A 56,822-nucleotide genomic window follows, 5' to 3' on the forward strand; every position below is an offset into this window, starting at 1 on the left:
CCCTCAAGCTGCCCACCCTGGCTCGCCGGCTCGATGCCCTGCCCCTGGCGCTGCTGCCCCAGGCGCAGGCCCGGCAAGACTGGCTGGACGACATCGGCTGCCACACGCTGGCGCACCTGCGCGCCCTGCCGCGCGCCGGACTGCAGCGGCGCAGCACGCCCGAACTGCTGCAGGCCCTGGACGCCGCCTACGGCCAGGCGCCCGAACTCCATCGCTGGATCGAACCGCCCAACCAGTTTTCGCGGCGCATCGAACTGACGGACTACGTGGAACACACCGACGCGGTGCTGGCGGTGGCGCGCCGCCTGGCCGAACAGCTGGGCGGCTGGCTCACCGCCCGGCAACTGGCCGTGCGGCGCGTGGTGCTCAGCATGGACCACGAACGCGGCCGCCACGCCCGCCCGCCCACCGAACTGGAACTGGCCCTGGCCCAGCCTGTCTGGCAGGCGCCGCAGCTCCTGCACCTGCTGCGCGAAAAACTGAACCACTTCACGCTGGAGGCCCCCGTCATCGCCGTCGCGCTGCTGGCGCCCGACACGGTCGAACAGCCCGCCGCCAGCACCACCCTCTTTCCCGAACCCGGCGGCACCGCCACCGACCACGCCCGGCTGCTCGATCTGCTGGTCGCGCGGCTGGGGCGCGACCAGGTGCGCCATGCCCATCCCACCGCCGACCACCGTCCCGAAACCGCCAACTCCTGGGGCGACGCGCTGGCCGCGCCGCAGCGTCCCGAGCCCCTGCCCGCCCTGCTCGACCGTCCCTTCTGGCTGCTGGAAACCCCGCAGCCCCTGAGGCTGTCCGGCCATCGGCCCCAATACGGCGGCCAGGCGCTGCGGCTCATGCGCGGCCCCGAGCGCATCGAAAGCGGCTGGTGGGATCCCGTCCTGACCGTGCGCGACTACTTCGTCGCCGAAGACGCGGCCGGCGCGCGCTACTGGATCTACCGCGAACGCGACGCCGAAGCGGCGCGCTGGTTCCTGCACGGACTGTACGCCTGACATGCGCATGGACGACGACGCCCCCGATCCCCTGGACCCGGCCGACGCGCCGGCCCTGCTGCCCGGCTACGCCGAGCTGCAATGCCAGTCCAATTTCTCGTTCCTGCAAGGGGCCTCGCACCCCGAGGAGCTGGCCGCGCGCGCCGCCGAACTGGGCTACGCCGCCCTGGCCCTGACCGACGAATGCTCGCTGGCGGGCGTGGTGCGCGCCCATACCGAAGCCAAGGCCCTGAAGCTGCCGCTGATCATCGGCGCCACCTTCCAGCTGCGCGCCGCGCCCGACGCCGCGCCACTGGGCCTGACCCTGCTGGCCCAGACCCGCGAAGGCTACGGCAACCTGTCCGAACTGATCACCCTGGCGCGCACCCGGGCGCCCAAGGGCGAATACCGGCTGGCGCCGCAAGACCTCGCCGATCCGCCCGACGGCTACGCGCATCTGCGCCACCTGCCCGAATGCCTGGCCATCCTGACGCCCGCCTACGGCACCGACGCCGACCGCATGGCCGACCAGGCGCGCTGGCTGGCGCGCGTCTTTCCCCGGCGCGCCTGGGTGGGACTGACCCTGCTGCACCAGTCGCGCGACGATCTGCACCGCGCCGCCGTCGAGCACGCGGCCCGCGAATCGCAACTGCCCATCGTGGCGGTGGGCCAGGTCCAGATGCATGTGCGCTCGCGCAAGCCGCTGCACGATACGCTGACCGGCATCCGCACCCGCCGCCAGGTGTCGCAGTGCGGCTACGAACTGTCCGGCAACGCCGAACAGCACCTGCGCAGCCGCATGCGCCTGGCCAGCCTGTACCCGCCCGACGCGCTGGCGCAGACGCTGGCGGTGGCGCGCCGCTGCGGGTTTTCGCTGGACGAGCTGCGCTACGAATATCCCGACGAAATCGTGCCGCCCGGCCACACGCCGGCCAGCTACCTGCGCCAGGAGGCGCAGGCCGGCGCCCTGCGGCGCTTTCCGGCCGGCGTGCCGGACAACGTGGCCGCGCAGATTGAAAAGGAACTGGAGCTCATCGCCGACCTGGGCTACGAAGCCTACTTCCTGACCGTCTACGACATCGTCCAGCATGCCCGCAGCATCGGCATCCTGTGCCAGGGCCGGGGCTCGGCCGCCAATTCCGCGGTGTGCTACTGCCTGGGCATCACCGCCGTGGATCCGGCGCGCGGCAACAACCTCTTCGAACGCTTCATCAGCAAGGAACGCAACGAGCCCCCCGACATCGACGTCGACTTCGAACACCAGCGCCGCGAAGAGGTCATCCAGTACATCTACCGCAAATACGGCCGGCAGCGCGCCGCCCTGACCGCCGTGGTCATCTCGTACCGCCCGCGCAGCGTGCTGCGCGATACCGGCCGCGCGCTGGGCGTGGACCCGGGCGTCATCGACGCCGTGGCCCGCGCCCACCAGTGGTGGGACGGCAAGAAGGAAATGCTGCGCACGCTGGGCGCCTGCGGCCTGGACCCGGAATCCCGGGTGGCGCGCCAGTGGGCGGCGCTGGCGCAGACCCTGATGGGCTTTCCGCGCCACCTGTCGCAGCACCCGGGCGGCTTCGTGATCTCGCGCGGCAAGCTCTCGCGCCTGGTGCCCATCGAAAACGCCGCCATGCAAGACCGCAGCGTCGTGCAATGGGACAAGGACGACCTGGACGCCCTGAAGCTGCTGAAGGTGGACGTGCTGGCGCTGGGCATGCTGTCGGCCCTGCGCCGCACGCTCGAACTGGCCGGCCAGCGCCGCGGGCAGCCCCTGACGCTGCAGGACATCCCCGAAGGCGACACGCCCACCTACGACATGATCTGCGATGCCGACACCATCGGCGTGTTCCAGATCGAATCGCGCGCGCAGATGACCATGCTGCCGCGCCTGCGGCCGCGCGAATACTACGACCTGGTGGTGCAGGTGGCCATCGTGCGCCCCGGCCCGATCCAGGGGGGCATGGTCCATCCCTACCTGCGGCGGCGCCAGAAGAAAGAGCCCGAGACCTACCCCAGCGAAAGAGTCCGCGGCGTGCTCAGCCGGACCATGGGCGTGCCCATCTTCCAGGAACAGGTGATGCAGATCGCCGTGGTGGCCGCCGGCTTCTCGCCCGGCGAAGCCGACCAGCTGCGCCGGTCCATGGCCGCCTGGCGGCGCAAGGGCGGCGTGGACAAGTTCCGCATCAAGCTGGTCGGCGGGCTGCTGGCGCACGGCTACACCCTGGAGTTCGCCGAGGCCCTGTTCCGCCAGGTGGAAGGGTTCGGCGAATACGGTTTCCCCGAAAGCCATGCGGCCAGCTTCGCGCTGCTGGCGTATTCCAGTTCCTGGCTCAAGCGCCACGAACCGGAAGCCTTCCTGGCGGCGTTGCTCAATTCCCAGCCCATGGGCTTCTACGCGCCCGCCCAGCTGGTTCAGGACGCCCGCCGCCACGGCGTCTGCGTGCTGCCCGCCGACGTGACCCTCAGCGGCTGGGATTCCGCGCTGGAAACCCTGCCTGCCGGCCATCCCGGCGCCCGCCGCCGCGCGCACGACCACGCGCCCTCGCCGGACGCGCCGCGTCCCGCCGTGCGGCTGGGGCTGAGCCTGATCCAGGGCATGCGCGAGGACGCCGCCCGCCGTATCGAAGCCGCGCGCGCCGACGCCCCGTTTGCGAATACCGCCGACCTGGCCCGGCGCGCCGGCCTGAACCGCCATGACCTGAACGCCCTGGCCGCGGGCGACGCCCTGCGCACCCTGGCCGGGCACCGCCGCCAGGCCAGCTGGGAGGCCGCCGCCAGCGTGCAAAGCCGCGACCTGCTGCGCGACGCCGAGATCGTGGACGCCCAGGCCCCGCAACTGGCCGCCCCCTCCGAAAGCCAGACCGTCGCGGCGGACTACCGCAGCGTGGGCCTGACGCTGCACAGCCATCCCGTGGCGCTGCTGCGTCCGCAACTGGCCGCGCGCAATTTCCAGCCGGCCTCGGTGCTGAACGGCTACCCCAACAAACGCGTGGCGCGGGCCTGCGGCATCGTCACCGTGCGCCAGCGTCCGCAAACGTCCAAGGGCGTGATCTTCGTGACGCTCGAGGACGAGACCGGCCCCGTCAACGTGGTGGTGCGCCCGGAACTGATCGAACGCCAACGCCGCGAACTGCTGGGCGCAACCCTCCTGGGCGTGTTCGGGGCCTGGCAGAGCGTGGACGGCGTGCGCCACCTGATCGCGCAGCGGCTGGTGGACATGTCCGACCTGCTGGGCGGCCTGGCGGCCCACAGCCGCAACTTCCACTGAATTCCGGCGCCCCGCCTTACTGCCCGAACAGCGTGGCCCCATCCAGCGCCTGCGCCATCGCCTGATAGCCCGCGTCCCCCGGATGCAGGTGGTCGCCCGAATCGTAGGCCGGCAGCAGGCGGCCCGGGTGGGCGGGGTCGCGCAGCACGGCATCGAAATCCGCCACCGCGTCGAACACGCCGCTTTCGCGGATCCAGCGGTTCACCTCGCGCCGCACCGCGTCCTTGGCCGCACTGTAGTGGCCCGACAGCGGCGTGCCATGCAAGGCGCCCTCGAACGGCGGCAGGGTTCCGCCCACGACGCGCACGCCGCGGGCGCGGGCCGCCAGCGCCAGTTGCCGGTAGCCTTCAGTCAGCCGGGCCGCCGTCATGGGCGCGTCGTCCGGCGCAAAAGCGCTGTCCGGCCAGCCGATGTCGTTGATCCCCATCATCATCACCACCGTGCGCACCCCGGGCTGGGACAGCACATCCGCGTCGAACCGCGCCATGGCGTTCTGCCCCATCTTGTCGCCCCAGACGCGGGCGCCCGAAATCCCCGCGTTCACCACGCCGATTCCCTGCGGCGCCAGCCGCGCGGCCAGGAAGTCCGGCCAGCGGCGGTTCGCGCCCGGCGTCGAGCCGTTGCCGTCGGTCAGCGAATCGCCGAACGCCGCCACCACCGGCGCATCCGCCGCGCCTTGCACCCAGATTCCGGCCAGGAAGGCGCGCCCGTCCAGGGGCCGGGCGCCCGGCAGGTCCGGCTGGCCGCTGGCGTCGCCGTCCTTCAGCCAGCCGGTCTGCTGCGCGCCCCAATGGAAAGTCGTCACGGGCGTGGGCTCGGGAAAGTAGGCGCTGACCGCCAGTTCGCTCAAGGCGGGCACGGGCAGGTCCACGGGATCGCTGATCACCTGGGCGCCCGGCGCCACGGTGACGCCCGGCTGGCCGCCGAAGCTAAGCGTGCGGTCGGTAGCCGGGCGGATCGCCGCCCCCTCCCCGGCCAGCGCCACGCGAGCCGCGCCGATCACCAGGGGCTGCGCGCCGTAGCGGTTGGACAGCACCACCCGCAGCCGCTGCCCGCCCAGGCTGATCCTGGCCTTTTCCCGCAGGGTCTGGCGGCGCAATTCGGCGGGCATTCCCGTCGGCAGGATGAAGGACGCGTCCCACAGCGGTTGCGGGCTGGCGAACCAGGACGCGGTCCAGGCGGCTTGCGGCGCGGGTGCCCCGCTGTCAGGGACGGGCTGCGCGGCGCCGGCGGCGGACGCGGCCAGCACCGCCAGGCTGCCCGCCAGCACGGCGAGCGGTTTCGGAAAACGACGGGAGGCACGGGTATTCATGGCGTTCCTTTCAGATGATCCCGCGAAGGCGCGGATCTTGTGACGCCAAGATAGGTTCTTCCCGATTACGCCGGTAGCCACGTAAACTGCATACCACTTCTTCCAAAAAGGAATGACCAACATGGACACCCTGCGCGCCATGCGGGCCTTTGTCCGCGCCGTGGACCTGGGCACGCTGTCCGCCGCCGCGCGCGAACAGGGCCTGAGCCAGCCGGCGCTCAGCAAGATTGTGGCGGCCCTGGAAAAAGACCTGAGCGTGCGCCTGCTGGAACGCAGCACCACCCGCGTCGTCCCGACCGAACAGGGCAAGCGCTTCTACGACCGCGCCACCCGGGTGCTCGAGGAATACACGGAGGCCGTGGCCGACGCCCGCGGCCAGACCGAAACGCCCACGGGCCTGCTGCGCGTGAACGCGCCGGTGGCGCTGGGCCAGTTCCGGCTCAATGCGCTGATCCTGCAATTCCTGCAGGCCCATCCCGCGATCCAGGTCGAACTGATCCTGAACGACCGGTTTGTCGACCTGGTGGAAGAAGGCGTGGACGTGGCCCTGCGGCTGGGCGGCGAACTCCCGCCCAACGCCGTCGCGCGCAAGGCCGCGGAATCGCCCCGCTGGCTGGTGGCCGCCCCCGCCTACCTGGCCGCCCGGGGCAAACCCCGGACGCCGGACGACCTGGCGGCCCATGAATATGTCCGCTACGCCTGGCTGGCCGCGGGCGGCGCGCTGGAACTGCACCGGGGCGCCACGCGCGCCGTCGTCCAGACCCAGGGCCGCTACCGGGTCAACAATGCCCTGGCCATCCGCGAGACGCTGGCCATGGGCGCGGGCATCGGCCTGTGCCCCGCCTGGCTGGTGCAGGACCTGCTGGCCAGCGGCGATCTGCAGCGCGTCCTGCCGGCCTGGAGCGCGGCGCCGCAGGAGGCCTTCCTGATCTACCCGTCGCGCCGCTACCAGTCCCTGCGCGCGCGCCTGCTCATCCAGTTCCTGGCCGAGCGGCTGGGCAGGCTGCCCGGCATGCAGGCGCCTTCCAACGCCTGATTCATGCGCACATGACGCGCACCAGATTCCGGTAGATATCGCGGGCGCCTTCCAGCTGGTCGAGCGCGATGGATTCGTCGATGGTGTGCGCGTCCTCTTCGTTGCCCGGCCCCAGGCCAATAGTGGGGATGCCGCGACGGCCGGCAGATTCCGACCCATTGGTGCAGAAGGCCCAGCTGCCGACGATCGGCGCCCTGCCGCTATCGGCCACTGCCACCCGCGCGGCCCGCAGCAGCGCGGCGCCGGCGTCGCAGCGCCATCCCGGCAGCCAGCGCCGCGGCGTGGCGTGCTGGCCAGTATAGGTAGCCACCCGGTCCTCGCTGACTTCCAGCGTGAAATCGGATAGCCCATGTCCGGCCAGGTGGGTGCGAATCTGCGCCAGCACGTCCGCCAGGCTTTCGCCCGACACCGTACGACGGTCGAATCGTATGGTCGTCGTGATCGGAATCATGGAAATCGACGGATACGGATGCGACACGATATCCGTCGGCACCAGCAAAGCCGCGCCCAGCACGTCATCGTACGGCAGCGCCAGGCTTTCCAGCGCCGTCAGCGCCCGCGCCGCCGCGTGCAGCGGGTTGATGCCGATATGCGGCGTCGCCGCGTGGGCCGGCTTGCCATGAAAGGTCAGCAGCAACTCCACCCGGCCCTTCTGCCCGGCCTTGATCTGCAGTTTCGAGGGTTCGCAGATGACCACCGCCTGCGGCGCGCACGCATCAAGCACTGGCGCCAGCGCATGGCCTTCGATGACTTCTTCCAGTACGCTGGCCGACACGGCCACGCGGCGCTTCAAGCCTTCCCGGGCGGCTGCCGCGACACCGCAGATCGCCGCCGCGATGCCGCCCTTCATGTCGGTGCTGCCGCGCCCGTAGAGGCGCCCCTCGCGGATTTCGCCGCCGAACGGATCGACACGCCAGTCACCCGTCACCGGCACGACGTCCATGTGCCCGTCGAACAGCAGGGCCACGTCCTCGTCGGCCGGGCCTATCACGCCCAGCACCGACCCATTGCGATCGGTCGTGACCGAGCTGAAGCCGGCCTCGCGCATGGTTGCGGCCATCAGTGCCGCCATCTCGCCTTCATTGCCGGACAGGCTGGGGATACGCACCATCGCCTGCGTCAACGCCACTACGTCCAAAGTCATCATCGTTCCTTTCAGAAAGCGGCGGGCAACGGGAGCCCGCCGCGGGGGGGCGCCACGCCTAGCGATTCACCAGCGCCTTCGGCACGCGGTAGACGAGCACCGCGCCGATCAGGGCGAAGCTGGCCAGGAAGTACATGCCCCAGTTGGTCGAGCCGGTAAGGTCCTTGATCCAGCCGATCGCATACGGACTGACGAAGGCCGCCAGGCCCGCGAACGAGTTGATCCCGGCGATGCCCGCCGCAGCGCTCTTGCCATCCAGGAAGGCCGTCGGCAGGCTCCAGAACAACGGTGAACACACCATGCAGCCCGCCGCCGCCACCGACAGCATGGCCACGGCCAGCACCGGGCTATGACTGAACAGCGCGCTCAGCGCCAGGCCCGTTCCGCCCACCAGGAACGGCACGATCATGTGCCAGCGGCGTTCGCGAGTCGCATCCGAATGGCGGCACACCAGCACCATCGAAATGACCGCGCACACGTTCGGCACCGCCGTCAGCAGGCCGATATGCAGCAGTGACTCGACACCCGTCGAACGGATCACCGACGGCAGCCAGAACGCCAGTCCGGACAGGCTGGACACGGTGCAATAGCAGATCAGCGCCATGTGCACGACGCGCCGGTCCTTCAACAGCGTCAGCATGGACACGTGTTCGACCTTGGCCGTCTTCTCGCGCAGCAGGTTCTGGTCCAGGCGCGCCTTCTCCGCCGACGACAGCCAGCGCGCGTCGGCGATGCGGTCGTCCAGGTACCAGAACACCGCCAGGCCCAGCAGCACCGAGGGAATTGCCTCGATGATGAACATCCATTGCCAGCCGGCCAGGCCGTGGTGATCGTGGAACGCCTCCATCACCCAGCCCGACAGCGGTCCACCCAGGATGCCCGCGAACGGCACCGCCGTCATGAACACGGCCACGATCTGACCGCGCCGGTTCGACGGGAACCAGTAAGTCAGGTAAAGGATGATGCCGGGATAGAAGCCGGCCTCGGCCGCGCCCAGCAGGAAGCGCAAGATGTAGAACTGTGTCGGCGTCTGCGTCAGCGCCATCGCGGCCGAGATCAGGCCCCACAGGATCATGATGCGCGCCAGCGTCTTCTTCGCGCCGATGCGATGCATAAGCACATTGCTTGGCACTTCGAACAGGAAGTAGCCGATGAAGAAGATCCCCGCGCCCAGGCCGTAGATGGTTTCGCTGAACTTCAGGTCATCCAGCATTTGCAGCTTGGCGAAGCCGACATTCACGCGGTCCAGGAACGCCGCGATGTAGCACACCATCAGGAATGGCAACAGGCGCCACGCCACCTTCCGATACAGCGCATCATCCCGCGCCAGGGGGTCCTTGTCCGCGGCAACCGGGGAAACCGCAATGCTCTCGACTGACTGATCCATATTTTCACCTTGGGGTCTGTTTTTCTAGGCCGAACGCTCCCCTGCAAACGCCTTGGGCGCTCGCATGCTGTTTTTATGGGAAGGGAACTTCCGGACCGGGGGTACGGACGGCTTCACGGCCGTCCGCGCTGGCCGCGCCGCAGGCTAGGCGGTGATCGCCACCTCCAACGGGGGTTCTGTCGCACCTCGGCGTTGCGTGATCAGCCCATAGGCTTCGGGACGCCGGTGCCGTTCGAAATTGAACGTGGTGTTCTTGTAGGACAGGCAAAGATCCAGGTCACAGCGCGCAATCGCCAATTCATCGCCCTTGGTCGAGCAGGCGGCCACGATCTCGCCGGACGGCGCAATGATGCAACTGCCGCCAATCATCTCGCAGCCTTCTTCCTTGCCGGCCTTGGCCACGCCCACCACCCAGGTGCCGTTCTGATACGCGCCCGCCTGCATCACCAGATGATTGTGGAACATCGACAGGTCATCGTGCTCGGGCGCGGGCGGATTGTGCACCGGCGTGTTGTAGCCGAGCAGGATCATTTCCGCCCCCTGCAGGCCCATCACCCGATAAGTCTCCGACCAGCGGCGGTCATTGCACAGGGCCATGCCCATCACGCCGCCAAAGCCGCGCCACACATCAAACGACTCGCCAGGCTCAAAATAGTGCTTTTCGAGATGCTGAAAGGCGCGCCAAGGCTCATGCCCGGCATGGCCGGGAAGATGCACCTTGCGGTACTTGCCGATGATTGCCCCGTCCTGGCCCACCAGGATCGACGTATTGAAGCGGCGCTTGACGCCCTGTTCAATCGCCAGCTCCGCATAGCCCAGGTAAAAGCCGATGCCAAGCTTGCGGGCGGTATCGAACAGCACCCTGGTTTGCGGCCCCGGCATCTCGCTTTCGTAGAAGGCGTCGATCTCTGCGGGATCCTCCATGTACCAGCGCGGAAAGAAGGTCGTCAGCGCCAGTTCCGGAAACACCACCAGTTGGCAACCCATGGCATGGGCCTGGCGCAGGTGTGCGAGCAAGCGCTCGACGACGTCCCGGCGCGTATCGCCGCGCTGGATCGGACCGAGCTGCGCGGCCGCGACGTTGATGATGCGTGACATGTTCAGTCTCCTAGGTATTCATTGTTCTGCGAGTTCGAGCATCAGTTCCAGCAACACGCCGGCGCCCGCCTCGATATCGTGGTCATGCGTGAATTCCGCGACGTTGTGCGACAGCCCGCCCACGCTGGGTACGAAGACCATGCCGGTCGGGCACATGCGCGCCAGCATCTGGGCGTCGTGGCCGGCGCCGCTGGGCATGCGCCGCACGCGATGCCCGCGTTTCCGGGCAATCGCCTCGACCCGCCCGACGATGGCCTCGTCGAATGCCACCGGCGCGAAGTCGGCCAGCACCCGGTGCGCCAGCTCTACCCCTTCCTGCGACGCGGCCTGCGCGGCATACGCCATGCATCGCGAGATCGCCTGTTGCAGCGCGGCGCCATCGGTGTTGCGCAGGTCCAGCGTGAAAGTCGCCCGGTTGGGGATGACGTTGATCAGGTTTGGAAACAGGTTGACCTGCCCGACGGTCGCGAGCTGCCCGCCCCCCAGCTCCCGCGCCAGGTCGCGGGCAAAGCACGCGATGCGGGCCGCGACGATGCCGGCGTCGTGGCGCAGCGCCATGGGGGTGGTGCCGGCGTGGTTGGACACGCCGCGCACGGTGAACTCGATCCAGTGGATGCCCTGCACCCCCGTCACCGCGCCGATGGTGTAGTCCTCGTGCTCGAGCACCGGCCCCTGCTCCACATGCAATTCGACGAAGGCGTGCACCTGGTTGTTGCCGGTCGTGGCCGGCCCGGCGTAGCCGATCCGGGCAAGCTCTTCCCCCACCGTGGCGCCGTCTATGCCGACCGTGGCCAGCGCATCCGCCAGCGCCAAGTCGCCCTGGAACACCAGGCTGCCCATCATGTCGGGGGCAAAGCGCGCCCCTTCTTCGTTGGTGAAGAAGGCCACCGCGACCGGCCGCTCTGTGACCACGCCGGCATCGTTCAATGCCGCTATCACTTCCAGCCCTGCCAGCACGCCCAGATTGCCGTCATAGCGGCCGCCGGTGCGCACCGTGTCGATATGCGATCCCGTCATCACCGGCGGGCCCGCCATGCGGCCGGGACGCAAGCCGACCACATTGCCGATGCCGTCGATCGTGACGGCCAGCCCCAGCTCGCGCATCCATCGGACGACCAGGTCGCGGCCTTGGCGGTCGGCATCGGTGAGCGCCAGGCGGCACACCCCGCCGCCGTCAATGGCGCCGACCTGGGCCAGGTCCGCGATGCGCTTGAGCAAGCGGGCGCCGTCGATGCGCACCTTCGCCGGGCCTGTCTGCAGCGCGGCGCCTGTCATGCCGCGGCCTCGGCTTCGACTTCGGCGGCGCTCTTGCCTACGATGCGCTGGTAGAGTTCCGGGTCGGTCGCGCCTTCGCTGCCGAACACCAGCACGCGGCTGGACGCGTCCAGTCCCAACGCGTCGCGCACCGACGGATCGGCCATGGCCGCCAGGCAGCCGGTCAGCCCCGCCACCGCCGATTCGCCGGCGACAATCGGGGTGTCGCCATACCTGCCGCTGGCCAACAGACGCACTGTCTCCAGCGCGGCCTCGTCATCGACCGTGAGGAAGGCCTGCGCCCCCGGGTGCAGCACCTCCCAAGCCAGCAGCGACACTTCGCCGCAAGCCAGCCCGGCCATCACCGTATCCAGGTCGCCCTGCACCGCCACCGGCTTGCCGGCCCGGGCGCTCTCGTACAGGCAGGCGGCCTTGTCGGGCTCGACCACGATAAAGCGCGGACGGCGCGGGCCAAGCTTCTCCCAGAAATGGGCGCAGACCGCAGCGGCCAGGCCGCCCACGCCGCCCTGCAGGAACACGTGCGTGGGCAATTCGGCATCGCCGGCTTCGCGCAATTGCCGCAACGCCTCGTCGGCCATCACCGCATAGCCCTGCATCACGTCCTTCGGCACCTCCATGTAGCCGGGATAGGACGTGTCAGACACCACGTAGCGTCCATGCCGCGCCGCATCTTCGGCCGCCTGGCGCACGGAATCGTCATAGTTCCCCGCCGTGCGCACCACCTGGGCGCCGTATTGCTCGATCGCCCGCTTGCGGCCCTCGCTCACCGTCGCATGGATATAGATCACGCATTGGCAGCCAAACCGTTGCGCCCCCCAGGCCACCGATCGGCCATGATTGCCGTCGGTCGCGCAAGTCACCGTCATGGCCTGCGTCAGTTCCCGATAGCGGCCGGACAACAGGTCATCGACCGAGAGGTCATCGCGCCCCAGCCGGGCCGCGAGTTCGCGCAGCAACTGGCGACTGACGGCATACGCGCCGCCCAGCGCCTTGAAGCTGCCCAGTCCGAAGCGGCCGCCTTCGTCCTTGTAGCGGATGGCCACCACGCCGGCCTCGCGCGCCAGGCCGGGCAGGTCGCGCAGCGGCGTGGGCTGATAACCGGGCCAGCGGCCGATCTGCGCCTCGGCCAGCGCATAGGCCTGGCCGCCAAGCACGTCGAGCTGCCGCGCGCCATAAGCGGCGGCCGGTTCGAAAGCGGGATTCGGCGCGTATTGCAGCCGGACGTTCGGAATCGGGTGGTTCAAGCCAGTCTCCTGTGGAAATTCAGCGATGCAAGTCGCCGTAGTGTTCATGCAGCCGTTCGATGTTCTGCAGGCGTTCGCGTGCGCTCGCCCCGAGCTTGCGCGCGAGCGCCGAGCCCAGGTGGTTGATCACGCTGATGGCGGCGACGTAGGAATCAAATACCACCGCCCCGCTGTTGACACAGCGCAGCACCAGGTCCGACCGCGCGGGCAGTTCGGTGGCGGTCGGATCGGTCAGCACCACCACCTTGGCGCCCACTCGGTTGGCGTGTTCGACGATGGGCTTGAGCAAGGTGACGCGGCGGCGGAAGTCCATCACGACCAGCACGTCGTCCGGCCCCAGGTCGGCAAGATCTTCGGCCAGATTCAGCCCCGCGCCCGGCACCAGCGAGATGCCATCGCGCAATTGCGTCAACAGCGCCCAGGTGTACTGCGCCAGCACCCGTCCATTGCGAAACCCCGCGATGCAGATGCGGCGGGCGTCGGCAAGCAGGGCCACCGCGCGCTCGATATCGCGGCTGTCCAGGCGTTCGAAGGTCTGCACAAGGTTCTGCAGGTCCGCGGCCAGATGTTCGGCAAGCGCATCGCCCGTCGCATCGGGTGGACGCACGCCCGCCATTTCGTATAGCGGAGAGCCACGATCGGATTCGTCTCGCGCCTGGGCGCGCACCTCATTGAAATTCTCGTATCCCAGGCGCCGGAAGAACCGCCCTGCCGTGGCTTTGGAAACGCCCGCCTTCTGCGCCAGTTCGGCGCCCGAATAGGCCGCGATATTGCCCAGGCACTCCAGCGTCACGTGGGCAAGCCGCTGTTCGCTTTCCGTGAAACTGTCCTGCAGCGCAAGAATCCGTTCCTGCAATATCGAAGTCATGGTGGCCGCCCTTTTATGGAACTATAGTTTCATCAATATATATTTGTGAAACTATAGTGTCAACGCAAATTTCGGGTTGACCTCGGCGCGCCATGCGAGCGCCGGAACGCGCGGGACAGCCGCCGTCACAGCGCGTCGCGGCTGGTCTATCATGGGTTTTTTGTCGCGTTGTTGTAAGGAGCCCTACATGATCCGCAAGCTGATCCCCTTCCTGCTGGTTGCAACCCTGGCCGCATGCGCCAACACGGGCGGTTCGCGTTCGTCCAGCGCGCCGGCGTCGTCCAGCTCGTCGAGCGCGTCATCCTCCTCCAGCGACAGTGGCGGTTCGTCGTACGGATCGTCGTCGGCCATGCCCGGCAGCACCAGCGGCAAGACCTGCGACGCCGGCCCCCTGCAATCGCAGCTCGGCCAGAAGGCCACGCCGTCCGTCATGGAAGACCTGCGCACGCGCAGCGGCAGCGCCACCGCCCGCATGCTGCGGCCGGGCCAGGTGGTCACCATGGAATACAACAACACCCGCCTGAACCTCATCGTGGACGACAAGGACGTCATGACGGCGATCCGCTGCGGCTGACGGCCGCGCCGCCCGCCGGGGCCGGCCGGCCCCGGCCCGCCGTTCGACGGCTATGGCCCGGGCGGCCTGGCCGCCGGCGGCACGTGGGGCAGGAACGCTCCCGCCACCTCGAACGCGCATTCCTCGCGCGCAATGTCGATCACCCGAGACACGACCGGGTTGACGATGTTCTTCTTATGCACCGCGTAGTAATTGATGGTCGGCAGGTCCGGCTGCACATTCAGCTGGCATAGGGCGCCGCGCGCCACCAGCGGCGCGAAGTAGGCGCCCGGCAGGTAGCTGATGCCCAGGCCCAGCATGGTCAGCTGCGCCATCATTCCCAGGCTGTTGCAGGTCAGCACGCGCTTGACCGGCAGCCCCTGCTCCGCGAACCACGCGTCGTACAGGTGCGACAGCGCCGAATTGGTGGGCTGCGAGATCACCGGATACGGCGCCAGGTCCTGCGGCGTCAGAGGCGCCGAAAAATCGATGTCCAGCGCCGGGCTGGCCATCCAGACGTTGGTGACCGCGCCCAGGTGCGTGCAGTCGTACTGGTAGCCCCAGAACGGCCCCGGCATGATGGCCAGGTCCAATTCGTCCTTTTCCAGCCGTTCGTACAGAGTGATGCCGCCGTCGATCTCGGGCATCAGCTGCACGCGCGGATAGCGCTGGCTGATCTGCTTGATCAGCCCCGCCAGCCAGGTCATGCCCACCAGCTCCGTCACGCCCAGCCGCACCACGCCTTCGAAACTGGCCGGGTCGGCCATGTTCTGCACGATGCGGCTGTTCAATTCCAGCATCTGGGCGGCCAGCTCGAACAGCTTGCGGCCCTGCGGCGTCATCAGGAGCTTCTTGGCCCGCCGCTCGAACAGGGGCGAGCCGGCAAAGGCCTCGAGTTCCCCCACCCGCTTGGCGACGGCCGACTGGGTGGTGTGCAGCTTGCGCGACGACGCGCTGAAGCTGCCCAGTTCGGAACTCCAGTAGAAGGCCTCTAGCTGTTTGAGGGTGTACATCGCAGCGGTCGACGAGAAACGCATGGAAACCCTCACCTTAACATCGCGGCCGAACAGCCCCTGAACCGCGCCGGATCACCCGCGCGGATGCAGGATGTCCGCCAGGAAGCGCTGCGCGCGCGGATGGGCCGGGGCGCTGAAGAAGCGCTCGGGCGTGTCCATTTCCAGGATCTCGCCCGCGTCCATGAAGACGACGCGGTCGCACACGTCGCGCGCGAAGCCCATTTCGTGGGTCACGCACACCATCGTCATGCCGTCCTTGGCCAGGCCCTTCATCACCTGCAACACCTCGCCCACCATTTCCGGATCCAGCGCGCTGGTCGGCTCGTCGAACAGCATCACCGGCGGCTGCAGGGCCAGGGCCCGCGCAATCGCCACGCGCTGCTGCTGGCCGCCCGACAGCGACCCCGGATAGGCGTCGATCTTGTGCGCCAGCCCCACGCGGTCGAGCAGGCTGCGCGCCAGCTCCACCGACTGCTTGCGCGGCTGCTTGCGGATGTTCACGGGCGCGAAGATCACGTTTTCCAGCACGCTCATGTGCGGGAACAGGTTGAACTGCTGGAACACGAAGCCGATCTTCTGGCGCAGCGCGTTCAGGTTGGCGCCCTTTTGGTAGATGTCGGCGCCGTCGATCAGGATGCGGCCCTTCTCGATGGGTTCCAACCGGTTGATCGTGCGGATCATGGTCGACTTGCCCGAGCCCGACGGCCCGCACACCACCAGCACTTCGCCGCGCGCGACCGACAGGTCCACGTCCTTGAGCACATGATGCTCGCCGTACCACTTGTTCACTTTCTCGAGTTTGATCATGTCTTGTTCCTTTACGCCATGGCGCGCGAGCGGCGGATGCGCAGGTCCAGCCAGGAGAGGCCGCGGCTCAGGCTGAAGCACACGACGAAATAGATGATGGCCAGGATGCCGAACACCTGCAGCGGCTGGGTCAGCACCAGGTTGTTGACCTGGTTGGCCGCGAAGGTCAGTTCATTGACGCTGATGACATAGCCCAGCGAGGTTTCCTTGATGGTGGAGACGAACTGGCTGGTCATGCTGGGCAGCACGTTGAACAGCGCCTGCGGCAGCACCACGCGGCGCATCGTCGTCCAGTAGCCCACGCCCAGCGAGCGCGACGCCTCGATCTGGCCGCGCGGCACCGCCTCGATGCCCGAGCGGATCACCTCCGACAGGTAGGCGCTTTCATAGACCACCAGCGCGAAGATCAGCGTCCAAAAGCCGCTGACCACTTGGCCCGTCAGCTTGGGCACCACGAAATAGGCCCAGAAGATCAGCATCAGGAGCGGCATGCCGCGCACCACGTTGACCAGCGCCTTGCTGGCCGTGCGCAGCCAGCCATAAGGGCTGACCCGGGCCAGCGCGACCAGCAGCGCCAGCGGCAGGGACATGGCCAGGCCCAGCGCGGCCAGGATCAGCGTCAGCGCCAATCCGCCCAGCGGACCGTTCGGGTATTGGCCCACCAGCAGCGTGGGCCAGTATTGCATCAGCAGATCAAGCACCGTGGCCTCCGCGGTTCAGTCGATAACGGGCGTAGATGCGCGATCCCAACGCCATGATCAGGAACGATCCCAGCAGGTACATGATCGTCGCGGCGCCGAAGGTGGCGAAGGTGCGGTAGGTCTCGTTTTCGATCTCGCGCGCCTGGTAGGTCAGTTCCATGACGCCGATCGCCATGGCCACGCTGGTGTTCTTAAACAGCAGCAGCGCGCGGCCGACCAGCGGCGGAATCGAAATGCGCAATGCCTGCGGCACGATCACGTAGCGCATGCATTGCAGGTAGCTGGCGCCCAGCGCGCGCGCCGCCTCGAACTGCGTGCCGGGAATGGCGCGCAGGCCGCTGCGGATGTCTTCGGCGATGTAGGCGGCCGACCCCAGCGCCAGCGCGATCGCGGCCAGCGACATCTCGGCGTTGTGCGCGTACAGCCACATGCGGAAACCTTCGGGCAGCAGCTCGGGCATGCCGAAGTACCAGAACAGCACCTGCACCAGCAGGGGCACGTTGCGGTGGTATTCCACATAGGCGTCGACCAGCCAGCGGCACGGCGCCAGATTGGTGGCTCGCACGACCACCAGCGTCACCGCGATGGCAAAGGCCATGACCCATGCGACCAGGAACAGCTGCACGGTGACGGCCATGCCACTGAGCAGCAACTGGTATTGGGAAGCGTCAAGTAAGCTCATAAAACACTCAATCTCCTGCAAACACGCGGTCCACGCCAAGCGTCACGGCTTCCCGCGCATCACACTGCTGACGCGGGAAGCCGTGACGGGAACTGGCGAAGGACGGCGCTGTGGTCCGCGCCCTTACCCGGCGATCGGGCCGATCTTGAAGCCGCGTTCCAGCTTGTACGGCGTTTCCGGGCCGAACCACTTGTCGAACAGCTTGGCGGCCGCGCCCGAGGCTTCGGCTTCATCCAGCGCCTGGTTCACGGTTTCCAGGAAGCGCGGCTCCGACTTGCGCACGCCCAGGCCCCAGGGCTCGTCGAACACCGCCTTGGAAATGACGCTGACCGGCGCGGTCGGGGGGCTTTGCAGCACCAGGCGCACCAGCACCAGCTCGGACGCGAACTGCGCATCCACCTTCTTCTGCTGCAGGGCCAGGTACGTGGCCGAGCTGTCGCCATAGCCAATGACCTGCGACTTGTCCAGGATGCGCTTGATCTCGCGTTCCGAGCTGGAACCCTTGGTCGCGCCCACCCGGCGGCCGTTCAGGGCCTCGATGGAATCCAGGCCCGAATCCTTGCGCACCATCAGCTTTTGCGGGCTGACGTAGTAGGCGTGGCTGAAGGCGATCTGCTGGGCGCGGTCGGGCGAATAGCCCAGGTTGGCCGCCAGGATGTCCACGCGCCCTTCGTTCAGTTCCGGCACGCGCGCCGCCACCGACAGGAGCTTGTAGTTGACCTTGACGCCCAGCTTGTCGGCGACCAGCTTGCAGACGTCCACGTCGTAGCCCACCAGCTGGCGCGTCGCGCCGTCCTGGAAGCTGAACGGCTGCGAGGTGCCCAGCGTGCCGCAGACCAGCTCGCCGCGCGCCTTGATGTCGTCCAGCTGATCGGCCTGGGCGGCTGCGCCCAGGGCCAGCGATGCCAGGCCCAGGCAGGCGGCAAAGAGAGTGTGGCGCTTCATGGTTGATTCCCCTTTAGTGGTTGTGTGGTGAACAGGCTTGAAAGAGCGCTGGGACGATGCCGATCCGCCGCGCCGTCAGGCCAGCTTGGCGCAGGCTTCGCGGATGGCGGAGCATCCCTGGCGGATATCGTCCAGCGATGCGGCGAAAGACAGGCGGAACGTGCCCGGCGCGCCGTACGCGTGGCCGTCGATGACGGCCACGCCGGCCTCGCGCAGCAGGTAGTGCGTCAGGTCGGTGTCGGTGGCGATCACGTCGCCGGCCGGCGTTTTCTTGCCCAGCAGGCCCGAGCAGTCCGGGAAGACATAGAACGCGCCCTGCGGCACGACGATGTCCAGGCCCGGCGCGCCGGACAGTTCGGCGATCGCCAGGTCGCGGCGCTCGCGGAATACCTTGGCGAATTCGGCCACGCAGTCCTGCGGACCGGACAAGGCTTCCAGCGCGGCCGCCTGGCTCACCGACGAGGCGCCCGACGTGCTCTGCGACTGCAGGATCGCCATCGCCTTGATCAGTTCGTCCGGACCCGCGCCGTAGCCGATGCGCCAGCCCGTCATCGCGTAGGCCTTGGACACGCCGTTGACCACCAGCGTGCGCGCGGCCAGTTCCGGCGCGACCTGCAGCGGGTGCACGGTCGGCTCGCCGGTGAAGTTCAGGCGCGCATAGATGTCGTCGGTCATCAGCCAGACGTGCGGATGGCGCTTGAGGACCTCGGCCAGGCCGCGCAGTTCGTCGGCGGTGTAGACCGAGCCCGTCGGATTGCTGGGCGCGTTCATCATCAGCCACTTAGTGCGCGGCGTGATCGCGCGTTCCAGCGCGTCGGGCGTGACCTTGTAGCCGGTTGCCGGCGACGTTTCCACCGCCACCGGCACGCCGCCGTTGACCAGCACCATGTCGGGGTACGAGACCCAGAACGGCGCCGGAATCAGGACTTCGTCGCCGTCGTTCAGCGTCGCGGCCAGCCCGTTGAAGATCACCTGCTTGGCGCCGGTGCTGACGATGATGCGCGAAGCCGGGTAGTCCACGCCGGTCGCTTCCAGCAGGTGGGCGCCGGCGGCCTTGCGCAGGGCCACCGTGCCCTGGGCCGGCGGATACTTGGTTTCGCCGCGGTTCATGGCGGCGGTGGCGGCCTGGCGGATGTGTTCGGGCGTGGAGAAATCCGGCTCCCCGATCGTCAGGTCGATGATGCGGCGGCCCTGCTCGCGCAGTTCGGCGATGATGGCGCGCGCGGCCACGCTGGGCGACAGCTTGATGCGCTTGATGCGGTCGGCGACGATGCTCATTTGGCCGCCCCCGTCTTCTCGGCCAGGGTCTTTTCCAGCCACGGCTTGGTGTACGTGCCGGCGCGCAGCTTTTCCTTGGCCACGGCTTCGTCGGCTTCCTTCTTCTGCGCCAGGGCCAGGACGGCGGCGGCGTGTTCGGCGGGAATCACCACCACGCCGTCGGCGTCGCCCACGACCACGTCGCCGGCATTGACCACCTGGCCGCCCACCGACACGGGCACGTTGATTTCGCCGGGACCGTCCTTGTAGGGGCCCTTGTGCGACACGGCCCGCGCGAAGCAGCCGAACTCGCCCTGCGCGAACACGTCCACATCGCGCACCGCGCCGTCGATCACGAACGCTTCGATGCCGCGCGACTGCGCATCCATCATCATCAGTTCGCCGACCAGCGCGTTGCTGGCGTCGCCGGCGCCGTCGACGACGATCACGTCGCCCGCGCCGCCCAGCGAAATCGCCTTGTGGATCATCAGGTTATCGCCCGGACGGGTCTTGACGGTGAGCGCCAGGCCCACCGTGCGGCGCGTGCCGCCGTGCAGCGGACGCAGGCCCGACACGCCGTAGAGGCGGTTCATGCAGTCGCTGATCTGGGCCGAGCCGATGCTGGCGAATCCGGCCAGCACGTCGGCGGCGACGGCCGGCGCGGGCCGGGAAAGAATGCGATATCCGATGGGATTCATAAGGGAAGTCAGGTGTGAATGCGTGTAGCGGTTAAGCGAACATGCATTACAAAGCCCCACGCGCCTTTCCTCAAAACGATATAAATTCCCATCGATCCACGAATTTTTTTCGTGGATTTCAACGATTAAGGGTTATCCCTTATTCGTGCATCGGCCATCAATCGTCGCCGCCCGACGCGCTGCGCGCCTCGGACAGCGCCACCGTCAGGTGCATGACCTTCTTCTTGAGCTGGTCGCGCTCGTCGGTCAGCCGGGCAAGCAGTTGCCGCAGGCGGGCGATCTCGCCCGGCAGGTCCTCGAGGTGCTCGATCGGCACGTCGGGTTCGGCTTCGCGCGGCGGCGGCGCCTTGGCCTGGCGCACTTCGCGCGCGGCCTGCTGCAGTTCCTTCCTGCCCCCGGCCACGGCCGCCGCCTGCCGTTCGGCGGGCAGCGAGGCCACCGCGGCCGCGGCGTTGATGGAAATGGCGCCTTCTTTGACCGCGCGCACCAGTTCGGGCGCCGCGGTCTTCTGGATCTTTTCGATCTGGCCCAGCGTATTGCTGCTGATCCGCGCGGCGCGCGCCAGCGCCTGGCGGCTGGGCACGGCCGGCGACCAGGACGGTTTGGCGGGCTCGGCCGCCGGCGCGCCGTCGCCCGAGGGCGCCGCGGCGGGCGCGGCCCCGGGTTCGTCTTCGTCCCAGGGCGGCGAACCGTCCTCGGGGACCGCGCGCGACAGCAGGATTTCCTTCTTGCGCAGCGCCAGCACGCCGCGCTGGAAGTCCGACACGCTGCGCCGCCCCAGGTGGTTTTCGATCATCCACAGATGCACGTCTTCCATGGACTTGAAGCGCGGGTTCTGGATGGTCTGGAAAGGAATGTTGTGCTTCGTGCACAGCGCATACCGGTTGTGGCCGTCCACCAGCAGGTCGCCCCACAGCACCAGCGCATCGCGGCAGCCTTCGGCCAGCAGGCTGCGCTCCAGCGCGGCGTGCTCGTCTTCGGTCAAGGGGTCTATATAGGCGCGCAGGCCTTCGTCTATCCGGATATCCATGTTGTCCAAGTCAATTCGCGCCGCGCCCTACGCCAGCCCCTGCCCCCGCAGCACGTCCTGGATGGCGGCCAGACGGGCCACCGGGTCGGTCAGGGCCAGCAGTTCAGCCTTGTCGTCCGGCGGCAGCGGCAGGAGTTCGCACCAGCGGTTCGCGACCCAGCCGCAGTCGTCCAGGCGGAACGGCGGGGCCAGCGGCATTCTTTCGGCGGGCACGCCATCTTGCTGCCATTGGACCACCAGGCGCCCCAGCGCGTCGGCGCTGGCCTGCATGGCCGCCGGCACGGGCGTGGGCGGGTCGTCGGCAATGGGCTCGGCCTCGCCCATCCAAAGACCGTATTTTGCCACTTCGCTGGAAAGCAGCCGGAACCGCCCCGTGCCCGTGCAGCGGATTTCCAGCAGGGCCGGCATGGGCGCCTCCCAGGCGTCCACCCGGGCCATGGTGCCCACGGGCGACAGCGTCTCCATGCCTTCGGGCGAACGCACCTCGCTGCCCGCCAGCAGGCCCACGATGCCGAATTCGGTGCCCTGCGCGATGCTGCGGCGGATCATGTCCAGGTAGCGCACCTCGAAGATCCGAAGATGCACCACACCGGCGGGAAACAGCGCATTGGATAACGGAAACAAGGGAATCAGCGACATGGCCGCCTCCTGTTCATTTCACGTGGAAGGCATCGTCCACCGGCACCTGCAGCGCCGTCGCCAGCGCGTTGGTCTGCGACGCCATGCCTATCACCGCCAGCAGCTCCGCGTGCTGGCCGTCGGTCATGCCCTTGGCCCGGGCCGAGGCCGTGTGCGAGTGGACGCAATACGAGCAGCCGTTGGCGGTGGACACGGCGATGTAGATCATCTCGCGCACCAGCGGCGGCAGTTCGCCTTCGGCCATCATGACCTGCTTGAGCTGCTCCCAGACGCTGCGCATCCGCGGCGGATCGTTGGCCAGCGCGCGCCAGAAGTTGTTGACGAAGTCCGACTTGCGCGTGGCGCGGATGTCCTCGAACACCGCCCACGCCTCGGGATTCCTGCGGATCTCGTCGTCCGACAGCAGCTTTACCGTACTCATTGCCTCGCTCCATGGGTGATAAAAGACGTTACCCCGCCGCCGTTCCCCGATCGCAGCCGTTGACCTATCATGGGGCGCATCCCGTGCGTCAGGCGTTGCGCCCGTCATACGGGATGCGGGTCAGCGCGTTCAGGTCCAGGTGCTCGATGCAGCGCACGTTCACGGCCGCCGTTTCCTCGCCCTTGGCGCCCACCCCGAAGCCGAACGGCGCGCAGCCGCAGTTGGCGCAGAAGTGATGCGCTATGACGTGCCGGTTGAACTTGTAGGTGGCCATGGACTGCGTGGATGACGTGATGCGCAGGCTGGCGCGCGGCACGAACCACAGCAGATAGCCCTTGCGGCTGCAGTGCGAGCAGTTGCATTCCAATACCTGGGACACATCGCCGTCGACTTCGAAGGCGATCTGTCCGCAGTGGCAGCTTCCTTGTTGCATGGTCTGGCTCCTGGCCGTTGGCGGATCAGACTCCCATCATAGAGCCGGGCCGCCCGCCTTGCCATGCGTATGGGCCGGGCGGCCCAAGCACGGAGACATCATGCCCCAGTTATCCGCTTACCTGAGCTTCGACGGCGATTGCGCCGACGCCATGCGCTTCTACGAACGCGTGCTGGGCGGGCGGCTCGAGGCCCTGGTCCGCTACGCCGACGCGCCCGCGGACGCCCCCCTGCCCGCGCTCTCGCCCGAGGACGCCGGACGCATCCTGTATGCGCGGCTGACGCTGGACGAGCAGACGCTGATGGGCGGCGACGCCACGGCCGGCCATCCCTACGCCGGCAAGCAGGGCGTGGCCCTGTCGCTGGCCTACCCCACCGTGTCCGACGCGCACCGCGTGTTCGAGCATCTGGCCGAGGGCGGCAGCGTGACCCTGTCGCTGCAAAAGACATTCTGGGCCGAGGCCTACGGCACGCTGATCGACCGCTACGGCACCCGCTGGATGGTCAGCGGCGGACGCCTCGGCCACTAGGGGCCTCTGCGCTCCGCCGCCCGTTCATCCGCGCCTCAGGACGCGCGCGCCGTCAGCCATTCGGCCGGCTGCAGGGGCCGGCCCACGACGCGGATCTCGCCCAGCGCGCCCAGGAAGCCGCCGCTGGGGCCGCCGCCGTCCCAGTAGCCCGCGCCCACGGTCCACGGCAGGTTCAGCGTGGCCAGGCCCGCGCCGTCCACCGCATTGCGCAGCACCGGCGCGCCTTCCACGTACATCGTGGTTTCGCGCGTCACCGGATCGTTGACCACCGCCACGTGCAGCCACGTGTCCACCAGGATCTCGCCCGACCAGTTGGTGCGGGCGCCGATGGGCGTGACCGCCGAGGGCACCACTTCCCACTGCACTTCGCGCAGGTTGGAAATGGCAAACTGCAGCGGCGGCGATTGCGGCAGGCTGGCCGCCCAACCCGGCAGGTCGCCACGGCGCCCGGCGCGCGTCATGATGTTCATCCAGGCATTGGCCGCGGCGGTCCAGTCGCCGGCGATCTTGATGAAGGCCTCGACCGTGTAGCCGCCCGCGAAGGTCTCGGTGTTCAGGGACGCCGCCACGTCGGTCAGGAAGTAGCTCAGGCGCGGCCCGGCCGTATTGCGGAACGAAATGCTGCCCGGCGCGGCCGACAGGCGGTGGCGGTCGCTGCTCCAGACCAGGTCGCCCTCCTGCGCGGTGTTGCCCGCCGGTTCGTTCAGCGGCGCGCGCGTCAGCGTGTTGTTGTTGCCCGATTTGTCGGCGATGACGGCGCCCTGCGCCACCGCGGTGCCTGCCGCCCCGCCCGTGAAGCGCCAGTGCGCCAGCGTGCCCGTGGCGTGCGCGTAGTCTTCGTCGTTGGCCGGCGCGGCCTTCTCGGTCGGCGCGGCGTCGGTATAGCCGTTCAGCGCCAGGGCCAGCGCCGCGTCCGTGATGCTGCCTTCGCGCGTGCCCGCCGCCGCCTTGAAGTTCGGATTGAACGCCGCAAAGCGCTTGGCAAAATCCATCTCGATCACGAACTGGTTGTTCGCGTCGGTCAGCACCGCCTGGTCGAACTCGTTGACCGTGTCCTTGGGCTTTTGCGGCACCCACGGCGAGAACGACGACGCCACGATGCGGTTGTTCGTAAGGTCGAATTCGTAGAAGCGCAGGAGGCCATTGCCCCCCTGGTACGCCATCTGGTAATCCACCACCATCTCTTCGACCGCGTTGCCGAAGTCGTTGATCTTGGTCAGGCGCGCGGCGCCGTGATGATGGCCGTTGACCGTCATGAAGATCTGATCGTTGCCGCGGATCAGCTTTTCCCAGAGCATCAGGCCGTAGTCCACTTCCAGCGGGCTCGTGCCGTCGTTGGCGATGGCCAGCAACTGGTGATTGACCAGGATGGCGGGCAGCGAGGAATGCGACTGCAGGACCTGCCGGGCCCACGCCAGGCCCGCGTCCGACACGCGCCACGACAGCGACAGCACCAGGAACTTCTGCCCTTCCGCCTCGAAGACGTGGTATTCGTGAAAGCCGCTGGCGTCGCGGCCGCCGAAGGTGGCCTGCTTGCCCGCGCGGTCCTTGCCGAACCACTTCAGGTAAGGCTCGGCCGCCGGGTCGCGCGTGGCGTCCGTGCCGTTGACCGGGTCGGACTCGTAGCCGATGTCCTGCAGCACGTCGTGGTTGCCCGCCAGAACCGAATACGGCACGCCCGCCTCTTCCAGCTTCTTCATGGCGGCGTCCGCCACTTCCCATTGCTGGGGCCGGGAGACCTGGTCCACGATGTCGCCGACGTGGATGACGAACGGCACGTTCAGCGCCTTGGCCGATTGCGCGATCCAGGCGGTCTGCGCCATGAAGGGCTCGCTGCCGAACAGCTTGTCGAACTGGTTGCCGGTTTCAGCCGTGGCGTAGCGCGCGTAGAACTGGGTATCGGGCAGCACCACCAGCCCGAAGCTGGACTGCAGTTTGGCCGCGGGCGGCGGCTCCACCGCGCCCTCGTCGCCCCCGCCCGGCGCGGGAGCCGCCTCGTCGCTGTCATCGTCGTCGCCGCCGCAAGCCGTCAGCAGCGTGGCCAGGCCGGCGGGCAGCACCCAGGTGCCCACGCCCGCCTTGATGATCGAACGCCGCCGCGTGTTGACGCCGTCCTGCTGCAAGCCATCCCCGGCTTCCTGGCCGATTCCGTTCTCGTTCTGGTCTGAAGACACTCTGCACTCCATGATTCAAGTGAAGCTCCGGGCGCGCGCCGGTCCCCCCTGGACCGGACGATCCGATGCCCTCGGGCATCCGCGCTGGAAGCCGCCACTCTAGGCAGGCATTGCAACAACGGCATGAACCGCAGGTGACGAGTACGTGAAAGGTCTGTGAATCGGCCGCGCCTGCCGCGCCGCTTCAGCCCCCGGGCCGGTGCGCGGCCAGCACCTCCTGCAGCGATTGCGCCGCGCCCTGCAGCACGGGCACCGCGCGCAGCAGGTCGTCCAGCATCACCCGGGCGGTCGGCGCATGGCAGGCCACCGCCGCCACCACGCGGTTCTCGCCATCGCGCACGGGCACCGCCACCGCGCTCATGCCGCGCACGAATTCCTCATTGTCGATACCGATGCCGCGCGCGGCCAGGCGGTCGAGTTCCGCCTCGAGCCTGGCGGGGTCGGTCAGCGTGCGCGGCGTATTGCGCGTGAGCGGCAGGCGCGCCAGCACGCGGCCACGTTCCAGCCGGCTCATCGACGCCAGGAACAGCTTGCCGCTGGCCGTGCAGTGCATGGGCACGTGGCTGCCCACCGCGAAGAACAGGCGCAGCGGTTCGGTCGTTTCCACGCGTTCCATGTAGACCACCTGATCGCCGTCCGGCGCGGTCAGGTTGCAGGTTTCGCCCAGCGCGCCCACCAGCTTGGTCAGCACCGCGCGGCAGGCGCGGGTGAAGGCGCTGGCCCGCAGCGTGGCCAGCGCCAGCGAGGTCGCCTGCGGGCCGGGCACGAAACCGTTTTCGGTCGGGGTGGCCGCCACGAATCCGGCGCGCTGCATCGCCGCCAGCAGCCGCATCAGCGTGGTCTTGGGCATGTCCAGCCGCTGCGCCAGTTGCGCCAGCGTGGGCGGATGCTGGGCGCGCGCCAGGTGGTCCAGCACCAGCAGCGCGCGCAGCGAACGCGCGGCCTCCTGCTGCGCGCCGGCGCCGTCGTCGGGGGCCTGGCCCGATGCTGCACTGCGATTGTGAAACCGAAGCTGCATGTTCTGTTCCATTTGTCCGCCCCTGCGCGTGTTGTGCTTTGTTCTGCGCGCCTGCTTCCTAGAATCGCCTCAGATGCCGGCCTGGTCCGCATTGCCCCGGGACCCCGGCCCTGCCCGACAAATATAAGGGAGACCGCGCGGAAATGTCCGATACCGTCGATTACATCGTGGTGGGCGCCGGCTCGGCCGGATGCGTGATGGCCAACCGGCTGAGCGCGGACGGCGCGCATTCCGTCTGCCTGCTGGAGGCGGGCCCGAAGGACACCTATCCCTGGATACACATCCCCATCGGCTACGGCAAGACGATGTTCCACAAGGTGGTGAACTGGGGCTACTACACGGACCCCGACCCCAACATGCTGGACCGCCGCATCTACTGGCCGCGCGGGCGCACGCTGGGCGGGTCCAGCTCCATCAACGGCCTGATCTACATCCGCGGCCAGCGCGGCGACTACGACGCCTGGGCGGCCGCCGGCAACCCCGGCTGGGGCTGGGACGACTGCCTGCCCTACTTCCGCAAGCTGGAAAACAATGATCTGGGCCCCGGCCCCACCCGCGGCACGCAAGGTCCGCTCAACGCGACGTCCATCAAGGCGCCGCACCCGCTGGTGGAAGCGCTGATCGCCGCCGCCGGCAAGCTGGGCGTGCCGCCTGTGCGCGACTTCAACACGGGCGACCAGGAAGGCGTGGGCTACTACCAACTCACCACCCGCAACGGCCGCCGCTGCTCGACCGCCGTGGCCTATCTGCGCCCCGCGCAGGACCGCCCCAACCTGCGCGTGGAGACCGACGCGCACGCCATGGCCGTGTTGTTCGAGGGCAGCCGCGCCTGCGGCGTGCGCTACCGGAAGGACGGCCAGGTCCGCACGCTGCGCGCGCGGCGCGAGGTGGTGCTGTGCGCGGGCGCGCTGCAGTCGCCGCAGCTGCTGCAGCTGTCGGGCGTCGGCCCGGCCGCGCTGCTGCGCGAGTTCGGCATCGGCGTCGTGCGCGACCTGCCCGGCGTCGGCGAAAACCTGCAGGACCACCTGCAGATCCGCCTGATCTACGAGACCACCCGGCCCATCACCACCAACGACCAGCTGCGCACCCTGGCCGGGCGGATGCGGATGGGGCTGCAATGGCTGCTGCTGCGCAGCGGTCCGCTGGCCGTGGGCATCAACCAGGGCGGCCTGTTCTGCCGGGTCGATCCGGCCAGCGCCACGCCCGACACGCAGTTCCATTTCGCCACCCTGTCGGCCGATATGGCGGGCGGCAAGGTGCACCCGTTCTCCGGCTGCACCTACTCGGTCTGCCAGCTGCGGCCGAGCTCGCGCGGGCGCGTGCGGCTGCGCAGCGCGGATCCCTTCGAGGCGCCGTCGATGCAGCCGAACTACCTGTCCACCGACCTGGACCGCCGCATGGCCGTGGCCGCGGTCAAGTATGCGCGCCGGGTCGCCGCGACCGAACCGCTGGCCGGCCTGATGAAGCGCGAGTTCCGGCCCGGTCCGGACGTGCGCACGGACGACGAGATCCTGCACTTCTGCCGCGAGTACGGCGCCACCATCTTCCATCCGTCGGGCACCGCCAGGATGGGACCGCGCGGCGACCCCATGGCGGTCGTGGACGAGCGCCTGCGCGTGCATGGCGTGTCGGGCCTGCGGGTGGTGGACTGCTCGATCATGCCCACGCTCGTATCCGGCAACACCAACGCGCCGGTCGTCATGCTGGCCGAGCGCGCGGCCGATTTCATGCTGCAGGACATCAGGCAGGCGCGCGCGCAGACGGTGCGCACGCCGGCCCGGATGGAGATGACCGACCCTGGATAACCCGTAGCGAATCGCGGAAAGACCCGGCTCGACGCAACGCAGATTGCCCGGCCGCCCCACCAAAGGAGACTAGACATGGCCAAGCAAAACGAAGCCGCGGTGCGCAAAGTCGTCACCGCATCGCTCATCGGCGCCACCATCGAGTGGTACGACTTTTTCCTGTATGGCGTCGTCGCAGGCATCGTATTCAACAAGCTGTACTTCCCCACCGGCGACCCGCTGGTCTCCACCATGCTGGCGTACACCACCTTCGCGGTGGGCTTCGTGACCCGGCCCCTGGGCGGGCTGATCTTCGGCCACTTCGGCGACCGCATCGGCAGGAAAAGCATGCTGGTGATGACGCTGATGATCATGGGCGTGGCCACCTTCCTGATCGGCCTGGTGCCCACCTACGCAAGCATCGGCATCTGGGCGCCCATCCTGCTGCTTCTGCTGCGCGTGTTCCAGGGCATCGGCCTGGGCGGCGAATGGGGCGGCGCGGTGCTCATGGCGTACGAATACGCGCCGCCCGAGAAGAAAGGCTTCTACGCGTCGCTGCCGCAGATCGGGCTGGCCATCGGGCTGTGCCTGGCGTCGGGCACGGTGGCGCTGCTGTCCACCCTGCTGACCGACGAGCAGTTCATGGCCTGGGGCTGGCGCGTCGCGTTCCTGGCGTCGGCCGCCATGGTGGCGGTGGGCATGTACATCCGCCTGAACACCAAGGAAACCCCCGAGTTCACGGCGGTCAAGGCGCAGAACGCCGAAAGCCGCATTCCCTTCATGGACATGATTCGGCGCTATCCCGGCAATGTCGTAAAGGGCATGGGCGCGCGCTACATCGACGGCGTGTTCTTCAACGTGTTCGGCGTGTTTTCGATCTCGTTCCTGACCCAGTCGGTGCAGATCACGCGGACCGAGGCGCTGATCGGGGTGATGGCCGCGGCCCTGGTGATGTGCTTTTTCATCCCGTTCTTCGGTCGGCTGTCCGACCGCATCGGCCGCACCCGCGTCTACTTCTGGGGCTCGCTGATCACCGCCGCCGCCTCCTTCCCCGGGTTCTGGATGATGATCAACAGCGGCGGCAACGTCATGCTGATCTGGCTGGCGATCATCATCCCCTTCGGCATCCTCTACGCCGCGGTGTACGGACCCGAGGCCGCCCTGTTCTGCGAACTCTTCGACGCCAAGGTGCGCTACACCGGCATCTCGTTCGTCTACCAGTTCTCGGGCATCTTCGCGTCGGGCATCACGCCCATCATCGCGACCGCCCTGCTCAAGACGGGCGGAGGACAGCCGTGGCTGATCTGCCTGTACGTGATGTTCGCGGGCGTGGTGTCGGCCTTCTGCGCCTGGCTGATCGGACGCGGCAGGCAGCCGGCCGAGCTGGACGGCGCGCCCCAATCGGCGATGCCCAGCCCGGGACTGCGCAAAGCCTGACGCGTCAATCCAGCGCGGCGCGCGGGGGCTGCCCTGCAGGCCAGCCGCCGCCCAGCGCCTTGAACAGCGTCGCCAGCGCCGCCTGGCGCTGGGCGCTGACGTCGATGTAGGCGATCTGGTCCGTGTAGGCGCTGCGCTGCGCGTCCAGGTAGCGCAGGTGGCTGTCCACGCCGCCGCGATAGCGCGCCTCGGACAGGCGCATGGCCTCCTGGCTGGACTGCGCCAGCGCGCGGCGCGAAGCCTCTTCGCGGCGCAGCGTGTCGGTGGCCGCCAGCGCGTCCGACACTTCCTTGAACGCGGTCTGGATCGTTTTTTCGTACTGCGCCACGGCGATGTCCTTGCGCACCGTCGCCAGGTCCAGATTGGCGACGTTGCGGCCGCCGGCAAAGATCGGCAGCGTGATCTGGGGCGTGAACGACCAGGCGCGCTGGCCGGCGTCGAACAGGCCGGACAGGTCCGCGCTGGAGGTGCCGAACAGGCCGGTCAGCGAAATGCTGGGAAAGAACGCCGCCCGCGCCGCGCCGATGCTGGCGTTGCGCGACTGCAGCTGGTGTTCGGCGGCCAGGATGTCCGGCCGGTTCTCCAGCAGTTCCGACGGCGCGCCCGCCGCGATCTCCTGCACCAGCATGGGCGCCTCGGCCGTGCGCGGAGGCAGGTAGGGCGACAGGTCGCTGATGCCCACCAGCAGCCCCAGCGCGTTGCCAGCCTGGCGAACCTCGCGGTCCATGCGTTCAAGCTCGGCGCGCGACTGTTCGGTCAGGCCCAGCGCCTCCTGGTAGTCCAGCGCGGTCGCCGTGCCCGCCTGCCGGCGCTTGACGATCAGTTCCAGCGAGGCCTCGCGGCTGGACAGCGTCTGGCGCGTGACCTCCAGGCGGCGCTGCGCGCTGTCGCGGGCCAGATAGGCCTGGATCACCTCGGCGACCAGGCTGATCTGCGCGCCGCGCGCCGTGGCCTCGGTCGCCAGGTATTCCTGCAGCGCCGCGTCCGACAGGCTGCGCACGCGGCCGAACAGGTCGATCTCGAACGCGGTCAGGCCCAGGCCCGCCTGGTAGCTGCTTTGCACGCCGGCCGCGCCGGTGCTGTTCAGGTCCGCCGGCACTCGCTGGCGCGTGCCCGTGCCCTGCGCGTTGATGCCGGGCAGCTGGTCCGCGCGCTGGATGCGGTATTGCGCGCGCGCCGCCTCGATGTTCAGCAGCGACTGGCGCAGGTCGCGGTTGTTCGCCTGCGCCAGCTCCACCAACTTGCGCAAGGCGTCGTCGGTGACGAACGATTGCCAGTCCAGCGTCGCCGCGGCGGACGGCCGGGAACCGGTCGGGGCCTGGCTCCAGTGCTCGCCCACGGGGGATGCCGGCCGTTCATAGACCGGCGCCATCGAGCATCCGGCCAGGGCCGTCGCCAGGACCAGCGCGGAAATCCGCAAGGGAAAGAAAGTCTGCATCATGCGATTACTCCTGCACCGTGCGCGGCGTGGCGGCGGCGGACGAGGACTTGCCTCGCTTGCGCCGCACCAGCGACAGCACCCACACGAAGAAGATGGGAACAAAGATCACGCCCAGCAGCGTGGCGGTCAGCATGCCGCCGATCACGCCCACGCCCAGCGCGCGCTGGCTGGCCGCGCCCGCCCCCGTCGCCAGCGCCAGCGGCACCACGCCCAGGATGAAAGCCAGCGAGGTCATCACGATCGGGCGGAAGCGCAGCTTGGCGGCCTGGATGGCGGCGTCGGCCAGCGTATGCCCCTGCTCGCGCAGGCTCTTGGCGAACTCCACGATCAGGATCGCGTTCTTGGCCGCCAGGCCGATGATGGTGATCAGGCCCACCTTGAAATACACGTCGTTGGACATGCCCAGCAGCGTCACCGCCAGCACCGAGCCCAGCGCGCCGATCGGCACGATCAGCATCACGGACGCGGGGATCGCCCAGCTTTCGTACAGCGCGACCATCAGCAGGAACACCACCAGGAAGGCCAGCGCGAACAGCATGGGGGCCTGCGCGCCGGCGAACTTCTCCTGGTAGGACAGTCCGGTCCACTCGTAGCCGATGCCGTCCGGGAGGCCGGCCACGATGCGCTCGATCTCCGCCATCGCTTCGCCGGTGCTGTGCCCCGGCATCGCGTCGCCGGCGATCTTGAACGCGGGATAGCCGTTGTAACGCGAGATCTGCACCGGCCCGTTCTCCCAGTCCGTCTTCACGAACGCGCTCAGCGGCACCATCCCGCCCGACTTGTTCGGCACGTTCAGCTGCAGGATGCTTTCCGGCGTCATGCGGTCGCGCACGTCGGCCTGCACCACCACGCGCTGCAGGCGCCCGGCGTTGGCGAAGTCGTTGACCGTCGCCGAGCCGTAGGCCGACGAGATCGCCGTGCTGATCACGTCAAAGCCCACGCCCAGCGCCTCGGCCTTCTGGCGGTCGATGTCCAGCCGCAGCTGCGGCGCGTCCGCCAGGCCTTCCATCATGGCGTAGGCGATCACGGGCGAGCCGTTGGCCTGGGCCAGCAGCTGGTCGCGCGCCTCGGTCAGCGCCGCGCGGCCCAGGCCGCCGCGGTCCTGCAACCGCAGCGCGAAACCGCCCGAATTGCCCAGCCCGTCGATGGGGGGCGGGTTGACGGCCATGATGGCGCCGTCGTCGATCACCGCGAACCGCTCGTTCACGCTGTTGGCCACGTCGCCGGCCGACTGGCCCTTGCCGCGCTCGGACCAGTCCTTGAGCGTCGGGAAGGCGATGCCTGCATTCTGGCCGGTGCCCGAAAAGCTGAAGCCCATCACCGTGAAGGCATCGCCCATGGCGTCCAGCGACATCAGGTGCTGTTCGACGTCGGCCACGACCTTGTCGGTGCGCAGGTGCGTCGCGCCCGGGGGCAGTTGCACGTCGACAATGACGTAGCCCTGGTCTTCCGGCGGCACGAAGGATTCCGGCACGCGCACATACAGCACGCCCAGCACCGCGACAATGGCCACGTAGATCACCATGTAGCGGCCGGTGCGCTTGACCAGCCGCGAGTTCAGCGCCTCGAAGCGTCCGGTCAGCCGGTTGAACACGCGGTTGAACCAGCCAAAGAAGCCCTTCTTTTCTTCGTGGTGGCCGTTGGGGATGGGCTTGAGGAAGGTGGCGCACAGCGCCGGGGTGAAGGTCAGCGCCAGGAAGCCCGAGAACAGGATCGACACCGCCAGCGACAGCGAGAACTGCTGGTAGATCACGCCGACGGACCCGCTCATGAACGCCAGCGGCAGGAACACCGCCGACAGCACCAGCGTGATGCCCACGATGGCGCCGGACACCTGCTCCATCGCCTTGACCGTGGCCTCGCGCGGCGACAGGCCCTCTTCGGCCATGATGCGCTCGACGTTCTCGACCACGACGATGGCGTCGTCCACCAGGATGCCGATGGCCAGCACCATGCCGAACATCGTCATCATGTTCACCGAGAAACCCAGCACCGACATCACCGCGAAAGTGCCCAATAGGCACACCGGCACCACGATGGTCGGGATCAGGGTGTAGCGGAAGTTCTGCAGGAACAGGAACATCACCAGGAAGACCAGCACCATGGCTTCCAGCAGCGTGTGCACCACCTTCGTGATCGCAACGCTGACGAACTTGGACGTGTCGAACGGCACCGAATACGCCATGTCCTCCGGGAACGAGGTCGACAGTTCCTGCAGCCGCGCCTTCACGGCCTTGACCGTGTCGATCGCATTGGCCCCCGGCGCCAGCTGCACCGCCGCGCCCACGGACTTCCTGCCGTTCAGGCGGGTTTCGAAGTCATAGCTCTGGCGGCCCACTTCCAGCCGCGCGACGTCGGCCAGGCGCACCAATGAGCCGTCCGCGTTGGCGCGCAGCACGATCCGGCCGAATTCCTCGGGATTGTCCAGCGTGCCCTTGACGGCCAGCGTGGCGGTCAGCTCCTGTTCGGGCGAACCCGGGCGGCTGCCGAAGCTGCCGGCCGGCACCTGCACGTTCTGCGCGGCGATGGCCGCGTTGACGTCGGCCACCGACAGGCCCAGGCCCAGCAGCTTCTGCGGGTCGATCCAGACGCGCATCGCGGCTTCGGCGCCGAAGAACTGCACCTTGCCGACGCCGTTCACCCGGCGGATCTCGTTATTGATGTGGCGCGCGGCGTAGTCGGACAGGCCCACCACGTCCTTGTGCGCGTCTTCGCCCTTGTAGGTCAGGGCGTAGATCATCAGGAAGTTGGAGCTGGCCTGCTCGACCTGCAGACCCTGCTGCGTGACGGCCGTGGGCAGGCGCGCCTCGGCCTTCTTGATGCGGTTCTGCACGTCCACCTGCGCCAGGTCGGGATCCGTGCCCGGCTGGAACGTGACCGTGATTTCGGCGCTGCCGCTGGAGCTGCTGGACGACTCGTAGTACAGCATGTTCTTGGCGCCGTTCAGCTCTTCTTCGATGACGCTGGTCACCGAATCGACCAGCACCGTCGCGGACGCGCCCGGATAGGTGGCGGCGATCGTCACCTGCGGCGGCGCCACCACCGGGAACTGCGACACGGGCAGCGACGGAATCGCCAGCAGGCCGGCGAGCGAGATGAAGATGGCCACCACCCAGGCGAAATTGGGGCGGCCAATGAAAAACTTGGACATGGTCTAGGGCCTGTTGAAAATAGGCGCGCGCGGCATCAGGGCTGCGCCGGGGCGGCTTCGCCGGCCGAAGCCAGCTTCGGTTGGGACACGGGCGTCACGCTGACCTTCTGGCCCGGCACGGCCGCGTTGACCCCGCCCACGATGACCCGGTCGCCGGGCGCCAGGCCCTCGGTGATGTGCCAGTCGCTTCCGCGCATGGCGCCCGTCCGCACGGCGCGCGATTCCACTACGTCGTCCGGGCCGGCCAGCATCACCTGCGGCTTGCCGTCGGTGCTGCGCGTGACGGCGCGCTGCGGCACGAGGATCGCCGCGGGGTCCACGCCCTGCTGCGTGCGCACGCGCACGTACATGCCGGGCAGCAGCAGCACGTCCGGATTGGCGAACTCGCCGCGCAGCGCCACCTGGCCGGTGGTCCGGTCCACCGCGATGTCCGAGAACAGCAGCCGGCCGTCGCGCTTCTGGTCGGTGCCGTCGATGGTGATGGAGATGCGCGCGCCCTCGCCCGCACCCAGGCTGCCGTCCTGCATGGCGGCGCGCATGCGCAGCATGTCGCCCACCGGCTGGTTGAAGTCCACGTAGACGGGATCCAGCTGCTGGATCGTCGCCATCTCCGTGGCCTCGTTCTGGCCCACGAGCGCACCTTCGGTCACCTGCGCGCGGCCGATGCGGCCGGAGATCGGCGCCTTGACGGTGGCGTAGTCCAGGTTCAGCTGGGCGGTCTCGACGTCGGCCTGGGCCGAGCGGCGCGCGGCCTGCGCGCTCTTGAGCGTGGTGGTGGCGGTATCGAAATCCTGCTGGCTGACGGCCTCGATCTTGACCAGGGGCGCGTAGCGCCGCACCACCGCCTGCGCGTCGGCTACCGCGGCGTCGGCCTTGGCCAGTTCGCCCTGCGCGCGCGACAGCGCGGCCTTGAACGGCGCCGGGTCGATGCGGAACAGCACGTCGCCCGCTTTCACGTCGGCGCCTTCCTCGAATTCGCGGCTGAGCACGATGCCCGCCACGCGGGCGCGCACTTGCGCCACGCGCATGGGTTCGACCCGGCCCGGCAGCTCGCTGGACAGCGCGAAGCGCTGCGGCTGCACGGCCAGCACCTGGACGGGCCGCGGCCCCGCCGCCTGCGGCGGCGCGTCGTTGGCGCCCCCGCAACCGGCCAAGAGGATCGCCGTCGCCAACACCGCCAGGGGCAGCCGCCATTCTTTGTTCAACACCATTTCCTACCCCCGCCCGCGGCGACTTGAATTCAATAAGTCGCCGATGCTACCTTAGAGATCGTTTTGAATCAATATTGATTCATTAGAATTCATAATTCGCAAATTTGGAACAAACGGGGCGTTTACATACCGCTTCGGATAGGGTTTGTGCAAACTGAATCCGCCGTGATCCAATACCGGCCAGAGGAAACCAACAGATGACAGGGGCAGGCGATGTCTGAAGAGACAGGGCACGAGCGGCTATTGGTCGCTCTGGCATTGGCGATGGTCGACCAGCCGCGGGCGACCCTGCAGGAACTGGCCAAGGCCGTCGGCGTCAGCAAGGCGACGCTGTACCGGTTTTGCAAGACGCGCGACCAGCTGGTACTGCGCCTGATGACGCATTGCGCCCAGGTCATGAAGCAGGCGCTGGCGGATTCGCACCTGGATTCCGCGCCGCCGCGCACCGCCCTGCGCAGCCTGATCGAACAGCATCTGGCGCACAAGGAACTGACGGCGTTCCTGATCTACAACTGGAAGCCCGACACCGAACTGGAACCCGACATCATGAACAGCTGGTCGGGCTACCAGGAAACGCTGGACGCGTTCTTCCTGCGCGGGCAGCGCGAGGGCGTCTTCCGCGTCGACATCACCGCGGCCGCCCTCAGCGAACTATTGATTGCCGTCATCACCAGCATGGTCGACGCCGAGCGGCGCGGACGCATCGCCCGGATGGGCATTGCCCAGGTGGCCGAGCAGATGATGCTGCACGGCATCGCGGCGGACCCGGCTGGCGGACCGGGCGCGCGCGCCGCGGGCTGAGACGCGCAGGCCCGCGACGCCCGGGACCATTGCGGCCCCTTCCCCGCGCGTCAGGCGGACACGACCGGGCGTCCGTAGAACGGGTAGTTCGGGTCGTTGTAGCCGTGGGCCGAGGCATGGCCCGGCGTGACCCATCCGTCCACCACCGTTTCATCCTCGGGCGTGATCTTCACGTCCAGCGCGGCGTAATAGTCGTCCATCTGGGCCAGCGTGCGCGGGCCGGCGATGACGGCGGTGATGACCGGGTTGGCCAGCACCCAGGCGGTGGCGAAGTGGCCCGGCTGCACGCCCCGCGCGGCGCTGTGCTGCACCAGCTTTTGCGCGATCTGCAGCGATTCCTCGCGGAATTCGGTGGCCAGGATGCGGCGGTCGCCGCGCCCGGCGCGGGTGTCGGCCGCGGGCGCCTGGCCCGGCAGGTACTTGCCCGTCAGCACGCCGCGCGCGATGGGGCTGTACGGCACGACGCCCAGGCCGTAGTGCTTGCAGGCCGGCAGGATCTCGACCTCGGGTCCGCGGTTCAGCATGTTGTAGTAAGGCTGGCACACGACCGGCTGGGGCACGCCCATTTTTTCGCACAGGCGCATCACTTCGGCGATGCGCCAGCCGCGGAAGTTCGACAGCCCGAAGCTGCGCAGCTTGCCCGCCCGGATCAGGTCGCCCAGCGCCCAGAGCGCTTCTTCGAGGTTTTCTTCGTGGTAGTCGCGATGCAGGTACAGGATGTCCATGAAATCCGTGCCCAGGCGCGACAGGCTTTGCTCGACGCCGCGGATCAGCCACTGGCGCGAATAGTGCGCCAGGTTCGGACCCTTGCCGACGGGATTGCCGATCTTGCTGGCCAGCACCCAGTCGTGGCGCTGCCCTTGCAGCAGCTTGCCCACCACTTCTTCGGAGCGGCCTTCGTTGTAGACGTCCGCGGTGTCGATGAAATTCAGGCCATGGTCGCGCGCGGACGCGACGATGCGCGCGGCCTCGTCGTCGGGCGTCTGCTCTCCGAACATCATGGTGCCCAGGCAGAGCGGCGATACGCGGAGATTGCTGGTTCCCAGTCGGCGGTAGTTCATGGCGTGGTTCCTTTTTCGGATGAGGAGATCTGGCGTGGCCGCCCTGCATGGCGCGGCCGAACGCCACATCTTGCCCGAAAAATCCTGACACGCCGCAAAACCCGGGCGGCGCGCCGGGGTTTGCGTCTGTTAAGCCGCGCCGGCGTCCACCGCCGACAGGATCTTGCCGAACAGTTCGTCCGCGTGTGCGGAATTGAGCCAGCGCACGATCACGACCATCTTGCGTTCCGGCTCGACCCAGGTGAACGAGCTGCCCGCCCCGACGCCAAAGAAGCTGGACGCCGGCACGCTCGGAAACACGCGGCCTTCGTGGTTCAGCCAGATCAGGTAGCCGTAGTACGGCGCGATGGCGCACGGCGTGCGCATGGCCTGCAGCCACTCGCGCGACAGGATCTGGCGGCCATTGGCCTGGCCGTCGTTCAGCAGCATCTGGCCGATCAGGGCCTGGTCGCGGGCGCTGATGGACATGCCGCCGCCCCAGTGCGAGCCGCCCGGCACGGACGGCATGCGCTGGCCGTCGATGTCGACCCAGGCGTCGTCGTAGCCCACCCACTGCCAGTCCTCGCTTGCGCCGATGGGCCGCGTGACGGCCTCGCGGAAGACCTCGGGCAGCGGCTTGCGAAACAGGTGCAGAAGCGCATAGGAAAGCTGGTTGATCCGCACGTCGTTGTATTCCCAATACGTGCCGGGTTCCTGCAAGGGCCGCGCGTCACCCTTCTTGCCGTCGGGCGGAACGCCGAAGGTCACGGCGCGGTAGCGGTCCGCCTGGTCCGAGACGCCGAAGCGCTCGCCTTCCCATTCGCTGGTCTGCTGCAGCAGATGGCGCCAGGTGATGGACGCGTTGCGGCCCTCGTCGAAGCCGATGCCCGGCACGCGCTTGCCGACGGGTTCGTCCACGTCCGGCAATAGGCCGCGATCGTGCGCCACGCCGGCCAGGATGGCCAGGTACAGCTTGGCGACGCTGAAGGTCAGGTCGGCGCGCGCGGGTTCGCCCCACTCTGCCACCGTCTTGCCGTCCACCACGACCACGCCGGACACCGGCCCGCGGTCATGGATGGGACCCAGCAGGCGGTTCCAGGGAGGCGGATCGTTCAGATGCACGCCGAAATTGCCCTTGACGCTGCGGTCCCAGGTGGATTCGTGGTCGTTGGCGAACTGGATCGCCTGCTGCATGAGCGTATTCATTGTTTCCCTCGTGGTTGTGCGTCAGCCCGCCGCGCCTTCCGGCGTGCGGGTCAGGTATTCCATGGCGGCCTGCAGCCCGCCCGGGCGATGGGGGACGCCGGCCGCGGCCAGGCCCATCTCTACCCCGGCCAGCGTGCCGCACAGCGTCAGGTCGTTGAAATGGCCCAGATGGCCGATGCGGAAGATGCGGTCGGTGAGCTTGCCCAACCCCTGCCCCAGCGACATGTCGAACCGGTCCAGGATGATCTTGCGCAGCGCGTCGGCGCCATGACCTTCGGGCATCAGCACGGCCGTCAGCGCCGGGCTGTGCGCGGCCGGATTCAGGCTCAGCAGTTCCAGGCCCCAGGCGGCCACCGCAAGCCGCGTGGCGCGGGCGTGGCGTTCGTGGCGGGCGTAGACCCGCGGCAGTCCCTCGGCCTGCAGCATCGCCAGCGCCTCATGCAGGCCATAAAGCAGATTGGTCGACGGCGTGTAGGGGAAATAGCCCTTGGCGTTGGGCCCCAGCATCTCGCGCCAGTCCCAGTACGAACGCGGCAGGCGCGCCGTCTCGGCCGCCGCCAGCGCGCGCGCGCCGACCGCATTGAACGACAGGCCCGGCGGCAGCATCAGGCCTTTCTGCGACCCGGCCACCGTCACGTCCACGCCCCATTCGTCGTGGCGGTAGTCGATGGAGCCCAACGATGAAATCGTGTCGACCATCAGCAGCGCGGGATGCCCCGCCCGGTCGATGGCGGCGCGCACGGCGGCGATGTCGCTGGTGACGCCGGTGGACGTTTCGTTGTGCACCACGCACACGGCCTTGATGCGGCGCTGCGCGTCGTCGGCCAGGCGCGCGCCGATCAGCGCGGCGTCGACCGGATGGCGCCAGTCGCCTTCGATGTAGTCCACCTCGAGTCCCAGGCGCCCGGCCAGCTTGCGCCAGAGGCTGGCGAAATGGCCGGTTTCCACCATCAGCACGCGGTCGCCGGGCGACAGCGTGTTGACCAGCGCCGCTTCCCAGGCGCCGGTGCCCGACGCCGGATAGATCACCACGGGCGATTCCGTTCCGAAAACCTGCCGGATGCCCGCCAGCACCGACAGGCCAAGCTCGCCGAATTCCGGCCCGCGGTGGTCGATGGTGGGCTGGTCGATGGCGCGCAGCACCCGGTCGGGCACGTTGGTGGGTCCGGGAATCTGCAGGAAATGCCGGCCGGACGGGTGTTTGTTCAGGGTGAGCATGCGTGGCCCCAAAGTGGACAGTTTGTATACCAACGAAGAATGCGCGGCAGACGGACAGCCCATGCCGGGCATGCGGACTTGCGGCATGCGTCACTCTATCCCATTGTTTTTACGTCGATAACCTAGGGTATACACCCATCAATCAAGCCCGGAATACAGGTTTATAGTCTCGCAAAACAAGGGGAATTTTTGTATACCAATGCGCAGCGATCCTAGCCTCATGCCGGATCCCGCCGCGGCAGTCGCCGTGGCCGATCCCGCGCCGCAGCCCGCGGCCCGTGTTGCCGGCAACGGCCGCACGCTGGCGGGCACGGCGGCCGGGCATCTGCGCGAACGCATCATCCAGGGCGAATTTCCGCCCGGCTCCCGGCTGAACGAGCGCGCGCTCTGCGACCTGCTGGGCGTGTCGCGCACCCCGCTGCGCGAGGCCTTCCGCCTGCTGGCCGCCGAAGGGTTGGTGCAGATCGAACCCAACCGCGGGGCCCAGGTGGTGGCCCTGTCGGAAGCCAACATCCGCGAAGCCTTTGAAGTGATCGGCGGCCTGGAGGCCATGTCCTGCCGGCTGGCGTGCGAGCGGGCCACGGACACCGAAATCGCCGAGATCCGCGCGCTGACGTACGAAATGATGGCCAGCCATGCCCGCCATGACCTGCCCACCTACTTCCGAACCAACCGCGAGATCCACGAGCGCATCAGCCTGGCCGCGCACAACAGCCTGCTCAAGGACCTTTACGACGCGCAGAACGCGCGGATCCAGAACCTGCGCTTCGTCTCGAACGAGAACCGCCAGAAATGGGATCTGGCGATGCGCGAACACATAGAAATGGCAGAGGCCCTGGACGCGCGCGACGCCGACCGGCTGGCAGCCATCATGCGGCAGCACCTGCAGCGCAAATGCGACGCGGCGCTGAAAAGCCGGAGCGAGACGATAGATACGCAACACATGTAGTGTCTTCAAGAGGAGCCTTCACCATGGCTGATAGTCGCTTCAAACCCGTCTCACCTGCGTTGTCCTCCCGCTGCACCCCCGCCCTCAAGACCCTGGCCGCCGCCCTGCTGGCATGCGCCGCCGTGGCCGCCCAGCCGGCATTCGCCGGCAAAAAGGACGACACCCTGCGCATGGCCTATGACCAGGCGCCGGAAAGCGTCGATCCCTACTTCAACAACGTCCGCATCGGCGTCATCATCGCCGCCAACGTGTGGGACACCCTGCTCTACCGCGATCCCGTCACCAACGAGTACAAGGGCCAGCTCGCCAAGAGCTGGAAGCAGATCGACGACAAGACCATGGAATTCGAGCTGCGCGAAGGCGTCAAATTCCACAACGGCGAGGAATTCGACGCCGACTCGGTGGTCTACACGCTGAACTTCGTGGCCGACCCGAAGAACAAGGCCGTCACGCAGCAGAACGTGTCGTGGATCGACAAGGTCGAGAAGATCGACAAGTACAAGGTGCGCCTGACGACCAAGGAGCCCTTCCCCGGCGCCAAGGAATACCTGTCCACCACCGCCGCCATCCACCCGGCCAAGTACTACCAGGAAGTCGGCCCCAAGGGCATGAACGCCAAGCCGGTGGGTTCGGGTCCGTACAAAGTGGTCGACTACCAGCCCGGCAAGTCCATCACGCTGGAGCGCAACGCCGACTACTTCAAGGATTCGCCCAAGGCGCAGCCCAAGATCGGCAAGGTGGTGATCCGCTTCATCCCCGACCGCCAGACGCAGATGGCCGAAGTCATCTCGGGCGGCGAAGACCTGATCATGAGCGTGCCCAAGGACCAGGCCGAGCAGCTGGGCGGCATGCCCAACCTGCAGATGGTCACCGGCAACACCATGCGCATCGTGTTCATGCAGATGAACATCCTGGACGGCACGCCCGCGCCCCAGCTCAAGGACGAACGCGTGCGCCGCGCCATCATCCACGCGATCGACCGCAACGCCATGCTCAAGAACATCGTGGGCGAAGGCGGCGGGCTGATCAACACCATCTGCACGCCATCGCAGGTGGGCTGCACGCAGGACGGCGCCCCGACCTACAAGTACGACCCGGCGCAGGCCAAGAAGCTGCTGGCCGAGGCCGGCTTTCCAAACGGCTTCGACATCGACATCGTCGCGTACCGCGAACGCAACCAGACCGAGGCCATCATCAACTACCTGCAGGCCGTGGGCATCCGGGCCAAGCTGAACTTCCTGCAGTACGCCGCCATGCGCGACATGATCCGCGCCAACAAGGCGTCGCTCACGCACCAGACCTGGGGCTCGAACCTGGTCAACGACGTGTCCGCGTCCACGCCGGTGTACTTCGCCTTCGGCAACGACGACATCACCCGCGACGCCAAGGTGCGCGACCTGCTGAACAAGGGCGACCACACGATCGACAGCGCCCCGCGCAACGCGGCCTACAAAGAGGCGCTGGACATCATCGCCGAGAAGGCCTACGCGGTGCCCCTGTGGACGCTGCCCGCCTACTACGTCGCCACCAAGGACGTGAACTTCAAGCCCTACTCGGACGAGCTGGTGCGCTTCTGGGACATGAGCTGGAAGTAAGGCGCGCCTGGCGCCGGGCCGCGTTCGCCGCGGTCCGGCGTTGCTGAACAGAGAGGAAGTCCTATGCTTTATTTCACGATCAGGCGCCTGGGCCTGGCGGCGCTGGTGGCGCTGACCGTCTCCGTCCTGGCGTTCCTGCTGCTGCACCTGTCGGGCGATCCGGCGCTGGCCCTGGCCGGCGAAGGCGCGCGCCAGGCCGACATCGACATGATCCGCAAGACCTACGGGCTGGACCGCCCGATCATCGTCCAGTACGCCGACTGGCTCTGGCACATCCTGCAGGGCGATTTCGGCATGTCGGTGTACTTCAAGACCGAAGCCGGGCCGCTCATCCTGTCCAAGCTCGCGACCACGCTGAAGCTGGGCATGGCCGCGCTGGCCTTCGCGCTGGCGATCTCGATTCCGCTGGGCGTGCTGGCCGCCATCTACAAGGGCAGCCTGATCGACCGCCTCTGCCTGGCGATCGCCGTGCTGGGCCAGGCCCTGCCGAACTTCTTCTTCGCGCTCATCCTGATCATGCTGTTTTCCATTTCGCTGCGCATCCTGCCGGTGTCGGGCAGCGGCACCTGGCAGCACTTCGTCATGCCGGCCATCGCGCTGGGCTACTACGTGGCGCCGACCTTCATGCGCCTGATCCGCGCCGGCATGATCGAGGTGCTGGGGGCCGACTACATCCGCACCGCGCGCGCCAAGGGCCTGCCGGCGCGCAAGATCATCTTCAAGCATGCGCTGCGCAACGCGATCGTGCCGGTGGTGGCGCTGGCCGCGGTGCAGCTGGGCTATCTGCTGGGTGGATCGGTCGTCATCGAGACCATCTTCGCGCTGGACGGCCTGGGCTACCTGGCCTACCAGAGCATCACGTACAAGGACTATCCGGTGATGCAGCTCATCGTGCTGCTGCTGTCGGTGCTGTACGTCATCCTGACGCTTGCCGCCGACGTGGCCAACGCGTGGCTCGATCCGCGCATCCGGGTGTCCTGACATGAACTCGCCTACCCTCACCCCCTCCGCGCCCGGCGCGCCCGCCCCGGCGCCGCTGGAGCTGTCCGCGGCCACGCTGCGCTGGCGCCGCCTGCGCCGCAACAAGGCGCTTCTGGCCGGCGGCGGCATCCTGCTCCTCATCGTACTGATCGCGCTGCTGGCGCCCTGGATTTCGCCTCACGACCCGTACTACCAGGACCTGGCCTACCGCACGGCCCCGCCTGTCTGGTATGAAAAAGGCACCTGGCTGCACCCGCTGGGCACCGATCAGCTGGGCCGCGACTACCTGTCGCGCCTCTTCTATGGCGCCCGGATCTCGCTGCTCATCGGCGTCAGCGTGGCCCTGATCTCGGGCCTGATCGGCACCGCCATGGGCATGGCGGCCGGCTACTTCGGCGGCAAGGTCGACATGGCCGTGTCGTTTCTCATCACCACGCGCCTGTCCATGCCCGTCATTCTGGTGGCGCTGGCCACCGTGGCCATCGTGGGCGGCTCGCTGTGGGTCGTGATCCTGGTGCTGGGCCTGCTCAAGTGGGACCGCTACGCCGTCGTGATGCGCAGCGCCACCCAGCAGGTGCGGTCGCTGGAATACGTGGCCGCGGCGCAGGCCGCCGGCGCCAGCACCTGGCGCATCGTGTGGGGCGAGGTGCTGCCCAACGTGGTGCCGCAGCTCATCGTGATCGCCACGCTGGAAGCCGCCAGCGCCATCCTGCTGGAGGCCTCGCTGTCCTTCCTGGGCCTGGGCGTGCAGCCGCCGCTGCCATCCTGGGGCCTGATGATCTCGGAGGCCAAGGCCTACATGTTCTTCTCGTTCTGGCTGATCGCCATTCCCGGATCGGCGCTGGCGCTGCTGATCTTCGCGATCAACCTGGCCGGCGACGGCCTGCACCAACTCCTGACGCCTGAAGAGAGGGCTTGAGCATGAACGGCACGGATATCGTCCTGGACGTACAGGGACTCACAGTCGACATCGCCACGCCGCGCGGCGCGCTGCACGCCGTGCGCGACGTGTCCTTCCAGGTCAGGCGCGGCGAGACGCTGTGCCTGGTGGGGGAATCGGGCTGCGGCAAGTCGATGACCTCGCTGGCCATCATGGGCCTGTTGCCCAAGGCCGCGCGGCGCAGCACGCGCCGCCTGGCGGTGCTGGGCGAAGACCTGTCCAAGGCCCGCGGCCGGCGCATCAACGCGCTGCGCGGCAGCAAGATGGCCATGATCTTCCAGGAACCCATGACGGCGCTGAACCCCGCCTACGCCATCGGCGAACAGCTCACCGAGCACTACATCCATCATCGCGGCGCCAGCAGCCAGCAGGCGCGCGACCGGGCCGTCGAACTGCTGGAGAAGGTCGGCATCGCGTCGGCCGGCCAGCGCCTGACGCAGTATCCGCATCAGTTGTCGGGCGGCCTGCGCCAGCGCGTGATGATCGCCATGGCGCTTATGTGCGGCCCCGAGCTGCTGATCGCCGACGAGCCCAGCACCGCGCTGGACGTCACCATCCAGGCCCAGATCCTGCGGCTGCTGGCCGACCTGCAGGCGGAACTGGGCATCGCCATGGTCCTGATCACCCACGACCTGGGCGTAGTCGCCCGCATCGCCCGGCAGGTGGCCGTGATGTACGCCGGGCAGATCGTGGAAGAAGGCCCCGTGGCCGATATCTTCGCCACGCCGCGCCATCCCTACACGCAAGGGCTGCTGGGCTGTATCCCCGTGCCCGGCCGCAGCGCGCCCGGCGAGGCCCTGGGCACCATTCCGGGCGTGGTCCCGTCGCTGGTCGGCGACCTGCGCGGCTGCGCCTTCGCCGACCGCTGCGCCTATGCGCAGGCGCAATGCCGCGCGGCGGTCCCCGTCCACGGCCAGCCGTCCGGCCAGCAATGGCGCTGCATCCGCGGCCCCGAAGGAGTGCCGGCATGAGCGCGCTGCTGCAAGCCGATGCCGTCAGCCGGCAGTTCACCGTCCGCGCCGGCATGTTCCGCCCGCGCGCCACGCTGCACGCGGTCAATGGCGTGGACCTGTCCGTGGACCGCGGCTCGGTGCTGGGCATCGTGGGCGAGTCCGGCTGCGGCAAGTCCACGCTGGCGCGCATGCTGCTGGGCCTGACGCCCCCGACCGAAGGCGCCATCCGCCTCGATGGCCAGGACATCCGCCAGATGGACCGGCGCGCACTGGCCCGGCGCGTGCAGCCCATCTTCCAGGACCCCTATTCGTCGCTGAATCCGCGCCGCTCCATCGCGTCCATCGTGTCGCTGCCGCTGGAGGTGCACGGCATCCCCAACCCCAAGCTGCACAAGGCCATCGACATGCTGGAGCGCGTCGGCCTGCCGCCGCGGCTGGCCCACAACACGCCCGGGCAGCTTTCCGGCGGCCAGCGCCAGCGCGTGGCCATCGCGCGCGCGCTGGTGATGAACCCCGAAATCGTCATCTGCGACGAGCCGACCTCCGCGCTCGACGTGTCCGTGCAGGCGCAGATCATGAACCTGCTGATGGACCTGCGCCGCGACTTCAACCTGACCTACGTCTTCATCAGCCATAACCTGGCGGTGGTGGAGCACATCGCCACCGACGTGGCGGTGATGTACCTGGGCCGCGTGGTGGAGTCGGCGCCCACCGCCCGCCTCTTCCACGACCCGCGCCATCCGTACACGCAGGCGCTGCTGGCCTCCGTGCTGACGCCCGAACCCGGCCTGGGCATCCCCGACATGGGCCTGGGCCTGTCGTTCCCCGACCCGCTGCATCCGCCGTCCGGCTGCCCCTTCCACCCGCGCTGCCAGCACGCCATGGCGCAATGCAAGACCGAGCGGCCCGCGCTGGCCGTGCGCGAACAGGCCCTGGTGGCTTGCCACCTCTATCCGACCACGACGTCCACCCCTTCCCACGGAGCCTCACAGCCATGACCCGCGCACAAGCCATCGCCCAGGCGGAACAGTGCTTTGATACCGGCGCCTTCCGCGCGCTGCTGGCGCGCCGCCTGGCGCTGCCCACGGAGAGCCAGAATCCCGACCGCGCCGCCGTGCTGGCGGATTACCTGGAATCCGAGATCCGGCCGGCCTTCGAGGCCCTGGGCTTCACCTGCCGCACGCTCACCCATCCCAAGGCGCTGGCGCCTTTCCTGTATGCCGAGCGCATCGAGGACCCGGCCCTGCCCACGGTGCTGGGCTACGGGCACGGCGACGTCATCCGCGGCCTGGAGCGCGAATGGAAGGAAGGCCTGTCGCCCTGGGCGCTGACCGAATCCGAAGGCCGCTGGTACGGCCGCGGCATCGCCGACAACAAGGGCCAGCACACCATCAACATGGAGGCCTTGCGGCTGGTGCTGGAAACCCGCGGCAAGCTGGGCTTCAACGCCAAATACCTGATCGAGATGGGCGAGGAAACCGGGTCCATGGGCCTGCGCGAACTGTGCGCCGACCACCGCGAGCTGCTGGCGGCGGACCTGCTGATCGCCTCGGACGGCCCGCGCCTGAGCGCCAGCCGTCCCACCATCTTCCTGGGCGCGCGCGGCAGCCTGAACTTCGACCTCACCATCGAAGCGCGCGCCGGCGGCCATCATTCCGGCAACTGGGGCGGCCTGATCTCCAACCCGGGCCTGCAGCTTGCCCACGCCATCGCCAGCATCGCGTCGCCCACCGGCCAGATCCGGATTCCGGAATGGAAGCCCAAGGAACTGCCGGCCGCCGTGCGGCGCGCGCTGGCGGACTGCGAGGTCGACGGCGGCGCGGACGGCCCCGAGATCGAGCCCGACTGGGGCGAGCCCGGCCTGTCGCCCGCCGAACGCGTGTTCGGCTGGTGTTCCTTCGAAGTGCTGGCCTACAAGACCGGCAACCCCGACACGCCCGTCAACGCCATCCCGCCGCGCGCCTGGGCGCGCTGCCAGCTGCGCTTCGTCGTGGGCGTGGACCCCGACGACCTGATCCCCGCCCTGCGCCGCCACCTGGACCGCCAGGGCTTTCCGATGGTCAAGATCACGCTCACGCGCGAATCCATGTTCCGCGCCACCCGCATCGATCCCGACGATGCCTGGGTGCGCTGGGCCGTGGATTCGCTGGAACGCACCTCGGGCGAAAAGACCGCGCTGCTGCCCAACCTGGGCGGCTCGCTGCCCAACGACATCTTCACCGACGTGCTGGGCCTGCGCACGATCTGGGTGCCGCATTCGTACCCCGGCTGCTCGCAGCACGCGCCCAACGAGCACCTGCCGCCGGAACTGCTGCGGCAGGCGCTGCGCCTGATGACCGGGCTGTATTGGGACATGGGTGCGGGCGGCACGCCGGCGCTCAGTAGTCCCAGATAACCGGCACCCAGCGGAACGCGTCGCCGTCCACCGCCACCCGCCCGACCGACGGGAACGGCAGGTGGGCCGCCACCAGCAGGCCCCGGTTCTCCGCCAGTTCCCGGAACAGGCCGATGCGCACGCGGGCCGACTCCTCGGGATCGTGTTCGAAACCGTTGTGCCAGTCGGGATGGTCGAACGCAACCGGGAACATCGCGTCGCCCGCGAAGGTCAGCCGTTCGCCGCCCGAGACCAGGTCGACCACGCTGTGCCCCGGCGTATGGCCGCCGGTCAGCCGCACGGTCACGCCGGGCGCCACCTCATGCCGGTCCTCGAAGATGCACAGCCGGTCGCGGTACGTTTCGTAGAAGCTCTTGGCGGTCGAACGCAGCACGTTCGGCACCGGCTTGGGCATGACGGTCTGCGTGAAGTCGGGCGACGTCCAGAACGCGACTTCCGTGGCCGACACGTGGATGCGCACGTTCGGATTCAGGCGCTCCTTCACGCCGTCGACGAGCAGCCCGCCCACGTGGTCCATGTGCATGTGGGTGATGATCACGTCCGTCACGGACTCCAGCGGGATGCCGGCGGCCTGCAGCCGCTGGGGAAATTGCCCGGCCCGCGGAAACCCCGGGAACTGGCCGCCCAGCCCGGCGTCGATGAGGATGGTCTGGCCGCCGCTCTTGGCCACCATCACGTTCAGCGGCCAATCGAAGGCGTCGGGCGGCATGTACATGCGGTCCAGCCATTGCGCCAGGTCGGCCGGATCGGCGTTGGTGGCCATCGTCGAGGTGGGCAGCGGCAGCACGCCGTCGCTGACCACCAGCGCGTCGATGTCGCCGACCTGCACCACGTAGCGGGAGGGAACCAGGTCAAGGGGCGCCTGGGCGGCGGCGGGGGGAGCGTTGTCTACGATAAACATGGCGAAATCTCCTGAAAGGCGGCCAGGCCGGCGGGCATCCGCCGGGCCGTGGCCGTTGGAAGCGGAATGCGCGTCAGCCGCGCAGGAAGGCGAGCAGGTCCGCATTGATGCGGTCCTGCATGGTGGCGGTCAGGCCGTGCGGCGCGCCGGGGTAGTAGATCGCCTGGGCGTTCTTCACCAGGCGCACGGCCTTCTTCGCCGAATCGTGGATCGGAACGATCTGGTCGTCCTCGCCGTGCATGAACAGCGTGGGCACGTCGATCTGCTTCAGGTCCTCGGTGAAATCGGTTTCAGAGAAGGCCTTGACGCATTCGTAGGCATTCTTCTGGCCGCTCTGCATGCTCCACAGCCAGAACTGATCCAGCTGGCCCTGCGACACCTTGGAGTCCGGGCGGTTGGCGCCGTAGAAGGGAATGGCCAGGTCCTTGTAGAACTGCGAGCGGTCGCCCGCCACGCCGTCGCGGATGCCGTTGAAGACCTCGATCGGCAGGCCTTCGGGATTGGCCGCCGACTTCAGCATCACCGGCGGCACCGCGCCAATGAGCACCGCGCGCGCCACGCGCTTGTTCCCATGGCGGCCGATATAGCGCGCCACTTCTCCGCCGCCGGTGGAGTGGCCCACCATGGCGATGTTCCTGACGTCCAGCGCCTCGATGAGCTGGGCCAGGTCATCGGCGTAGGTGTCCATGTCGTTGCCGTTCGTCGGCTGCGACGAACGGCCATGGCCGCGGCGGTCGTGCGCAATCACGCGAAAGCCGTTGCGCGCCAGGAAGTGCAGCTGGCCGTCCCAGGCGTCCGCGTTGAGCGGCCAGCCATGCGAGAAGGTCACGACCGGGCCGGCGCCCCAGTCCTTGTAATAGAGCTTCGTGCCGTCCTTCGTGATGAAGATATTGCTGTCCATGGGAATACTCCGGTTGGGTTGGGGATTGCGCTGCGGGGCGGCTTCGGCGCTGATGGCGAAGGCGCCGCTGGCCAGGACGGCGCTGCCGGCGAGCAGCGTGCGGCGGGCCGGGTTGTACGAGTCGTTCATGGGATCCTCGGGTCGGGAAGAGACAGTGAGGGCATCGTAGGACCGGGGCCGCGTGCGCGGTAGACACGGCGCGGGAAGCACGATGTTGTGCGATGCGCACCAATGCGCGCGGCGGCCGCCATGGCGCGGCGTCGCGAAGAGAGGGAAAGAGAAAACCGGACGTGTCGCCGGCCCGCGGGCGGTGCCGCAAGGCCGGGCTGTCCTGATGGCCGAGGTTCGTGGAACCTGGGAGGTGACGCCGCGCTAGTTCACGTCAGCGGCAGGCGCCGCGTCGCGGTACGCCACGGCGTACATCGCCGTCAGCACGAAGATCATGGCGACGCACGCCACCGCGCCCAGCGCGCCCTGGAGCGCCTGCAGTCCCACGTAGTCGTACGCGAGCGGGCGCAGGTCGTTGGCGGCATGGGCGCCCAGCACCAGCAGCAGAAGGAGCGCCAGCATCAAGGGCCAGCGCGGATAGCGCATGCCGGCGCGAACCGCCCCAAAGCCGTAATCGCCCTTGACCGCGGCGCGCGGCAGGCTCGGCCCGTACATGGCCAGCGCATGGAGCACCGGCAGCCACACCAGCGCCAGCATGGCGATCAATACGCCATAGAACAGCGGTTCGTTGGCGCCGCCCATCAGCATGTAGAGCACATACGGCAGGTCGCCGGTTGCGCGCGCAAGCGCCATGACGCCGATGGCGAGCCCGCCCAGCAAAACGAAGTGCCGGGCTTCCCCGTTGCCGCCGCGCGTCGGCCCCGCGTGCGCGGCGTCGCCCGCCACCACCACCCGATGCCAGGCGTACGTCGTGCGCGCGAAGGCGATCAGGTTGACGAGCGCCAGCGCCAGGATCGCCCAATCGCGCATCAGGTACGGCGTAGACACGACCAGCGCGAATGGCAGCGTCAGCATGAACACGGCCAGCGACCACGGCGCGGCAGCCGCCATGGCCCGGCCTTGCAGCCGGATGACGCCGACTGTCGCGGCGATGAAGCGACCTGCTCCGAGTTTGCTCGACACGAGACTCCCTTGCTCAGAAACGATGGGCCTTGTTTATACCCCACGCCGCGGCGAAGGCCGGCTTCGTCACGTTGCACTGCACGCGTGCGGATCGGCACATGGCCGCGCGGGGTGCCTGCAGGCGTGATCGCACCCGGTTCAGGCGGCGACCGCCGAGGCGGCCCGGGCAGGCGCAAGGGCCTGCATGAGCCGGTCCCATTCCCGCCGACTCAGGTGCGGCCGCACCGCGTCGAGCACCGCCTCGACGACAGCCGGCGGGGCGGCCGCCTGCAGGCCGGCCAGCAGTCCGGCGCGCTCGTCCGGCGTCATGGCCGGGATCATCCAGCGCAGGACGCACAGGTTTTCGGCCGGCGGCAGCGACGCCACGATGGCGCCTTCCAGCGCGCGCAGTTCCTCGTCGCTGTAGCAGGCCCACAGCACCTGGTTGTGCTGCGACTCCTCGATGTGCATGTGCGCGAAGTTCTCGCCCACGAACAGCGCCAGTCCGCGGTACAGCTGCAACGCCGCTGCCGCCCTCGCGGCGCCGCGGGCGGCGTTCAGGCAGGACACGGCGTCGCGCAGCGCCGCGATGGCGGCCAGGTGCTCGACATGCTCGCCGGCGATGCGCCCACTGGAGCCCGGGCGGCGCGCTTCCATCGCGGGATGCACGAAGTCGTTCTCGTGGCCCAGGTGGCTGGCGCAGAGGTCCGCCAGCGCGAGCACGCGTTCGCAGACCGCCTGCGCGGCGGCCGGGTCGTGGACGTCGATACGGCCCGCGGCCTGCAGCGCGTCCAGCATCATGGCGCGCAGCGCCTTGTGGATGCCGACGTAGATGTCGAAGCGCGGCGCGCCGGCGTCGCAGGGCGGAAATAACGGGGAAGCGATCTTGCAGTTCATGAGGCAGGCCTTTTAAGCGGAGAGATACGGTTGCCGCAAGCGCGGCGCCGTTCCGATCCCTGTCGGAAACCGGCTACAGACAGTCTAGAAATCCCGCCGCGAAAGCGTTGCTAAAAGTCTGTTAACCGACCGTTAAGTCACTGTTAAAAAAAGCCGCCCGGAGCGCGTTGCGGCCGCGACCGCCGGGCTATGATTTCCGGCACCGTCGACGTTCAACCGTCTTGAGGCGTCCCGCCGTGCCCAGACTGCCCGCCGAATGGAGCCTTAGCCTGCCCGCGCTGCCTTCGCTGCGCCTGGGCGCCTGCGACCGCGCCGGCAATCCCCGCGTCTGCCGCGCCCTGGCGGCCGATGAGCTGCCCGACGGCCGCCTGCTGGTGCTGCTGGCCGCACGCGCCGCGCCCCTGGTGGTCGCCGCCCTGCGCGACACCGCCCGGGTCGCCATGCTGGCCACCTCGCCCCGCACCAACCGCACGCTCCACGTCAAAGGCCACGACGCCCGCGTCGCCCCTGCCCTGCCTTCCCATGCCGCCCTGCTGGCGCTGCGGCGCGACACGCTGGCGCGCGAGCTCGCCGAGGTCGACGGCTTTGCCGGCGCCCCATTCCTTGACCACTGGTACAACGTGGCGGCGCACGACCTGACGGCCGTCACCTTCAGCGTGGCGGGCGCCTGGAACCAGACGCCCGGCCCCGACGCCGGCCGGGCCGTCGAACTGGAGCCCGGCCCATGAACGCGCTGACCCTGCACGGCGTGCGCCGCATCCTGGACGGCGGCATTCCGCCCACGCTGTGCAGCGTATCGGCCGACGGCGTCCCCCACGTCAACCTGCTTTCGCACGTGGAATACGTGGACGCCGGCCACGTGGCGCTGACCTTCCAGTTCTTCAACCACAGCCGCGAGAACATCCTTGCCACCCGCCGCGCCAGCCTGATGGTGGAAGACCCCGCCACCGGCGGCAGCCTGGCGCTGCAGCTGCGCTATCTGCGCACCGAGACCGAGGGGCCGGTATTTGAACGCCTGCGCGCCAAGCTGGCGGGCATCGCCGCGCATGCCGGCATGGAACACGTGTTCCGCCTGCGCGGCGCCGACATCTACGACGTGCTGGACATCGCCCCCCTGCATGGCGGAACGCCGCTGGCCACGCTGCAGCCGCGCTGCGACCTGGCGGCCGGCGCGCGCGCCGTGTCGGCCCGGATCGCCGACTGCGAGGCGCTGGCCCTGCTGCCGCAGGTGGCCATGGACGGCTTGCGCCGTGACCTGGCCGTCAAGCACGCCATCCTGTGGCTGCTCGATCCGCACCGGCAAAGCCTCTATGCCCTGGCCAGCATGGGCTATGCGCGGCAAGGCGCCGGCGCCGAGCTGCCGCTGGCCGAGGCGGGACTGGCCGGCGTGGCCGTGCGCGAGGGCGTGGCGCTGCGTATCGGCCACATGGCGCGCATGTACCGCTACGGCCAAACCCTGCACCAGATTGCCAGCGACCAGGGCCTGACCGCGGGCCAGGCCATCGGCCAGCCCATCGCCCTGCCCGGGCTGGCCACGCCGTGCAGCCAGCTTGCCGTGCCGCTGCGCGCGCGCGGACGCACCGTGGGCGCGCTGCTGGTGGAAAGCGAAAGCGACCAGTTCTTCGGCTATGACGACGAGGACGCCCTGGCCGTGCTGTGCGCGCAGCTGGCGCAGGCGCTGGTGACACTGCAGCACGCCGAGCTCGACGCGGCGCCCGCGGCGCAGGCCTCCCCCGCCCCGGCGCCGCAGGGGCCGCTGCTGCGCCTGCGCTACGACCCGCGCGACGGCACGCTGTTCATCGACGGGGAATACCTGATCAAGGGCGTGGCGGGCGCCATCCTCTGGAAGCTTGCCGGCGACGCGCAGCGCCAGGGGCGCTGGGACTTTTCGACCCGCGAACTACGGCTTGCCGGCAGCGCCCTGGGCCTGCCCGACGTGCAGGACAACCTGGGCGTGCGCCTGCTGCTGCTGCAGCGCCGCCTGGCCGACTGGGGCGGGCCGCTGCAGATCCGCAGGCTGCGCCGCGGCTGCTACGAACTGGCGTCCACGCGCGCGCTGCTGCTGGAATCCGCCGACGGCGAACCGCGCTGAAGCGCGGACCGGCGGTTCGGCCCGATGCCGATGCGCGGCGGGCGCCTGGCCATCGTCATTACCGTCTTGCGCCGCTGCGGGCCGAACCATACAATGCGAAATACTCTTATTTGCATTTGAGCGATCATGTCCCGCATGAGCGCGACACGGGCCATGACGGCTGATAACCCCGAACACCGACAACAGGTCCACGCGCTGTATCGCGACCACCACGGCTGGCTGCAGCAATGGCTCGGACGACGCCTGGGCAACGGCAGCGACGCCGCCGACCTGGCCCAGGACACCTTCACCCGCATCCTCGCCTCGCGCCTGCCCGCGCTGCTGCATGAGCCGCGCGCCTACCTGACCACCGTGGCGCACGGCATCCTGGTCAACTGGTACCAGCGCCGCGATCTCGAGCGCGCCTACCAGGAAGCCCTGGCCGCGCTGCCCGAGGATCTGGCGCCCTCGCCCGAACACCAGCTCATCATCCTGCAGACCCTGCTGGAGATCGACGCCATGCTGTCGGCGCTGCCCGCGCCCGTGCGGCGCGCGTTCCTGCTGTCGCAGGTGGAAGGCATGAAGTACGAGGACATCGCGGCGCAGCTCGGCGTGTCGCTGGTGACCGTCAAGCGATACATGGCGCGCGCGTTCCGCCAGTGCCTGGAGTGCCTGGCATGAACGCCCGGCATGCGCCCCCCGCCATCCCGGGCGACATCCTGGACGAGGCGGCCCAGTGGCTGGTCGTGATGAACGATGATCCCGTGTCGGACAGCGACCGGCGCGACTGGCTGGCCTGGCGCGCGCGCAGTCCGGCGCATGAAAGCGCATGGCTGCGGTCCGAGAAGCTGCTGGCGCGGCTGGGCCAGATGCCGGCGGCGCTGGCCATGCCCACGCTGGACCGGCCCGGCATGTCCCGCCGCGCCGCGCTGGCCAAGCTTGCCGCGCTGTGCCTGGTCGTGCCGGGCGGCATCGCGGCTTGGCGCCTGGCCCAATCGGAAGGCTGGACCGCCGATTACCGCAGCGCCGCGGGCGAACGCCGCGACGTTACGCTGGCCGACGGCAGCCGCATCACGCTGAACACGGCCAGCGCCGTCGACCTGCGCTTTGACGCCGACGAGCGCCTGGTGCTGCTGCGCGCCGGCGAAATCCTGATCCAGACCGCGCCCGACCCGCAAGGCGCGCACCGCCCCTTCAGGGTGCGGACCGCCGAGGGCACGCTCGAAGCGCTGGGCACACGGTTCAGCGTGCGCCAGCAGGACGGCCAAACCATGCTGGCGGTGCTGGAAGGCGCCGTTCGCGCCACGCCGCGCCAGGGCGCCGACGCGGCGCGCGTCATCCCGGCAGGCCAGCAGACCGTGCTGGAGGCAGGCACCGCGCTGCCGCCCGCGGCGCTGGACGCCGCCGCCACCGCCTGGACGCGCGGCATGCTGCTGGCCGACAACCTGCCGCTGGGCGACTTCGTCAGCGAGCTCGCGCGCTACCGCGGCGGCATCCTGCGCTGCGACCCCGCCATCGCGGGCCTGCGCGTGTCGGGCACCTTCCCGGTCGGCAACACCCGACAGGCGCTGGCCATGCTGGAAGCGACCTATCCGGTGGAAATCGCCTCGCGGTTGGGGGGCTATTGGATCACCGTCCTGCCCCGGTCCCGCTGAATCGCCTCATCACCACTTGTACGATACGTTCGCCATGACGCTGCGGCCCGCGCCCAGCGTGCATGCCGTGTTCAGGAAGCAGCCCGCCACGTAGTACTTGTCGGTGAGGTTGCGCACATTGATCGCGGCGCTCAAGCCTCGCAGCGACGGATTGGCGCGGCCGAAGTCGTAGCCCAGCATCGCGTCCACCAAGGTGTACGCCGGGACCTTGAAAGTGTTCTGGGCGTCGCCATAGGTCGTGCCCGTGTAGCGCACCCCCGCCCCCAGCGTCAGGCCGCGCAGCGCGCCCGACTGCAAGGTGTAGTCGGCCCACAGCGATGCCAGGTGCTTGGGCACCCGCACGGGAACCTTGCCCTGGTTGCTCAGCCCGGCGAAGTTGGGGTTGTCCTTGGTGACCTCCACGTCGTTGATGCTGTAGGACGCGATCACGTTCAGCCCGTCCAGCGGGCGCAGCACGCCTTCGAGTTCAATGCCGCGCGAGGTCACCTCGCCTTCCTGCACGCTGAACGACGTGTTCTGCGGATTCGGCGTCAGCACGTTCTGGCGGCGCAGATCGAAGGCGGCCACGGTTACGTAGCTGTCCGATCCCGGCGCCTGGTACTTCACGCCCACTTCGTACTGCCGCGCGGTTTCGGGCTTGAACTGGGCGCCGGTGATGTCGCTGCCGGTCAGCGGGGTGAACGACTCCGCATAGCTCACGTAGGGGAACACCCCCGAGCCAAAGGTGTAGCCGAGCGCGGCGCGGCCCGAGAAGTCCTGCGCCGACGTGTCGGTGCGCGTATCGAGCAGGCGGTTGCGCGTGCGCTGATTGGCCCAGTCATAGCGTCCGCCCAGCGTCGCCACCCAGTTGTCCAGCTTGATCTGGTCCTGCACATAGGCGCCCAGCTGGCGGCTGGTGTCGGCGGTGCTCAGCAGCGAGGTGTAGCGCGACGTATCGATGCGCACGCTGCGGTCCGGCCGGAAGATATTGATGGACGGCGCGTTGCCGGTCTGCGTATCCGCGCTGCGGTCGTTGTACTGGTAGTCCACCCCGAACAGCAGCGTGTGGTCCAGCGGCCCGGTCGTGAACTTGCCCACCAGGCGATTGTCGATGGCGTAGTTGTCGCTGTCGTAGTCGCGCAGCTGATAGTAGCGCGCAATCGTGGTGCCGTTGATCACGCCGCTGTTGCGAAAGAGCTGGTCCTCATAACCCTTGAAGTGCGTGTAGCGGGCATTCTGCTGGAACGTCCAGGTGTCCGAGAACGCATGGCTGAACTCGTAGCCGATGCTGGTCTGCTCGCTCTGTTCGCGGTCAAAGCCCGGCTCATTGACCGAGCGGTGGCGCGGCACGCGGCCATTGGGATTCGAGCCGTCCAGCACCGAGTACGGCAGGTTGCTGGTGAACAGGTTGCGGTTGCGCTGGTAAGACGTCAGCAGCGTGAAGGACGTGCGCGCGGACGGCGCCCAGGTCAGGCTGGGCGCGACGTACAGCCGGTCGTCGGGAATGCCGTCGATGTCGCTGTCGGCATCCCGGCCCAGCGCGACCAGGCGATAGGACAGCGTGCCGGCCTCGTCCAGCACGTCGCCGACGTCCACCGCGCCCTGCACCAGGTCGTGATTGCCGACCGATGCCGTCACTTCGCGGTGCGATTCGAACAGCGGGCGCTTGGACACGAAGTTGATGGTGCCGCCGGGCGAGC

General features: G+C 68.5%; 50 protein-coding genes (1 of these 50 running past the window's edge). 19 read left to right on the plus strand and 31 right to left on the minus strand.

The features are described from left to right. On the plus strand, positions 1–998 hold a 998-nt coding region (locus tag ABE485_RS18545; protein WP_346516736.1), incomplete at its 5' end, for a DNA polymerase Y family protein. A 1-nt stretch (position 999) separates the two neighbouring features. After that, positions 1,000–4,239, plus strand: a complete 3,240-nt coding sequence (locus ABE485_RS18550; RefSeq protein ID WP_346516737.1) for an error-prone DNA polymerase — start codon at positions 1,000–1,002, stop codon at positions 4,237–4,239. Positions 4,240–4,255: 16 nt separating this feature from the next. Here the strand turns inward: ABE485_RS18550 and ABE485_RS18555 are convergent, their stop codons facing one another. After that, on the minus strand, positions 4,256–5,551 hold the full coding sequence (locus ABE485_RS18555) for an SGNH/GDSL hydrolase family protein (protein ID WP_346516738.1): 1,296 nt from the start codon (positions 5,549–5,551) through the stop codon (positions 4,256–4,258). 121 nt (positions 5,552–5,672) lie between these two features. Between ABE485_RS18555 and ABE485_RS18560 the strand changes: the two genes are divergently transcribed. Next, entirely contained in the window at positions 5,673–6,587 is a 915-nt protein-coding gene (locus ABE485_RS18560) for a LysR family transcriptional regulator (RefSeq protein WP_346516739.1), read from the plus strand. 1 nt (position 6,588) lies between these two features. Here the strand turns inward: ABE485_RS18560 and ABE485_RS18565 are convergent, their stop codons facing one another. From ABE485_RS18565 to ABE485_RS18590, 6 genes are all read right to left on the minus strand, one after another. Beyond that, complete coding sequence (locus ABE485_RS18565) at positions 6,589–7,731, minus strand: YgeY family selenium metabolism-linked hydrolase (RefSeq protein ID WP_346516740.1); 1,143 nt, start codon at positions 7,729–7,731, stop codon at positions 6,589–6,591. A gap of 58 nt (positions 7,732–7,789) precedes the next feature. Further along, positions 7,790–9,118, minus strand: coding sequence for an MFS transporter (locus tag ABE485_RS18570; RefSeq protein WP_346516741.1), 1,329 nt, complete (start codon positions 9,116–9,118; stop codon positions 7,790–7,792). Between the two features lie 144 nt (positions 9,119–9,262). Further along, a complete protein-coding gene (locus tag ABE485_RS18575; protein WP_346516742.1) occupies positions 9,263–10,216 on the minus strand; it encodes an N-carbamoyl-D-amino-acid hydrolase in 954 nt (317 codons plus the stop codon). A gap of 18 nt (positions 10,217–10,234) precedes the next feature. Further along, on the minus strand, positions 10,235–11,491 hold the full coding sequence (locus tag ABE485_RS18580) for a M20 family metallo-hydrolase (protein WP_346516743.1): 1,257 nt from the start codon (positions 11,489–11,491) through the stop codon (positions 10,235–10,237). Next, positions 11,488–12,735, minus strand: coding sequence for a diaminopropionate ammonia-lyase (locus ABE485_RS18585; protein WP_346516744.1), 1,248 nt, complete (start codon positions 12,733–12,735; stop codon positions 11,488–11,490). The genes ABE485_RS18580 and ABE485_RS18585 overlap by 4 nt, the downstream gene beginning before the upstream one ends. A gap of 19 nt (positions 12,736–12,754) precedes the next feature. Continuing rightward, entirely contained in the window at positions 12,755–13,603 is an 849-nt protein-coding gene (locus ABE485_RS18590) for a MurR/RpiR family transcriptional regulator (protein WP_346516745.1), read from the minus strand. Between the two features lie 187 nt (positions 13,604–13,790). Here ABE485_RS18590 and ABE485_RS18595 point away from each other — a divergent pair, with 187 nt between their 5' ends. Next, positions 13,791–14,177 carry an I78 family peptidase inhibitor gene (locus tag ABE485_RS18595; protein WP_346516746.1) on the plus strand — a complete coding sequence of 129 codons (387 nt, stop codon included), beginning with the start codon at positions 13,791–13,793 and terminating at the stop codon, positions 14,175–14,177. A gap of 50 nt (positions 14,178–14,227) precedes the next feature. On the opposite strand, the gene ABE485_RS18600 is transcribed toward ABE485_RS18595, so the two are convergent. From ABE485_RS18600 to ABE485_RS18650, 11 genes are all read right to left on the minus strand, one after another. Then, positions 14,228–15,193, minus strand: a complete 966-nt coding sequence (locus ABE485_RS18600; protein ID WP_430795440.1) for a LysR family transcriptional regulator — start codon at positions 15,191–15,193, stop codon at positions 14,228–14,230. Positions 15,194–15,244: 51 nt separating this feature from the next. Continuing rightward, complete coding sequence (locus ABE485_RS18605; RefSeq protein ID WP_346516747.1) at positions 15,245–15,979, minus strand: amino acid ABC transporter ATP-binding protein; 735 nt, start codon at positions 15,977–15,979, stop codon at positions 15,245–15,247. 11 nt (positions 15,980–15,990) lie between these two features. Beyond that, positions 15,991–16,680, minus strand: a complete 690-nt coding sequence (locus tag ABE485_RS18610) for an amino acid ABC transporter permease (RefSeq protein WP_346516748.1) — start codon at positions 16,678–16,680, stop codon at positions 15,991–15,993. After that, positions 16,673–17,362, minus strand: coding sequence for an amino acid ABC transporter permease (locus ABE485_RS18615; protein WP_346516749.1), 690 nt, complete (start codon positions 17,360–17,362; stop codon positions 16,673–16,675). The genes ABE485_RS18610 and ABE485_RS18615 overlap by 8 nt, the downstream gene beginning before the upstream one ends. A gap of 123 nt (positions 17,363–17,485) precedes the next feature. Next, entirely contained in the window at positions 17,486–18,307 is an 822-nt protein-coding gene (locus ABE485_RS18620) for an ABC transporter substrate-binding protein (protein ID WP_346516750.1), read from the minus strand. Positions 18,308–18,382: 75 nt separating this feature from the next. Then, the gene (locus ABE485_RS18625; protein WP_346516751.1) at positions 18,383–19,585 is read right to left on the minus strand and encodes an aminotransferase class I/II-fold pyridoxal phosphate-dependent enzyme; all 1,203 of its coding nucleotides are present in this window, start codon (positions 19,583–19,585) and stop codon (positions 18,383–18,385) included. Next, positions 19,582–20,262, minus strand: coding sequence for an RraA family protein (locus ABE485_RS18630; protein ID WP_346516752.1), 681 nt, complete (start codon positions 20,260–20,262; stop codon positions 19,582–19,584). Before ABE485_RS18630 ends, ABE485_RS18625 begins: the two co-directional genes overlap by 4 nt. Positions 20,263–20,419: 157 nt before the next feature. Further along, positions 20,420–21,292, minus strand: coding sequence for a hypothetical protein (locus tag ABE485_RS18635; protein WP_346516753.1), 873 nt, complete (start codon positions 21,290–21,292; stop codon positions 20,420–20,422). A gap of 27 nt (positions 21,293–21,319) precedes the next feature. Then, complete coding sequence (locus ABE485_RS18640) at positions 21,320–21,931, minus strand: LON peptidase substrate-binding domain-containing protein (protein WP_346516754.1); 612 nt, start codon at positions 21,929–21,931, stop codon at positions 21,320–21,322. A 13-nt stretch (positions 21,932–21,944) separates the two neighbouring features. Further along, positions 21,945–22,352 (minus strand): carboxymuconolactone decarboxylase family protein, encoded by a 408-nt coding sequence (locus tag ABE485_RS18645; RefSeq protein WP_346516755.1) that lies wholly within the window; start codon positions 22,350–22,352, stop codon positions 21,945–21,947. Positions 22,353–22,440: 88 nt separating this feature from the next. Further along, on the minus strand, positions 22,441–22,785 hold the full coding sequence (locus ABE485_RS18650) for a GFA family protein (protein WP_346516756.1): 345 nt from the start codon (positions 22,783–22,785) through the stop codon (positions 22,441–22,443). 100 nt (positions 22,786–22,885) lie between these two features. Here ABE485_RS18650 and ABE485_RS18655 point away from each other — a divergent pair, with 100 nt between their 5' ends. Then, positions 22,886–23,314 (plus strand): VOC family protein, encoded by a 429-nt coding sequence (locus tag ABE485_RS18655; RefSeq protein WP_346516757.1) that lies wholly within the window; start codon positions 22,886–22,888, stop codon positions 23,312–23,314. Positions 23,315–23,349: 35 nt separating this feature from the next. Here ABE485_RS18655 and ABE485_RS18660 read toward each other — a convergent pair whose 3' ends face one another. Then, a complete protein-coding gene (locus ABE485_RS18660; RefSeq protein WP_346516758.1) occupies positions 23,350–25,488 on the minus strand; it encodes a LamG-like jellyroll fold domain-containing protein in 2,139 nt (712 codons plus the stop codon). 184 nt (positions 25,489–25,672) lie between these two features. Next, entirely contained in the window at positions 25,673–26,518 is an 846-nt protein-coding gene (locus ABE485_RS18665; protein ID WP_346516759.1) for an IclR family transcriptional regulator, read from the minus strand. A gap of 131 nt (positions 26,519–26,649) precedes the next feature. Between ABE485_RS18665 and ABE485_RS18670 the strand changes: the two genes are divergently transcribed. Beyond that, on the plus strand, positions 26,650–28,311 hold the full coding sequence (locus tag ABE485_RS18670; RefSeq protein WP_346516760.1) for a GMC family oxidoreductase: 1,662 nt from the start codon (positions 26,650–26,652) through the stop codon (positions 28,309–28,311). A 75-nt stretch (positions 28,312–28,386) separates the two neighbouring features. Next, positions 28,387–29,727 (plus strand): MFS transporter, encoded by a 1,341-nt coding sequence (locus ABE485_RS18675; protein ID WP_346516761.1) that lies wholly within the window; start codon positions 28,387–28,389, stop codon positions 29,725–29,727. Positions 29,728–29,731: 4 nt separating this feature from the next. Here the strand turns inward: ABE485_RS18675 and ABE485_RS18680 are convergent, their stop codons facing one another. The 3 genes from ABE485_RS18680 to ABE485_RS18690 are packed head-to-tail and all read right to left on the minus strand — an operon-like array spanning position 29,732 to position 35,530. Continuing rightward, positions 29,732–31,168, minus strand: coding sequence for an efflux transporter outer membrane subunit (locus ABE485_RS18680; protein ID WP_346516762.1), 1,437 nt, complete (start codon positions 31,166–31,168; stop codon positions 29,732–29,734). A gap of 4 nt (positions 31,169–31,172) precedes the next feature. After that, positions 31,173–34,319, minus strand: coding sequence for an efflux RND transporter permease subunit (locus tag ABE485_RS18685; protein ID WP_346516763.1), 3,147 nt, complete (start codon positions 34,317–34,319; stop codon positions 31,173–31,175). Positions 34,320–34,354: 35 nt separating this feature from the next. Beyond that, positions 34,355–35,530: an efflux RND transporter periplasmic adaptor subunit gene (locus ABE485_RS18690; protein WP_346516764.1), complete on the minus strand. Its 1,176-nt coding sequence runs from the start codon at positions 35,528–35,530 to the stop codon at positions 34,355–34,357. Between the two features lie 213 nt (positions 35,531–35,743). Here ABE485_RS18690 and ABE485_RS18695 point away from each other — a divergent pair, with 213 nt between their 5' ends. Continuing rightward, the gene (locus ABE485_RS18695; protein WP_346516765.1) at positions 35,744–36,331 is read left to right on the plus strand and encodes a TetR/AcrR family transcriptional regulator; all 588 of its coding nucleotides are present in this window, start codon (positions 35,744–35,746) and stop codon (positions 36,329–36,331) included. A gap of 50 nt (positions 36,332–36,381) precedes the next feature. Here ABE485_RS18695 and ABE485_RS18700 read toward each other — a convergent pair whose 3' ends face one another. From ABE485_RS18700 to ABE485_RS18710, 3 genes are all read right to left on the minus strand, one after another. Continuing rightward, positions 36,382–37,392 carry an aldo/keto reductase gene (locus ABE485_RS18700; RefSeq protein ID WP_346516766.1) on the minus strand — a complete coding sequence of 337 codons (1,011 nt, stop codon included), beginning with the start codon at positions 37,390–37,392 and terminating at the stop codon, positions 36,382–36,384. Between the two features lie 129 nt (positions 37,393–37,521). Beyond that, positions 37,522–38,577, minus strand: a complete 1,056-nt coding sequence (locus tag ABE485_RS18705; protein ID WP_346516767.1) for a serine hydrolase domain-containing protein — start codon at positions 38,575–38,577, stop codon at positions 37,522–37,524. Positions 38,578–38,598: 21 nt separating this feature from the next. After that, entirely contained in the window at positions 38,599–39,795 is a 1,197-nt protein-coding gene (locus tag ABE485_RS18710; protein ID WP_346516768.1) for a pyridoxal-phosphate-dependent aminotransferase family protein, read from the minus strand. A 199-nt stretch (positions 39,796–39,994) separates the two neighbouring features. On the opposite strand from ABE485_RS18710, the gene ABE485_RS18715 reads away from it, so the two are divergent. The 7 genes from ABE485_RS18715 (at position 39,995) to ABE485_RS18745 (ending at position 47,608) form a co-directional block, all read left to right on the plus strand. After that, positions 39,995–40,744, plus strand: a complete 750-nt coding sequence (locus ABE485_RS18715; protein ID WP_346516769.1) for a GntR family transcriptional regulator — start codon at positions 39,995–39,997, stop codon at positions 40,742–40,744. A gap of 23 nt (positions 40,745–40,767) precedes the next feature. Next, on the plus strand, positions 40,768–42,339 hold the full coding sequence (locus ABE485_RS18720) for an ABC transporter substrate-binding protein (RefSeq protein WP_346516770.1): 1,572 nt from the start codon (positions 40,768–40,770) through the stop codon (positions 42,337–42,339). Positions 42,340–42,402: 63 nt separating this feature from the next. Continuing rightward, a complete protein-coding gene (locus tag ABE485_RS18725) occupies positions 42,403–43,320 on the plus strand; it encodes an ABC transporter permease (protein WP_346516771.1) in 918 nt (305 codons plus the stop codon). 1 nt (position 43,321) lies between these two features. Beyond that, positions 43,322–44,239, plus strand: a complete 918-nt coding sequence (locus ABE485_RS18730) for an ABC transporter permease (RefSeq protein WP_346516772.1) — start codon at positions 43,322–43,324, stop codon at positions 44,237–44,239. Positions 44,240–44,241: 2 nt separating this feature from the next. Beyond that, entirely contained in the window at positions 44,242–45,231 is a 990-nt protein-coding gene (locus tag ABE485_RS18735) for an ABC transporter ATP-binding protein (protein WP_346516773.1), read from the plus strand. Next, entirely contained in the window at positions 45,228–46,211 is a 984-nt protein-coding gene (locus tag ABE485_RS18740; RefSeq protein WP_346516774.1) for an ABC transporter ATP-binding protein, read from the plus strand. Before ABE485_RS18735 ends, ABE485_RS18740 begins: the two co-directional genes overlap by 4 nt. Further along, a complete protein-coding gene (locus ABE485_RS18745) occupies positions 46,208–47,608 on the plus strand; it encodes a M20 family metallopeptidase (protein WP_346516775.1) in 1,401 nt (466 codons plus the stop codon). Before ABE485_RS18740 ends, ABE485_RS18745 begins: the two co-directional genes overlap by 4 nt. Here ABE485_RS18745 and ABE485_RS18750 read toward each other — a convergent pair. From ABE485_RS18750 to ABE485_RS18765, 4 genes are all read right to left on the minus strand, one after another. Beyond that, on the minus strand, positions 47,592–48,509 hold the full coding sequence (locus tag ABE485_RS18750; protein WP_346516776.1) for an MBL fold metallo-hydrolase: 918 nt from the start codon (positions 48,507–48,509) through the stop codon (positions 47,592–47,594). The genes ABE485_RS18745 and ABE485_RS18750 overlap by 17 nt on opposite strands. Positions 48,510–48,582: 73 nt before the next feature. After that, entirely contained in the window at positions 48,583–49,410 is an 828-nt protein-coding gene (locus tag ABE485_RS18755) for an alpha/beta fold hydrolase (RefSeq protein ID WP_346516794.1), read from the minus strand. Between the two features lie 372 nt (positions 49,411–49,782). After that, entirely contained in the window at positions 49,783–50,541 is a 759-nt protein-coding gene (locus ABE485_RS18760) for a hypothetical protein (RefSeq protein ID WP_346516777.1), read from the minus strand. Positions 50,542–50,679: 138 nt separating this feature from the next. Beyond that, entirely contained in the window at positions 50,680–51,417 is a 738-nt protein-coding gene (locus ABE485_RS18765) for a hemerythrin domain-containing protein (protein ID WP_346516778.1), read from the minus strand. A gap of 236 nt (positions 51,418–51,653) precedes the next feature. Between ABE485_RS18765 and ABE485_RS18770 the strand changes: the two genes are divergently transcribed. The 4 genes from ABE485_RS18770 to ABE485_RS18785 all read left to right on the plus strand — a co-directional run bounded on the left by ABE485_RS18770 (position 51,654) and on the right by ABE485_RS18785 (position 55,143). Then, entirely contained in the window at positions 51,654–52,145 is a 492-nt protein-coding gene (locus ABE485_RS18770; RefSeq protein ID WP_346516779.1) for a hypothetical protein, read from the plus strand. Then, entirely contained in the window at positions 52,142–53,509 is a 1,368-nt protein-coding gene (locus ABE485_RS18775) for a GAF domain-containing protein (RefSeq protein WP_346516780.1), read from the plus strand. The genes ABE485_RS18770 and ABE485_RS18775 overlap by 4 nt, the downstream gene beginning before the upstream one ends. Before the next feature lie 135 nt (positions 53,510–53,644). Then, a complete protein-coding gene (locus tag ABE485_RS18780) occupies positions 53,645–54,169 on the plus strand; it encodes a sigma-70 family RNA polymerase sigma factor (RefSeq protein ID WP_346516795.1) in 525 nt (174 codons plus the stop codon). Continuing rightward, complete coding sequence (locus ABE485_RS18785; protein ID WP_346516781.1) at positions 54,166–55,143, plus strand: FecR domain-containing protein; 978 nt, start codon at positions 54,166–54,168, stop codon at positions 55,141–55,143. Before ABE485_RS18780 ends, ABE485_RS18785 begins: the two co-directional genes overlap by 4 nt. 9 nt (positions 55,144–55,152) lie before the next feature. Here ABE485_RS18785 and ABE485_RS18790 read toward each other — a convergent pair whose 3' ends face one another. Further along, positions 55,153–56,822, minus strand: the 3' portion of a protein-coding gene (locus ABE485_RS18790) for a TonB-dependent siderophore receptor (protein ID WP_346516782.1). It continues 775 nt past the right edge of the window; only the last 1,670 of its 2,445 coding nucleotides appear in the window; the start codon falls outside the window, past its right edge; its stop codon occupies positions 55,153–55,155.

This window comes from Achromobacter spanius (assembly GCF_039673305.1).
Lineage (GTDB): Bacteria > Pseudomonadota > Gammaproteobacteria > Burkholderiales > Burkholderiaceae_B > Achromobacter > Achromobacter spanius_F.

Excerpts from the sequence above, each read along its gene's own strand:
- ABE485_RS18550 (WP_346516737.1), top strand. The coding sequence starts at position 1,000 with ATGCGCATGGACGACGACGCCCCCGATCCCCTGGACCCGGCCGACGCG.
- ABE485_RS18555 (WP_346516738.1), bottom strand. The coding sequence starts at position 5,551 with ATGAATACCCGTGCCTCCCGTCGTTTTCCGAAACCGCTCGCCGTGCTG.
- ABE485_RS18560 (WP_346516739.1), top strand. The coding sequence starts at position 5,673 with ATGGACACCCTGCGCGCCATGCGGGCCTTTGTCCGCGCCGTGGACCTG.
- ABE485_RS18565 (WP_346516740.1), bottom strand. The coding sequence starts at position 7,731 with ATGACTTTGGACGTAGTGGCGTTGACGCAGGCGATGGTGCGTATCCCC.
- ABE485_RS18570 (WP_346516741.1), bottom strand. The coding sequence starts at position 9,118 with ATGGATCAGTCAGTCGAGAGCATTGCGGTTTCCCCGGTTGCCGCGGAC.
- ABE485_RS18575 (WP_346516742.1), bottom strand. The coding sequence starts at position 10,216 with ATGTCACGCATCATCAACGTCGCGGCCGCGCAGCTCGGTCCGATCCAG.
- ABE485_RS18580 (WP_346516743.1), bottom strand. The coding sequence starts at position 11,491 with ATGACAGGCGCCGCGCTGCAGACAGGCCCGGCGAAGGTGCGCATCGAC.
- ABE485_RS18590 (WP_346516745.1), bottom strand. The coding sequence starts at position 13,603 with ATGACTTCGATATTGCAGGAACGGATTCTTGCGCTGCAGGACAGTTTC.
- ABE485_RS18595 (WP_346516746.1), top strand. The coding sequence starts at position 13,791 with ATGATCCGCAAGCTGATCCCCTTCCTGCTGGTTGCAACCCTGGCCGCA.
- ABE485_RS18600 (WP_430795440.1), bottom strand. The coding sequence starts at position 15,193 with ATGCGTTTCTCGTCGACCGCTGCGATGTACACCCTCAAACAGCTAGAG.
- ABE485_RS18605 (WP_346516747.1), bottom strand. The coding sequence starts at position 15,979 with ATGATCAAACTCGAGAAAGTGAACAAGTGGTACGGCGAGCATCATGTG.
- ABE485_RS18615 (WP_346516749.1), bottom strand. The coding sequence starts at position 17,362 with ATGAGCTTACTTGACGCTTCCCAATACCAGTTGCTGCTCAGTGGCATG.
- ABE485_RS18620 (WP_346516750.1), bottom strand. The coding sequence starts at position 18,307 with ATGAAGCGCCACACTCTCTTTGCCGCCTGCCTGGGCCTGGCATCGCTG.
- ABE485_RS18625 (WP_346516751.1), bottom strand. The coding sequence starts at position 19,585 with ATGAGCATCGTCGCCGACCGCATCAAGCGCATCAAGCTGTCGCCCAGC.
- ABE485_RS18630 (WP_346516752.1), bottom strand. The coding sequence starts at position 20,262 with ATGAATCCCATCGGATATCGCATTCTTTCCCGGCCCGCGCCGGCCGTC.
- ABE485_RS18635 (WP_346516753.1), bottom strand. The coding sequence starts at position 21,292 with ATGGATATCCGGATAGACGAAGGCCTGCGCGCCTATATAGACCCCTTG.
- ABE485_RS18640 (WP_346516754.1), bottom strand. The coding sequence starts at position 21,931 with ATGTCGCTGATTCCCTTGTTTCCGTTATCCAATGCGCTGTTTCCCGCC.
- ABE485_RS18645 (WP_346516755.1), bottom strand. The coding sequence starts at position 22,352 with ATGAGTACGGTAAAGCTGCTGTCGGACGACGAGATCCGCAGGAATCCC.
- ABE485_RS18650 (WP_346516756.1), bottom strand. The coding sequence starts at position 22,785 with ATGCAACAAGGAAGCTGCCACTGCGGACAGATCGCCTTCGAAGTCGAC.
- ABE485_RS18655 (WP_346516757.1), top strand. The coding sequence starts at position 22,886 with ATGCCCCAGTTATCCGCTTACCTGAGCTTCGACGGCGATTGCGCCGAC.
- ABE485_RS18665 (WP_346516759.1), bottom strand. The coding sequence starts at position 26,518 with ATGGAACAGAACATGCAGCTTCGGTTTCACAATCGCAGTGCAGCATCG.
- ABE485_RS18670 (WP_346516760.1), top strand. The coding sequence starts at position 26,650 with ATGTCCGATACCGTCGATTACATCGTGGTGGGCGCCGGCTCGGCCGGA.
- ABE485_RS18675 (WP_346516761.1), top strand. The coding sequence starts at position 28,387 with ATGGCCAAGCAAAACGAAGCCGCGGTGCGCAAAGTCGTCACCGCATCG.
- ABE485_RS18680 (WP_346516762.1), bottom strand. The coding sequence starts at position 31,168 with ATGATGCAGACTTTCTTTCCCTTGCGGATTTCCGCGCTGGTCCTGGCG.
- ABE485_RS18685 (WP_346516763.1), bottom strand. The coding sequence starts at position 34,319 with ATGTCCAAGTTTTTCATTGGCCGCCCCAATTTCGCCTGGGTGGTGGCC.
- ABE485_RS18690 (WP_346516764.1), bottom strand. The coding sequence starts at position 35,530 with ATGGTGTTGAACAAAGAATGGCGGCTGCCCCTGGCGGTGTTGGCGACG.
- ABE485_RS18695 (WP_346516765.1), top strand. The coding sequence starts at position 35,744 with ATGTCTGAAGAGACAGGGCACGAGCGGCTATTGGTCGCTCTGGCATTG.
- ABE485_RS18700 (WP_346516766.1), bottom strand. The coding sequence starts at position 37,392 with ATGAACTACCGCCGACTGGGAACCAGCAATCTCCGCGTATCGCCGCTC.
- ABE485_RS18705 (WP_346516767.1), bottom strand. The coding sequence starts at position 38,577 with ATGAATACGCTCATGCAGCAGGCGATCCAGTTCGCCAACGACCACGAA.
- ABE485_RS18710 (WP_346516768.1), bottom strand. The coding sequence starts at position 39,795 with ATGCTCACCCTGAACAAACACCCGTCCGGCCGGCATTTCCTGCAGATT.
- ABE485_RS18715 (WP_346516769.1), top strand. The coding sequence starts at position 39,995 with ATGCGCAGCGATCCTAGCCTCATGCCGGATCCCGCCGCGGCAGTCGCC.
- ABE485_RS18720 (WP_346516770.1), top strand. The coding sequence starts at position 40,768 with ATGGCTGATAGTCGCTTCAAACCCGTCTCACCTGCGTTGTCCTCCCGC.
- ABE485_RS18725 (WP_346516771.1), top strand. The coding sequence starts at position 42,403 with ATGCTTTATTTCACGATCAGGCGCCTGGGCCTGGCGGCGCTGGTGGCG.
- ABE485_RS18730 (WP_346516772.1), top strand. The coding sequence starts at position 43,322 with ATGAACTCGCCTACCCTCACCCCCTCCGCGCCCGGCGCGCCCGCCCCG.
- ABE485_RS18735 (WP_346516773.1), top strand. The coding sequence starts at position 44,242 with ATGAACGGCACGGATATCGTCCTGGACGTACAGGGACTCACAGTCGAC.
- ABE485_RS18740 (WP_346516774.1), top strand. The coding sequence starts at position 45,228 with ATGAGCGCGCTGCTGCAAGCCGATGCCGTCAGCCGGCAGTTCACCGTC.
- ABE485_RS18745 (WP_346516775.1), top strand. The coding sequence starts at position 46,208 with ATGACCCGCGCACAAGCCATCGCCCAGGCGGAACAGTGCTTTGATACC.
- ABE485_RS18750 (WP_346516776.1), bottom strand. The coding sequence starts at position 48,509 with ATGTTTATCGTAGACAACGCTCCCCCCGCCGCCGCCCAGGCGCCCCTT.
- ABE485_RS18755 (WP_346516794.1), bottom strand. The coding sequence starts at position 49,410 with ATGGACAGCAATATCTTCATCACGAAGGACGGCACGAAGCTCTATTAC.
- ABE485_RS18765 (WP_346516778.1), bottom strand. The coding sequence starts at position 51,417 with ATGAACTGCAAGATCGCTTCCCCGTTATTTCCGCCCTGCGACGCCGGC.
- ABE485_RS18775 (WP_346516780.1), top strand. The coding sequence starts at position 52,142 with ATGAACGCGCTGACCCTGCACGGCGTGCGCCGCATCCTGGACGGCGGC.
- ABE485_RS18780 (WP_346516795.1), top strand. The coding sequence starts at position 53,645 with ATGAGCGCGACACGGGCCATGACGGCTGATAACCCCGAACACCGACAA.
- ABE485_RS18785 (WP_346516781.1), top strand. The coding sequence starts at position 54,166 with ATGAACGCCCGGCATGCGCCCCCCGCCATCCCGGGCGACATCCTGGAC.